Annotated in this window: 52 protein-coding genes (1 of these 52 only partly in view); 21 read left to right on the top strand and 31 right to left on the bottom strand. The window is 67.8% G+C overall.

The features are described from left to right. Nucleotides 1–285, bottom strand: the beginning of a protein-coding gene (locus ACFE7K_RS04840; RefSeq protein ID WP_375397037.1) for a hypothetical protein. Its footprint begins 297 nt before the window's first position; 285 of the gene's 582 nt are visible here — the first part of the coding sequence; it begins with the start codon at nt 283–285; its stop codon lies off the left edge, out of view. A 129-nt stretch (nt 286–414) separates the two neighbouring features. On the opposite strand from ACFE7K_RS04840, the gene ACFE7K_RS04835 reads away from it, so the two are divergent. Then, the gene (locus ACFE7K_RS04835; protein WP_375397036.1) at nt 415–1,452 is read left to right on the top strand and encodes a bifunctional transcriptional activator/DNA repair enzyme AdaA; all 1,038 of its coding nucleotides are present in this window, start codon (nt 415–417) and stop codon (nt 1,450–1,452) included. Between the two features lie 24 nt (nt 1,453–1,476). Here the strand turns inward: ACFE7K_RS04835 and ACFE7K_RS04830 are convergent, their stop codons facing one another. After that, the gene (locus tag ACFE7K_RS04830) at nt 1,477–3,048 is read right to left on the bottom strand and encodes an alpha/beta hydrolase-fold protein (RefSeq protein WP_375397035.1); all 1,572 of its coding nucleotides are present in this window, start codon (nt 3,046–3,048) and stop codon (nt 1,477–1,479) included. Between the two features lie 411 nt (nt 3,049–3,459). Between ACFE7K_RS04830 and ACFE7K_RS04825 the strand changes: the two genes are divergently transcribed. Beyond that, nucleotides 3,460–4,359, top strand: coding sequence for a lysostaphin resistance A-like protein (locus tag ACFE7K_RS04825; protein ID WP_375397034.1), 900 nt, complete (start codon nt 3,460–3,462; stop codon nt 4,357–4,359). 11 nt (nt 4,360–4,370) lie between these two features. Here ACFE7K_RS04825 and ACFE7K_RS04820 read toward each other — a convergent pair whose 3' ends face one another. From ACFE7K_RS04820 to ACFE7K_RS04785, 8 genes are all read right to left on the bottom strand, one after another. After that, the gene (locus ACFE7K_RS04820; protein ID WP_375397033.1) at nt 4,371–5,918 is read right to left on the bottom strand and encodes a S1C family serine protease; all 1,548 of its coding nucleotides are present in this window, start codon (nt 5,916–5,918) and stop codon (nt 4,371–4,373) included. A gap of 57 nt (nt 5,919–5,975) precedes the next feature. Further along, a complete protein-coding gene (locus tag ACFE7K_RS04815; RefSeq protein ID WP_375397032.1) occupies nt 5,976–7,556 on the bottom strand; it encodes a hypothetical protein in 1,581 nt (526 codons plus the stop codon). 47 nt (nt 7,557–7,603) lie between these two features. Beyond that, nucleotides 7,604–9,772, bottom strand: a complete 2,169-nt coding sequence (locus ACFE7K_RS04810; RefSeq protein WP_375397031.1) for a primosomal protein N' — start codon at nt 9,770–9,772, stop codon at nt 7,604–7,606. Nucleotides 9,773–9,857: 85 nt separating this feature from the next. Next, nucleotides 9,858–10,427 (bottom strand): aminoacyl-tRNA hydrolase, encoded by a 570-nt coding sequence (pth, locus tag ACFE7K_RS04805; RefSeq protein WP_375397030.1) that lies wholly within the window; start codon nt 10,425–10,427, stop codon nt 9,858–9,860. Between the two features lie 99 nt (nt 10,428–10,526). Beyond that, on the bottom strand, nt 10,527–10,949 hold the full coding sequence (locus tag ACFE7K_RS04800) for a hypothetical protein (protein ID WP_375397029.1): 423 nt from the start codon (nt 10,947–10,949) through the stop codon (nt 10,527–10,529). Nucleotides 10,950–10,995: 46 nt separating this feature from the next. Further along, a complete protein-coding gene (locus ACFE7K_RS04795) occupies nt 10,996–11,676 on the bottom strand; it encodes a 50S ribosomal protein L25/general stress protein Ctc (protein ID WP_375397028.1) in 681 nt (226 codons plus the stop codon). A gap of 107 nt (nt 11,677–11,783) precedes the next feature. Next, on the bottom strand, nt 11,784–12,623 hold the full coding sequence (locus ACFE7K_RS04790) for a TraB/GumN family protein (RefSeq protein ID WP_375397027.1): 840 nt from the start codon (nt 12,621–12,623) through the stop codon (nt 11,784–11,786). After that, complete coding sequence (locus ACFE7K_RS04785; protein WP_375397026.1) at nt 12,620–13,564, bottom strand: TraB/GumN family protein; 945 nt, start codon at nt 13,562–13,564, stop codon at nt 12,620–12,622. The genes ACFE7K_RS04790 and ACFE7K_RS04785 overlap by 4 nt, the downstream gene beginning before the upstream one ends. Before the next feature lie 156 nt (nt 13,565–13,720). Between ACFE7K_RS04785 and ACFE7K_RS04780 the strand changes: the two genes are divergently transcribed. The 4 genes from ACFE7K_RS04780 to ACFE7K_RS04765 all read left to right on the top strand — a co-directional run bounded on the left by ACFE7K_RS04780 (nt 13,721) and on the right by ACFE7K_RS04765 (nt 20,423). Further along, the gene (locus tag ACFE7K_RS04780; RefSeq protein ID WP_375397099.1) at nt 13,721–14,575 is read left to right on the top strand and encodes a glycine--tRNA ligase subunit alpha; all 855 of its coding nucleotides are present in this window, start codon (nt 13,721–13,723) and stop codon (nt 14,573–14,575) included. 43 nt (nt 14,576–14,618) lie between these two features. Beyond that, nucleotides 14,619–16,895: a glycine--tRNA ligase subunit beta gene (gene glyS, locus ACFE7K_RS04775; RefSeq protein ID WP_375397025.1), complete on the top strand. Its 2,277-nt coding sequence runs from the start codon at nt 14,619–14,621 to the stop codon at nt 16,893–16,895. Nucleotides 16,896–16,962: 67 nt separating this feature from the next. After that, nucleotides 16,963–19,629, top strand: coding sequence for a pyruvate, phosphate dikinase (ppdK, locus tag ACFE7K_RS04770; protein ID WP_375397024.1), 2,667 nt, complete (start codon nt 16,963–16,965; stop codon nt 19,627–19,629). A gap of 50 nt (nt 19,630–19,679) precedes the next feature. Beyond that, nucleotides 19,680–20,423, top strand: a complete 744-nt coding sequence (locus ACFE7K_RS04765; protein WP_375397023.1) for a hypothetical protein — start codon at nt 19,680–19,682, stop codon at nt 20,421–20,423. Between the two features lie 7 nt (nt 20,424–20,430). Here the strand turns inward: ACFE7K_RS04765 and ACFE7K_RS04760 are convergent, their stop codons facing one another. The 8 genes from ACFE7K_RS04760 to ACFE7K_RS04725 all read right to left on the bottom strand — a co-directional run bounded on the left by ACFE7K_RS04760 (nt 20,431) and on the right by ACFE7K_RS04725 (nt 28,159). Beyond that, nucleotides 20,431–20,793: a hypothetical protein gene (locus ACFE7K_RS04760; RefSeq protein ID WP_375397022.1), complete on the bottom strand. Its 363-nt coding sequence runs from the start codon at nt 20,791–20,793 to the stop codon at nt 20,431–20,433. Between the two features lie 78 nt (nt 20,794–20,871). Beyond that, the gene (locus tag ACFE7K_RS04755; RefSeq protein ID WP_375397021.1) at nt 20,872–21,867 is read right to left on the bottom strand and encodes a type II secretion system F family protein; all 996 of its coding nucleotides are present in this window, start codon (nt 21,865–21,867) and stop codon (nt 20,872–20,874) included. A gap of 2 nt (nt 21,868–21,869) precedes the next feature. Further along, nucleotides 21,870–22,847 (bottom strand): type II secretion system F family protein, encoded by a 978-nt coding sequence (locus ACFE7K_RS04750; RefSeq protein WP_375397020.1) that lies wholly within the window; start codon nt 22,845–22,847, stop codon nt 21,870–21,872. A 45-nt stretch (nt 22,848–22,892) separates the two neighbouring features. Next, nucleotides 22,893–24,191: a CpaE family protein gene (locus ACFE7K_RS04745; protein ID WP_375397019.1), complete on the bottom strand. Its 1,299-nt coding sequence runs from the start codon at nt 24,189–24,191 to the stop codon at nt 22,893–22,895. A 1-nt stretch (nt 24,192) separates the two neighbouring features. Beyond that, nucleotides 24,193–24,822 (bottom strand): CpaD family pilus assembly lipoprotein, encoded by a 630-nt coding sequence (locus ACFE7K_RS04740; protein WP_375397018.1) that lies wholly within the window; start codon nt 24,820–24,822, stop codon nt 24,193–24,195. Between the two features lie 23 nt (nt 24,823–24,845). Continuing rightward, nucleotides 24,846–26,594 (bottom strand): type II and III secretion system protein family protein, encoded by a 1,749-nt coding sequence (locus ACFE7K_RS04735; protein ID WP_375397017.1) that lies wholly within the window; start codon nt 26,592–26,594, stop codon nt 24,846–24,848. After that, a complete protein-coding gene (gene cpaB / locus ACFE7K_RS04730) occupies nt 26,594–27,637 on the bottom strand; it encodes a Flp pilus assembly protein CpaB (protein WP_375397016.1) in 1,044 nt (347 codons plus the stop codon). The genes ACFE7K_RS04735 and cpaB overlap by 1 nt, the downstream gene beginning before the upstream one ends. A 51-nt stretch (nt 27,638–27,688) precedes the next feature. Next, nucleotides 27,689–28,159 (bottom strand): prepilin peptidase, encoded by a 471-nt coding sequence (locus ACFE7K_RS04725; RefSeq protein WP_375397015.1) that lies wholly within the window; start codon nt 28,157–28,159, stop codon nt 27,689–27,691. A gap of 48 nt (nt 28,160–28,207) precedes the next feature. Here ACFE7K_RS04725 and ACFE7K_RS04720 point away from each other — a divergent pair, with 48 nt between their 5' ends. Both ACFE7K_RS04720 and ACFE7K_RS04715 read left to right on the top strand, forming a co-directional pair. Then, on the top strand, nt 28,208–29,161 hold the full coding sequence (locus ACFE7K_RS04720) for an alpha/beta hydrolase (RefSeq protein WP_375397014.1): 954 nt from the start codon (nt 28,208–28,210) through the stop codon (nt 29,159–29,161). Continuing rightward, nucleotides 29,158–30,243 carry an NAD(P)/FAD-dependent oxidoreductase gene (locus tag ACFE7K_RS04715; protein ID WP_375397013.1) on the top strand — a complete coding sequence of 362 codons (1,086 nt, stop codon included), beginning with the start codon at nt 29,158–29,160 and terminating at the stop codon, nt 30,241–30,243. Before ACFE7K_RS04720 ends, ACFE7K_RS04715 begins: the two co-directional genes overlap by 4 nt. On the opposite strand, the gene ACFE7K_RS04710 is transcribed toward ACFE7K_RS04715, so the two are convergent. Beyond that, nucleotides 30,240–31,643 (bottom strand): glutamate ligase domain-containing protein, encoded by a 1,404-nt coding sequence (locus ACFE7K_RS04710; protein ID WP_375397012.1) that lies wholly within the window; start codon nt 31,641–31,643, stop codon nt 30,240–30,242. The genes ACFE7K_RS04715 and ACFE7K_RS04710 overlap by 4 nt on opposite strands. A 52-nt stretch (nt 31,644–31,695) precedes the next feature. Here ACFE7K_RS04710 and ACFE7K_RS04705 point away from each other — a divergent pair, with 52 nt between their 5' ends. From ACFE7K_RS04705 to thrS, 5 genes are all read left to right on the top strand, one after another. Continuing rightward, on the top strand, nt 31,696–32,538 hold the full coding sequence (locus ACFE7K_RS04705) for an LD-carboxypeptidase (RefSeq protein WP_375397011.1): 843 nt from the start codon (nt 31,696–31,698) through the stop codon (nt 32,536–32,538). Nucleotides 32,539–32,586: 48 nt separating this feature from the next. Next, a complete protein-coding gene (locus tag ACFE7K_RS04700; protein ID WP_375397010.1) occupies nt 32,587–33,048 on the top strand; it encodes a hypothetical protein in 462 nt (153 codons plus the stop codon). Between the two features lie 86 nt (nt 33,049–33,134). Next, nucleotides 33,135–33,404 (top strand): hypothetical protein, encoded by a 270-nt coding sequence (locus ACFE7K_RS04695; RefSeq protein ID WP_375397009.1) that lies wholly within the window; start codon nt 33,135–33,137, stop codon nt 33,402–33,404. Between the two features lie 79 nt (nt 33,405–33,483). Next, the gene (locus ACFE7K_RS04690; protein WP_375397008.1) at nt 33,484–34,326 is read left to right on the top strand and encodes a hypothetical protein; all 843 of its coding nucleotides are present in this window, start codon (nt 33,484–33,486) and stop codon (nt 34,324–34,326) included. A gap of 252 nt (nt 34,327–34,578) precedes the next feature. Next, nucleotides 34,579–36,579 carry a threonine--tRNA ligase gene (gene thrS / locus ACFE7K_RS04685; RefSeq protein WP_375397007.1) on the top strand — a complete coding sequence of 667 codons (2,001 nt, stop codon included), beginning with the start codon at nt 34,579–34,581 and terminating at the stop codon, nt 36,577–36,579. Nucleotides 36,580–36,613: 34 nt separating this feature from the next. On the opposite strand, the gene uvrC is transcribed toward thrS, so the two are convergent. Genes uvrC through ACFE7K_RS04650 form a run of 7 tightly spaced genes read right to left on the bottom strand, consistent with a single transcriptional unit; the run spans nt 36,614 to nt 41,261 of the window. Further along, nucleotides 36,614–38,539 (bottom strand): excinuclease ABC subunit UvrC, encoded by a 1,926-nt coding sequence (gene uvrC / locus ACFE7K_RS04680; RefSeq protein ID WP_375397006.1) that lies wholly within the window; start codon nt 38,537–38,539, stop codon nt 36,614–36,616. Nucleotides 38,540–38,583: 44 nt separating this feature from the next. Further along, on the bottom strand, nt 38,584–38,877 hold the full coding sequence (locus tag ACFE7K_RS04675) for a hypothetical protein (protein WP_375397005.1): 294 nt from the start codon (nt 38,875–38,877) through the stop codon (nt 38,584–38,586). Further along, complete coding sequence (locus ACFE7K_RS04670) at nt 38,874–39,425, bottom strand: hypothetical protein (RefSeq protein ID WP_375397004.1); 552 nt, start codon at nt 39,423–39,425, stop codon at nt 38,874–38,876. The genes ACFE7K_RS04675 and ACFE7K_RS04670 overlap by 4 nt, the downstream gene beginning before the upstream one ends. Beyond that, entirely contained in the window at nt 39,418–39,912 is a 495-nt protein-coding gene (locus ACFE7K_RS04665) for an ATPase (protein WP_375397003.1), read from the bottom strand. Before ACFE7K_RS04665 ends, ACFE7K_RS04670 begins: the two co-directional genes overlap by 8 nt. Before the next feature lie 19 nt (nt 39,913–39,931). Beyond that, complete coding sequence (locus ACFE7K_RS04660) at nt 39,932–40,144, bottom strand: F0F1 ATP synthase subunit C (protein WP_375397098.1); 213 nt, start codon at nt 40,142–40,144, stop codon at nt 39,932–39,934. Between the two features lie 59 nt (nt 40,145–40,203). After that, nucleotides 40,204–40,977 (bottom strand): F0F1 ATP synthase subunit A, encoded by a 774-nt coding sequence (locus ACFE7K_RS04655; protein ID WP_375397002.1) that lies wholly within the window; start codon nt 40,975–40,977, stop codon nt 40,204–40,206. After that, nucleotides 40,977–41,261, bottom strand: coding sequence for an AtpZ/AtpI family protein (locus ACFE7K_RS04650; RefSeq protein WP_375397001.1), 285 nt, complete (start codon nt 41,259–41,261; stop codon nt 40,977–40,979). Before ACFE7K_RS04650 ends, ACFE7K_RS04655 begins: the two co-directional genes overlap by 1 nt. 202 nt (nt 41,262–41,463) lie before the next feature. Between ACFE7K_RS04650 and radC the strand changes: the two genes are divergently transcribed. From radC to ACFE7K_RS04630, 4 genes are all read left to right on the top strand, one after another. Next, on the top strand, nt 41,464–42,144 hold the full coding sequence (gene radC / locus ACFE7K_RS04645) for a DNA repair protein RadC (protein WP_375397000.1): 681 nt from the start codon (nt 41,464–41,466) through the stop codon (nt 42,142–42,144). A gap of 104 nt (nt 42,145–42,248) precedes the next feature. Further along, entirely contained in the window at nt 42,249–43,586 is a 1,338-nt protein-coding gene (gene purB / locus ACFE7K_RS04640) for an adenylosuccinate lyase (RefSeq protein WP_375396999.1), read from the top strand. Then, complete coding sequence (locus tag ACFE7K_RS04635) at nt 43,583–43,726, top strand: hypothetical protein (RefSeq protein ID WP_375396998.1); 144 nt, start codon at nt 43,583–43,585, stop codon at nt 43,724–43,726. The genes purB and ACFE7K_RS04635 overlap by 4 nt, the downstream gene beginning before the upstream one ends. A 74-nt stretch (nt 43,727–43,800) precedes the next feature. After that, on the top strand, nt 43,801–45,600 hold the full coding sequence (locus tag ACFE7K_RS04630; protein WP_375396997.1) for an aminopeptidase P family protein: 1,800 nt from the start codon (nt 43,801–43,803) through the stop codon (nt 45,598–45,600). Nucleotides 45,601–45,625: 25 nt separating this feature from the next. Here ACFE7K_RS04630 and ACFE7K_RS04625 read toward each other — a convergent pair whose 3' ends face one another. The 3 genes from ACFE7K_RS04625 to ACFE7K_RS04615 all read right to left on the bottom strand — a co-directional run bounded on the left by ACFE7K_RS04625 (nt 45,626) and on the right by ACFE7K_RS04615 (nt 49,861). Then, nucleotides 45,626–47,716 carry a RelA/SpoT family protein gene (locus ACFE7K_RS04625; protein ID WP_375396996.1) on the bottom strand — a complete coding sequence of 697 codons (2,091 nt, stop codon included), beginning with the start codon at nt 47,714–47,716 and terminating at the stop codon, nt 45,626–45,628. A gap of 81 nt (nt 47,717–47,797) precedes the next feature. Further along, entirely contained in the window at nt 47,798–48,574 is a 777-nt protein-coding gene (locus ACFE7K_RS04620) for a sulfite exporter TauE/SafE family protein (protein WP_375397097.1), read from the bottom strand. Nucleotides 48,575–48,652: 78 nt separating this feature from the next. Continuing rightward, the gene (locus ACFE7K_RS04615) at nt 48,653–49,861 is read right to left on the bottom strand and encodes an LL-diaminopimelate aminotransferase (protein WP_375396995.1); all 1,209 of its coding nucleotides are present in this window, start codon (nt 49,859–49,861) and stop codon (nt 48,653–48,655) included. A 100-nt stretch (nt 49,862–49,961) separates the two neighbouring features. Between ACFE7K_RS04615 and ACFE7K_RS04610 the strand changes: the two genes are divergently transcribed. From ACFE7K_RS04610 to murA, 4 genes are all read left to right on the top strand, one after another. Further along, the gene (locus tag ACFE7K_RS04610) at nt 49,962–51,692 is read left to right on the top strand and encodes a PHA/PHB synthase family protein (protein WP_375396994.1); all 1,731 of its coding nucleotides are present in this window, start codon (nt 49,962–49,964) and stop codon (nt 51,690–51,692) included. A gap of 142 nt (nt 51,693–51,834) precedes the next feature. Continuing rightward, the gene (locus ACFE7K_RS04605; protein ID WP_375396993.1) at nt 51,835–52,506 is read left to right on the top strand and encodes a phasin family protein; all 672 of its coding nucleotides are present in this window, start codon (nt 51,835–51,837) and stop codon (nt 52,504–52,506) included. A gap of 151 nt (nt 52,507–52,657) precedes the next feature. Then, nucleotides 52,658–52,999 (top strand): ATP-dependent Clp protease adapter ClpS, encoded by a 342-nt coding sequence (gene clpS, locus ACFE7K_RS04600; protein ID WP_375397096.1) that lies wholly within the window; start codon nt 52,658–52,660, stop codon nt 52,997–52,999. Between the two features lie 126 nt (nt 53,000–53,125). Continuing rightward, the gene (gene murA, locus ACFE7K_RS04595) at nt 53,126–54,409 is read left to right on the top strand and encodes a UDP-N-acetylglucosamine 1-carboxyvinyltransferase (protein WP_375396992.1); all 1,284 of its coding nucleotides are present in this window, start codon (nt 53,126–53,128) and stop codon (nt 54,407–54,409) included. Between the two features lie 13 nt (nt 54,410–54,422). Here the strand turns inward: murA and ACFE7K_RS04590 are convergent, their stop codons facing one another. Beyond that, on the bottom strand, nt 54,423–54,821 hold the full coding sequence (locus tag ACFE7K_RS04590; protein WP_375396991.1) for a DUF2147 domain-containing protein: 399 nt from the start codon (nt 54,819–54,821) through the stop codon (nt 54,423–54,425). A 150-nt stretch (nt 54,822–54,971) separates the two neighbouring features. Next, complete coding sequence (locus tag ACFE7K_RS04585; protein ID WP_375396990.1) at nt 54,972–56,324, bottom strand: cystathionine gamma-synthase family protein; 1,353 nt, start codon at nt 56,322–56,324, stop codon at nt 54,972–54,974. Nucleotides 56,325–56,508: the final 184 nt, after the last annotated feature.

Here is a 56,508-nt window from a genome sequence, read left to right as displayed (position 1 = left end):
TGGCGGCGTCGCCGCCGATGCCGCGCCGCTGCGCACCAGTTCGGGGAACAGTCCGCCGTTGCGCTCGACCAGCCTGACGGTCGCCGAATCACCCGGGAATAGCATCAGATTGTCCTGCGCGATCCACGGCAGCGTCTTGTCGACCGGCACCGCGAGCACCGTGCCCGACGGCGTCTCGATCCGCACCGTCTCGATCCGGCGGCACGCGCCGGGGACCGCGCACGGATCGGCGGCGTCAGCTTGTGCCGGCACGGTCATCGCGAACAGCAGCCACCAGAGCGTCATGCGACTTCCCTTTCGACGATCGGCTTTCGACGATGACGCCCGAAATGGCCAATCGCCGCCATGCGGTCAACGTGCTTTGACCGCAAGGTACGGGATGCCGGCGGGCGCCGCGCGGTCTACATCATGTTCATGACCGGCGATTCCATCATCGATCCCGAAGCCGCTTGGCTAGCGTTTGCGGCACGTGATCGCACCTATGACGGGCGCTTCGTCGTCGCGGTCGGCAGCACCGGCATCTACTGCAAGCCGAGCTGCCCCGCGCGCCATCCCCGGCGCGAACACGTCACGTTCCATGTCGACGGCGCGGCGGCCCGCGCCGCGGGCTATCGCGCGTGCCTGCGCTGCACGCCGGACACGGTCGGCCGCGACCGGATCGCGGTGGCCGACGCGGTCGCGCTGCTGGAAGCGGCCGAGGCGCCGATCAGCCTCGACGAACTCGCCGCGCTGGTCGGCTATGCGCCGCACCATTTCCACCGATTGTTCAAACGCGCCATCGGGGTGACCCCGGCGGTCTATGCGCGCGGGCTGCGCGCGACCCGCGCCGCGCGCGCGCTGACCAGGGAGACGACCGTGACCGAGGCGATCTATGAAGCCGGCTATTCGGCGCCGAGCCGGTTCTATGCGGACGGCGCGCGCCGGCTGGGGATGACGCCGAGCGCGTGGCGCCAGGGCGGGGCGGGGGCGACGATCCGCTGGACGATCGCCGATACCAGTCTGGGCAGGCTGCTGGTCGCGGCGACCGACAAGGGGTTGTGCCGGGTGGCGTTCGACGAGGACGCACTGGCGCTGGCCACGCGCTTTCCCCGCGCCGAGATCGTCGCCGGCGGCGCGGCGCTGGCCGATCTCGCCGCGCAGGTGGTGGCAAGCGTCGAATCGCCCGACCGCGACCGCGACCTGCCGGTCGACGTCCAGGGCACCGCCTTCCAGGAGGCGGTGTGGCAGGCATTGCGCGCGATCCCCCTGGGCGAAACGCGCACCTATCGCGAACTTGCCGCGATCGCCGGCAACCCCAATGCGGTCCGTGCGGCGGGCACCGCATGCGGCGCGAACCCGGTGTCGATCGTCATCCCGTGCCATCGCGCGCAACGCAGCGACGGCAGCATGGGCGGCTATGCCTATGGCATCGATCGCAAGATCGCGCTGCGCGCGCGCGAGGGCGTGAAGTGAGCAGCGACCGGGCGGGCCGGGCGGTTATCCCCTGGGCCGCTTTGCCCCCGGCCGCGCGACGCCGTACATCGCCCAGGCAATGTCCTTGAGCAGCGCCTGGCTGTCGGTGCCGCGCACGAACAGGTCCATGTGCGTCTTGCCCGGCAGATAGGTGAAGTCGGCCCTGATTCCCGCCTTGGCCATCGCCGCCTGGAGGAGGTGGGCGGGGCCGTCCAGATAGAAGGTGTCGGCAGTGCCGACGGTCAGGTGCACCTTGCCGTCGAGATCGGGCTTCAGCGTCGCCGCATCGCGCGCAATGATCCAGGCGATGTCGTAATGGTCGCGCCAATAGGCGGCGACCGCCGGATCGATCGCGCCGGTCGCGCGGTCGAACAGCGACACCGGGCGGCCATCGGCGCCGCGCGGCGAGAACACCCATTCGAACGAGGCGATCTGGCCGCCATATTGGCCCAGCACCGCCTCGGCGCGGGCGAACTGCTCCATCGTCGCGATCACCTTGCCCTTGTCGCGGACCAGCGGGCGCGGCTTGCCGTCGGCGTCATAGTAGAAATTGGCGTCGGCATAGAGGTTGATGTTGGTGAAGTCGTGAAAGTCGCCGGGATCGGGCGAGGTCGGCCAGCTGCCCCCGAACACCCGGGGATAGCGCACCTGGAGCCACAGGCACGACCAGCCGCCCGAGCTGTGCCCGGTCAGGAACCGGCCCCGGACGGTCGCATCCATCGCATAGAGGCGTTCGAGCGTCGGGATCACCTCGGTCGTCAGCGCGGCACCCCACGGGCCGTTATTGGCCGAATCGGCGAATTCGTTGGTCCCGGTGGCGCCGCTATGGTCGAGGAACACCCAGATCATCGGCGGCGCGGCGCCCTCGGCCATCGTCGCCGACATCGCCGCCGCGCTGAACTTCGCCGACGCCAGGGTGCTGCCGAAGCCGCCATCCGAGTAAACGGTGGGGAAACGCCTGGTCCCGTCATAACCGGGCGGCAGCGCGATCCAGCCCCTGATCGACATCGGCCGCCCGACAAAGGCGGTCAGCGCGGCGCTGGGAATTTCGACCGCCTTCACCTTGTCGAGATTGGCGAGCAACCGGCCGCGCATCGGCGCGGGCAGCCGGGCGAGCCGCGCGGCGGGATCGGGGGTGGGCACCACGGTATCCAGCACGACCGGCGGCGCCCTTCCGGGCAGCGTCACCTCGACCACCCTGGAGACGAGATCACCCGCGCCGCGCCCGGCATAATCGTAATCGTGGTTCCGATCGAGCACCGCCTGGACGCGGTAGGTCCCGGCGGCCAGGGTCGAGAGCGGAGCGGGCCAGGCGTCGGTCTCGGCATCGATCATCGCGACGCGCCCGGGCTGCAGGTCGGTCACCTCGCGCGCGGCGATCGTCGCGCCGGTCGGACGGAACGGCGAGAAATCGACCGCGGCGGCGGGTTTCGCGCCAGGCTCGACGCGCTCGACGAACACGATCAGCCGGCCGCCGAGATGCGCGCCGAGCGCCGGCGCGGCGGTCACCGCGATCGTGACCGGCTCGTGCTCGGGCGCCGGCGTCGCCGCTCCCAGCAGCATGATGGCGGCAAGCAGCGTCAGCGGTCGGAACATCGACAATCCCCTTTTAGGGTCCAAACTTAACCGGGATGGGGTCGTGATCGCCCGGAGCAGCCCGCCGACGAGGAGCGTAGCGCACACGCGTAGCCAAAGCTACGCGCAAGCAAGCGACGATGCTCGGCGAGCTGCTCCGGGCGACCGCTCCGCGGCGGGCCGATTTGGGCGCCAGGCGGCACCGCGCGTCGGTCACGATGCTTGGCATCGCTCCCTCCTTGCTCCTTGCCTGGCGCTCAAATCGGCTCCGTCACGATCCCCATCCCGATTGAGTTTGGACCCTGACCTTCCTTCGGCGACGATCGCGGCGATGGCAAGCGCTTGCGCCGTCGTGCGTGCGGCCTAGGATCCGTCTCGTCAGGCGGCAAGGACCGCCGAGCCTAATCTGCGGGACCGACAGGGGATCAAGGCATGGATGATATCGACACGACCTCCACCGCGCGGCGGGTGCTGCGCCATCCGGGCATCTTGCTGGGGCTGGCGATCCTGGCCACGATGGCCGGCGTGGTCGCGATCTCGCTGTTCAGCCTAGGCGTGCATGCCATGCTGGGGCGCGGTGCCGATCCGGCGGGCATCCTGATCGTCGGCATCGGCGCGGCGGCGATCCTGTCGGCGGTCTATGCCGGCTTCTGCCGCTTCGTCGAACGCCGACCCGTGCGCGAATTGTCGCTCGACAACGCCTTGCCCGAACTCGGCATCGGCATCGGCACCGGCTTGGCGCTCTTTTCGGTGGTGGTCGCGGTGATCTGGGCGTTCGGGGGGTATCGGGTGATCGGCTATCACGGTGCCGGCGTGCTGGTCCCGGCGCTGGCGATCGCGATCTCGTCGGGGTTTACCGAGGAGATCTTCTTTCGCGGCTTCTTCTTCCGGCTGACCGAGCGGTGGCTGGGCACCTGGGCCGCGCTGGCGTTGTCGGCGGCCCTGTTCGGCGCGCTCCACCTCGGCAATCCCCACGCGACCCTGCTGGCGGCGGTCGCGATCATGCTGGAGGCGGGGATCATGCTGGCGGCGGTGTACATGCTGACGCGCCGGCTGTGGGCGGCGATCGGCCTGCACGGCGCGTGGAACTTCGCGCAGGGCGGCATCTATGGCATCGCCGTGTCGGGCGGCGAGATGGACGGCATCCTGCGCCCGCGCATGACCGGCGCCGACCTGCTCACCGGCGGCGCGTTCGGGGCCGAGGCGTCGTTGCCCGCGATCGTCGTCGCGACCGCATTCGGGATCATGCTGCTGGTCGTGGCGCGGCGGCGCGGGCAGTTCCTGGCGCCGCTATGGATACGCCGCCGTCGCGGCACGGAAGGTGCGGCCTGAGCAAAACGGCCTTAATCCGCCGGCGCGCAGCTATAGACCAGTTTCTCGCTATATTCAGGCGGCAACGTGCCGCGGATCGACTGTTGCTGTGTCGCCAGGCTGTCCAGCGCCTTCGGATCGGCCGAACATTGCTTCAGCGCGATCTGGGCGCGGACCTTGCGCGCGGCATCCATCTGCGTGCCGTTCAGGAAGTAGCGCAGGCTGGTGAACGTCCGGGCGAGGGGGTCGAAGGTCAGCACCGATACCGTCTGATCCTTGTCGGGGACCAGCACGCGCGTCCATCTGCCGTCTTCCTCGGCATATTGGGTGCGGCCGTTGACGCAGCCGCCGCTGCCCCAGTCGAGCAGTACCGGTTCCTCGGACGAGACGGTGATCCGGCTGCGCTCGGGGACCAGCTTGCATGCCATCTTGCCGCGCGGCTGGTCGGCAATGGCGGTGGGCGTCGCGCCGGGGACGACAAAGCCGGGCGGCAATACCGCAATGCCGCTGGGGCGATTGAGGAAGACGATGATCGCCGCGACCATCAGCACCGCGCCGGCCGAGGCGGTCCATGCCGCCGGTTGCTGCCGGCCGCGCGTCAGCAGCACGCCGCCCCCGCCGACCGTCAGCGCGCCGAGCACCAGCAGCAGGGCGGCGATCGCGATGATGTTCTGATCGGTCCGTTCCAGGTCGATGCGCACGCGGTCCAGCGCCTGCTGCCGGTCGAACTGCGCCTTGGCGGCGGCGTCGCGGCGCGCGGCGGCGGCGGCCTGGTTGGCGGCGGCGTCGGCCGCCTGGTCGGCGCTCATCCGCTCGGCCACGCTCATGCAGGGCATGGCCGTCGAGGTGAACGGCTGCTTGGCGTCGCGCAGGAACGCGATCACCTCGCTGTCGGCGATCGCAAAGGCGAAATTGGCGTCGCCTTCCTCACCACGGGTGATCGCCGAATTGACCCCGATCACCCGCCCGCAGCGATCGAGCAGCGGGCCGCCCGAATTGCCCCGCGAGATGCTGGCGGTATGGAGCAATGCCTCGACCCCGTTACGGGTGCGGCGCGCCGACAGCGACCCTTCGGACCGCACCGGCGCCAGCGGCGTGATGAAATCCGCCGCCGACCGCGCCGTTGCCAGGTCGACATTGCCCGGATAGCCCAGCGAGGTGAGCGCTAAGCTGTCGTCGATCGACCCCGAAAAGAGCGCCACCGGCGGCAACGAGACCCCGGTGAACTCGATCAGCGCCAGGTCGCGCCTCGTATCGATCGCGACGACGCGCGCCTGGTACGATTTGGTACCTTCTGAGGGCACGATGCCGATCACGACGTTGTCGGGATATTGCTCCGCCAGCTCGACGACGTGCGCGTTGGTGACGATCCGGTTGGGGCCGACCGCAAAGCCCGATCCATGATAGAAGCCGACCACTTCCTGGTCGACGACCGCGATCGTCACCACGCGCACGACGCTGCGCGCGGCGGCGGCGATGTCGTCGGCGCCCGCCGCAATCGGCATCATCACGCCGACCGCCAGCGCCACCAACGCCGCCAGCCGCCGCGTGACGGACCCGATCGAAAACCTCGCTGTCATCGTCGTCCCCATGGCAGATTGCCCGCGCCCGCAACAGGCGGGAGCGGCAAGCCCGGCTCAGGATTTCTTCTCGCTGCCCCTCGGATCGTTCTTCTTGTCGTCCGCGGGAGGGGCGAGCAGCTTGATCGCGCCGTCGATGTCGCCCTTGTCGATCGCCGCCAGCGCCTGTCCGCCGATCGCCGACAGACCCGGCGCCTCCGAATTATAGGCAACCGGCGCCAGCGCGACGCGCGCATCCTTGACTTTGTTCTGCGCCAGCAGGACGCGCGCGGCCGCCACCCGCACCGCACTGTCATAGGGGGCCAGCACATAGGCGTAGACCATGGCGTTGTCGGCGTTTGCAGTCGGCTTCTCACCGGCCGGGCGAAAGCTCTGGTAATAGAGGATCAGCGGCTCGGGATCCTCGGTGTCGAGCTTGTTGGCGGCCAGATACCATTTGCGGATCGCCTGCCACCGCGCCGGGTCGGTCGATTTCTCCTTCTCCGCCTGCGCCTGCATCGCCTGCCCCTTGTAGAGCAGGGCATGGATCGACCGGGGATCGGCGGCACGCGCCCGGTCGGCGGCGGCCTCCGCCCGTTGGAAGCCGGCCATGGCCTCGGTTGCCGGCCCGCTGTTGGCGGCATCGAACTCGGCCTCGGCCAGCGCATTCTGCGCGCCCGCGTCGTCGGGAAAGCCCGTGGCGAGACGCCGCGCCAAGGTGATCGCCTCGGCCGCCCGTTTGGCGTCGACGCCGCGCCTCGACATGATCAGCACCGGCATCAGCGCGGCTTCGCCCGCGGAGAGCGGACGCACCGCGACATCGCCGATCTTCAGGTCGGCGGCGTTGGCGGTATAGGACGGCAACTGGCTGCGCTTGCCCCAATTGGTCATCCGCTGGTCGAGCGTGCCCGGATTGCCGAGCAGCTTGGCCGCTTCATCGACCCGCGTCCCGCTGTTGATCGCCGTGATGTATTTGCTCAACTGGCCCCGGCGTTCATCGTCGAAGGTCAGGTAATCCAGCAACAGCCAGCCACGGCTGTAGACCGCGTCGCGGCTGGCACCATCGATGTTGTCGCTGGGCTTGACGCGCAGCAGGTCGCCGGCCGGCATCAGGTTGCTCTTGCCGACCGTGTACCGGCGATAGTCGGGCGCCGCGCCGAACGTCACGCTGCCGTCGGGGCGCATGATCGCGGTGGCATGCAGTTCGGCGAACCCTTCCGCGAACCAATAGGGAAAGGCGGCGTCCGACCAGTTCGAGAACATCCAGTGATGGGTATATTCGTGGAACAGGATCGCCTGCGCCGACAGATCGCCGTCGCCGCCCGATCGCGGCACGAACGCCACCGACCCCTCGGCGCGCCCGATATAGAATCCGGCCACGCCGGAACGGCCGGCCAGCTTCTGCACGTCGCCGACCGAACCGACGACGAAGATCGTCACCCGCGACGCGGGCCCGCGCTTGTCGTCCGGGGTGACGTGCCAGACGCGCATCGCCTTGTCGAAGCGCTCGAGCTTGGCGGTATAGGCTTTGACGTTATCCTGCGAGTCGTTCGAATAGACGACAAAATGCTGCGAGCTTCCCTGATACCAGCCGGCCTGCGCCGCCCCCGGCACCAGCGCGGCCGTGGCCAGCATCACCCGCGCGAATCTGCGAAACATCAACTCTCCCCCGACCTGTACATCTTCCGCCAAGACTAACCGGCCGATTACAGAAAGCTATAGGGATCGACGTCGACGACCACGCGGACCCGCGCCGGCCAGTCGACGCCGCTCAGCCAGTCGCGGATCACGTCCTGGACGTCCAGCGCGCGCCGGGCATGGATCAGCAGGCGGTAGCGGTGGCGGCCGCGCAGCATCGCCAGCGGCGCCGCCGCCGGACCATAGGTCTCCATGCCGTCGATCCGCGGCGCCGCCCGCCCGATCGCCCTGGCCGCATCCTGCGCTGCGTCCTGATCCTCCGAGCTGACGACGATCGCGGCATAGCGGCCATAAGGCGGCGCCCCGGCCTCGCGCCGTTCCTCGGCCTCGGCCGCCTGGAACGCCTCGGCCTGGCCGGACACCAAAGCGGCCATTACCGGCGCATCGGGGTCGTGCGTCTGGATATAGACATGGCCGGGCTTCTCGCCGCGCCCGGCGCGCCCCGCCACCTGCATGATCTGCTGGAACGTGCGCTCGGCCGCGCGCAGGTCGCCGCCGCCCAGCCCCAGATCGGCATCGACTACGCCGACCAGCGTCAGATTGGGGAAATGATAGCCCTTGGTCACCAATTGCGTGCCGATCACGATGTCGATCGCACGCGCCTCCATCCGTTCGACGAATTCGGCGGCCTTGGCCGGCGACCACAAGGTGTCGCTGGTGACGATCGCGACGCGCGCCTGGGGCCACAAGGCGGCGGCCTCGTCGGCGATGCGTTCGACGCCGGGGCCGCAGGCGACCAGGCTGTCCTCGGCCCCACATTCCGGGCAGGCGCGCGGGGTCGGATAGACGTGTCCGCAATGATGACAGGCCAGCCGATGGATCAGCCGGTGCTCGACCATCCATGCGGTGCAGTTCGGGCATTGGCAGCGATGCCCGCATGCCCGGCACAAGGTGAGCGGCGCATAACCGCGGCGATTGAGGAACAGCAGCGCCTGCTCGCCGCGCGCCAGCGTCGCGTCGATCGCGGTGACCAGCCGCGCCGCCAGCCAGCGCCCGCGCTCCGGCGGCTCGCGGATCAGGTCGATCGCCTCGATCACCGGCAGTTCGGCGGCGCCGTACCGGGCGGGCAGGCGCAGCTCGGCATAATTGCCGATCTCGACTTGGTGCCGGGTCTCCAGCGCCGGCGTCGCCGATGCCAGCACCACCGGCACGCCTTCGAACTTGCCGCGCATCACCGCGACGTCGCGCGCGTGATAATGGACGCCGTCCTCCTGCTTGAAGCTCGTCTCGTGCGCCTCGTCGACGACGATCAGGCCGAGCCTGGCATAGGGCAGGAACAGCGCCGATCGCGCGCCGACGGTGACCAGCGCCTCGCCATCGGCGATCGCGCGCCAGGCGCGCCGCCGCTGCGACTGGCGCTGTCCCGAATGCCAGGCCACCGGCGCGCAGCCGAACCGCGCGGCGAAGCGCTGGAGGAACGGTTCGGTCAGCGCGATCTCGGGCAGCAGCACCAGGGTCTGCCGCCCGGCGCGGATCGCCTCGGCGATCGCCTCGAAATAGACCTCGGTCTTGCCCGATCCCGTCACGCCGTCGAGCAACGTCGGATGAAACGCCCGCGCGCGCACGTCGGCGACCAGCGCGTCGGCCGCCGCGCGCTGCTCGGCGGAAAGCGTCGGCGTCGCAAAATCGGGATCGGGGATTGCAAAGGGACTGTCGATCGCGACCTCGACCGCCGCGATCGCGCCGGCCTTGATCATCCCGCGGATCACCGCCTCGGACACGTCGGCGATCGTCGCCAGCTCGCGCGCCAGTCCCTGGCGGTCGCCGATCCGCGCCAGCGCCTGGGCGCGCTGCGGCGTCAGGCGATCGGGCACCAGGCCGGTCGTGCGATATTCGACGGTCGTGGCGGCGCCCTCCAGCGCCGAACCGGACGGCAGCGCCATCCGCGCGACGCTGGCGGGCGGCGCCAGGTAATAATCCGCGGTCCATTCGATCAGCCGCCGCATCGGCGCGGTCAGCGGCGGCACGGGTAGGACACCGGCCAGGTTGCGCAGCCGGTTGTCGCCGACCTCGGCGGCCGACGGCATGCGCTCGGGCTCCCACACCACGCCGAGCAGCTGCCGCGGCCCCAGCGGCGCGACCACCAGCGATCCCGGCTGGACCGTCATGCCGCGGGGCACGCGGTAATCGAGCGGGCCGAGCGCCGAATTCATGACGAGGACGCGGGCGCGGGACATGGGTCTGCACCCTATATAGGATTACGGTCCTCGAAACAGCGGGCCGGCTTTCGCGACAGGTTCCCGCGCGAGGTCACAGCGATGGTCATTCCTGCGTCCTGAGCGCCACGTCGTTCATGAACCGCGCATCGTCGCCGACCGCCAGCCACGCCGCCTCCGCCGCGATCGCGCCGAGCAGGTCGGACAGCGGCTCGATCTCCGCTTTCGCGTAATTGCCCAGCACGTGCCCGGTCACGCGATCCTTGTGGCCGGGATGACCGATGCCGATGCGGACGCGGCGGAAGGCGTCGCCGACATGCTGAATGGCCGATCGGATGCCGTTATGTCCCGCCGCCCCGCCGCCGCGCCTGACGCGGACCTTGCCCGGCTCCAGGTCGAGCTCGTCATGGAATATCGTCAGGTCGTCGATGTCCAGCTTGTGATAGCGCAGCGCCTCGCCGATCGATCGCCCGCTGTCGTTCATGAACGTCGCGGGCTTTAGCAGCAGCAGCCTCTCTTCGCCGATGCGGCCCTCCTGGGTCCAGCCCTGGAATTGTTTCCTGACGCTGCCGAACGCCTGCACCTCGGCGATCGCGTCGACCGCCATGAACCCGACATTGTGGCGATGCATCGCATATTGCGCGCCCGGATTGCCCAGCCCGACCCAGAGTTGCACCCACCCGCCTTTCGTCCATCGAGCCGCGCTGCGTCTGTTTGATAACTCGCGGAAGAGCGAGTTCCGTGCGGTGCCAGCTCGCTCTCCGCCCCGGATCAATCAGCCCGCCTTGAGCTTCAGCGCCGCGCCGAAGCCGTTCAGCTTTTCCCCGTAACTGCGCATGCACCCGAGGATGAAGTCGCCCTTTGCCGGATTGTCCTTCAGCGCCAGGCGCGCGGCATCGACCTGCGCGGCGCGCGCGGCGATATCGGCATAGCGCGCCTCGATCGTCCCGTAATAATAGCCCGCCGCCTCGGTCAGCGCCGGAAGGACGCCGGGCTTCTGGGCAAGCGGGCTGGCCGGATCCCTGGCGATGCCGATCTTGGCGACGTACAGCGCGATCCAGCAGGTCGCATCGGGATCGGCGCCGGCGACCCGCGGCGCAGGCGAGGCGGCGGGCGGCGGCGCGGCGGTCTGCGCCGGCGCGCGCCCGGACATCAGGATCAGGCTCGCCGCCATCGCGGCGATCATTGCTACGCGCACGACATCTCTCCCGAACAGGTCGCCGGCTCCTACGCGAACGACCTCGTCAGGCCTGGGACTCGCCCGCGGCAGCCTCTGCCTCGGCGACCGACTCCTCATGCGCCGCCTCGGCCAGTGCGGCTTCCTCGGTGGCCTGCTCTCGCGCTTCGGACAGCATCGCCGACGGCGCGACGAGCGTGGCGATGGTGAAGTCGCGATCCTCGATCGCCGACGCCGCGCCCGTGGGCAGCGCCACGTTCGAGATGTGGATCGCATCGCCGACGTCCAGCCCCTTGAGCGAGATGGTGATCTCGCTGGGAATATCGGCCGCGTCGACCACCAGTTCCAGCTCGTGGCGGACGACGTTGAGCACGCCGCCCTTCTTGATGCCGACCGACTCGTCCTCGTCGGTGAACACGACCGGCACGCTGACATGGACGGTCGCGTGTTCGGCGATACGCAGGAAGTCGACATGGATCGGGCGATCGCTGACGACGTCGAACGCGACGTCCTTGGGCAGGGTGCGCGTGGGGCCGCCGCTGCCGGTATCGATCATGACAACCGAATTCATGAAATGGCCGGTCATCAGCAGGCGCATCAGCGCGCGTTCCTCGACATGGATCGGGATCGGGTCCTGCTTGTTGCCATAGATGACGGCGGGCACGCGGCCATTGCGACGCAGCGCACGCGAGGCTCCCTTGCCTCCGCGGTCACGCGTCTCGGCGGCGAGCGTCAGTTGGTCGCTCATGATGGTCTCCGAAATGCTTGGATGGGCGAATACCGCGCAGGCCTCCAGGGATGACCCTGCACGGAAGCGCGCGGCCCTAGCCTATGGCGCCCATTTGGGCAAGGCCGCTACTGGAGGCGCTCGATGCGCAAGTCGCGCCCGGCCAGCATCGCCGGCAGCGCATAGGGGCCGGCGAGATGGCCCGCGCCGATCGCGACCAGCACCTTGCCCGGCCGTTTCATCCGGGCGGCGATCCAGTCGGCCCAGCGCCGGTTGGGCTGGCCGACCAGCCGTCCGGCAAGCGGGCCGCGATCCGATCGCGGATCGAGCGCGGTCAGATCGCCCTTTTCCCAGGCGCGCAGCACGACAACGTAGCGTTCGCCCGGCTGGAGCGCCCTGGCGAGCATCTGGTCCTGCAAGTCGGACGGCAAGGCGTCGAGCATCGCGAGCTGATCCTTCGCGCGATAGAGGCCCGCCCGCCGCCGCCCGGCAAAGGCGCGCCAGAGCACCGTCTCCACCCCGTCGGCGACCGTGGCGCCGCCGGCAATCGCGTCTCCGGTCGCCAGCATGGTCGCCGCCGCCCAGCTTTTCTGCGGGTCGAGCGTGGCCCGCGCCACGCCCGCTCTGGCGATCGCCAAGTCGAGCGCGGCGCGGTCCCGTACCGCAACCCGGCTGGCGATCGGCGGCAAGCCCTGGCCACGCGCAACTTCGGCGAAACCGGCACGGTCGTCGGGCGCGGATTCGATCATCAGTTCGTCCGCCGCGCCGATCGCCTGCTCGATCGCGGGGGTCCGCCAGCGGATCTCGGGCGGCAACAGGTGGATGCTGCCCAGCAGCCAGATCGTCGTGTCGCCGTCGCTCACCCGGAACAGCGCGGGCCGCGCGTCAACCGGGAGCGCGGCGGGCCTGCCGCATCCCCCCGGCGCCAGCGCCAGCGCGAGGGGCAGCGCGGCGCGGCGCCAGTTCAATAGGGGACCCGCATGGCCTTGATCTTCAGCTTGCGCAACTGGTCCTGGACGCTGTCCGCGCCCGCCAGATGCCCCGCGCCGACCGCGACGAATACCGTGCCGGGCCTGGCCAGCCGCGCCTTGATCCATTGCGCCCAGCGCACGTTGCGATCGGTCAGCAGCACGCGCTTCAGCGTCGGATTGTCGTCGACATCGTCGTTCATGATCCGGCCGAGCGTTGCCGGATCGCCCTTTGCCCAGGCGCCCACCATCGTCGCCATCATCGGCCCCGCCTTGGCGAAATCCTTGAGCGTCGATTCGAGGAACTGGACCTGCACCGGCTGGGGCAGGTCGGCGAGATAGCCGATCTGGATCGCCGCGGTCTCCAGCCCCTCGACCGGCTTGTTCGCGGCCCGCGCGGCATCCGCCAGCACGGTCTCGGGTCCGCTGGCGGGATCGTAGCCCAGCTTCATCAGCGGCAGCAGCGCGAGGTTGGTCGCCGCCACCCACGGCCGGGCGCGATCGAACGCCGCCGCCGGCAAGCCGACCGAGCCCAGCGCCGCGGCATAGGGCGCGCGGTCCTTTTCCGGCAATTGCTCGGTCAGCGTCGGACCCGAGGCGGTGAAGCCCCGCGCGACCAGCAATTGCCGCATCGCCGCCTGGTCGGGCGGAACCATCTCCAGCACCAGCGTGTCGCTCTTGTCGAACGCGGTCTTCACGGCCTCGTCGAACCACGACAAGCCGGGTTTGAGGACATGGATCGTCCCGAACAGATAGATCGTCGTGTCCTTGTCCCTGACCACCCACAAAGCCGGATCGGCATCGGTCGCTGGAACGAGGGCAGGCACAGGAACAGGGGCAGGCGCGGCGGTCTGCGCCGCACTGAGCGCGGGTGCAGTGGCGAGCAGGGCGGCGGCGAGCGTGCTCAGGCGCCGGGTGCGACGAAGGAAAGAGTCGATCATCCCCGATACATAGCCGCGCGGCCGTGCCGTCGCCACCGGCTTTGCGTGGATTTGGCTAATTGCGGGCGGAGGCGCCTGCCCCCGCCCCGCCATTGATTCTGCATCCACCATCCGCCAAAGCCCGCTGCCGTGACGCGACCGCTTTCCTTTCAGGACATGATCCTGACGCTCCACGATTATTGGAGCCGCCACGGCTGCCTGATCCTCCAGCCGTACGACATGCGGATGGGGGCGGGGACGTTCCATACCGCGACGACCCTGCGTGCGCTCGGCCCCGATCCGTGGAACGCCGCGTTCGTCCAGCCCTGCCGCCGCCCGACCGACGGCCGCTATGGCGAGAACCCCAACCGGCTCCAGCATTATTACCAATATCAGGTGATCCTTAAGCCCAGCCCGCCCGACCTCCAAGCGCTGTACCTCGGCAGCCTGGCGGCGATCGGCGTGGATTTCACCTGCCACGACATCCGCTTTGTCGAGGATGATTGGGAAAGCCCGACGCTGGGCGCCTGGGGGCTCGGCTGGGAAGTGTGGTGCGATGGGATGGAGGTGACGCAATTCACCTATTTCCAGCAGATGGGCGGGTTCGACTGCAAGCCGGTCGCCGGCGAGCTGACCTATGGGCTCGAACGGCTGGCGATGTACATCCAGGACAAGGACAGCGTGTACGACCTGCCGTTCAACGACGCCGCCCACGGGCAGGCGCAGTTCACCTATGGCGACGTCTTCCACGAAAACGAGGTCGAGATGTCGGCGTGGAACTTCGAGGTGGCGGACACGGATACGCTGTTCGACCTGTTCCGCAAAGCCGCGGCCGAATGCGAGAACTGCCTGGACCGCCGGCTGCCGATCCCCGCCTATGAACAGGCGATCGAGGCCAGCCATATCTTCAACCTGCTCAACGCCCGCGGCGTGATCTCGGTCGCCGAGCGCCAGGCGTATATCGGCCGCGTGCGCGACCTGGCGAAGGGCGCCTGCGCGGCGTGGATGGACAAGAACGGATGGGCGGCGTGAGTGCCGAACTAAATCCTCCCCGTTCACGGGGAGGATCGGAGGGATGACCGATTTCCTGCTCGAACTGCGCTCCGAGGAAATCCCGGCGCGGATGCAGGACAAGGCGCGCGACGATCTCGCGCGGTTGTTTGCGGGCGAGCTGGAAAAGGCGGGCTTGCGCGCCGCCGCGATCGTGACCTTCGCGACGCCGCGACGGTTAGCGCTGATCGCGCGTGACTTGCCGGCCGAAACGGCGGCGGTCTCCGAAGAAGTCAAGGGCCCGCGCGTGGGCGCACCGCCGCAAGCGCTTGAGGGGTTCCTGCGCAGGACCGGGCTAACCGAGGGCGACTTGGTGGAGCGCGACGGCGTATTGTTTGCGGCGATCGATAAGCCCGGCCGCGCCACCGCCGACGTGCTGGCCGAGGCGATCCCGGCGATCGTCCGCCAATTTCCCTGGCCCAAGTCGATGCGCTGGGGCGCAGCCTCGACCTCGACGGAAAGCCTTCGCTGGGTCCGTCCGCTGCACGGCATCGTCGCTTTGCTTGGCGAGGACGTCGTGCCGGTCGAAATCGCCGGGGTGCAATCCGGTGCCGCGACGCTTGGCCACCGCTTCCACCATCCCGGCGTCATCACGATCGGCTCGGCGGCGGATTACGAGGAGAAATTGCGCGCCTGCCACGTCATCGTCGACCAGGACGCGCGCCGCGCGATCATCCGCGAGCGGGCGGCAGCGCTGGCGGCGGAAGCTGGCCTCGCGTTGATCGAGGACGAAGGCTTGGTCGCCGAGAATGCGGGCCTGACCGAATGGCCGGTGCCGCTGCTCGGCCGCTTCGACGCCGATTTCCTGGATGTCCCCCCCGAGGTGATCCAGCTTACGGCGCGCGTGAACCAGAAATATTTCGTGTGCCGCTCGGCCGACGGGAAACTGGCCGACGCCTTCATCTGCACCTCCAATATCGACGCGGCCGACGGCGGGCGACGGATCGTCGAGGGCAACCGCAAGGTGCTGGCCGCGCGGCTGGGCGATGCGCGGTTCTTCTACGAGACGGATTTGAAGGTGCCGCTGGAGGAACAGGCGAAGAAGCTCGGGAAGATCGTGTTTCACGAAAAGCTGGGAACGGTCGCCGACAAGGTCGATCGGGTGGCGAAACTGGCGCGGTGGCTGGTCGAGGAGGGGATTGTCGGTCCCACAACCACCGATCACCCCGGCCAAGGCCAGGGTTCACCATCGGCCGGCTCGCAACTGGGCCCCGGCCTTCGCCGGGGTGGCGATGAAGAGCGGATGGCGCTCGCGGACAAGGCCGAGCGCGCCGCGCGCCTCGCCAAGGCCGACCTCGTCACCTTCATGGTCGGCGAGTTTCCCGAGCTGCAAGGTCTGATGGGCGGCTATTACGCCGCCGCGCAGGGCGAAGACCCTCAGGTCGCCGCCGCGATCCGCGACCATTACAAGCCGGTCGGGCAGGGCGACGACGTCCCGACCGCGCCGGTGACGGTGGCGGTATCGCTGGCCGACAAGCTGGATAGCATCGTGAACTTTTTCTACATCAATGAAGCTCCGACCGGTTCGAAGGATCCTTTTGCGCTACGCCGCGCAGCCTTGGGCATCATTTCGACCATTACGGCAAACCAGTTGCGGTTAGGTCTGCGCGATGTTCTTCCCAGGGTAGACGAAGACAATCTCTACGTCTTCGAAGGTGCCTTCTACGATAAAGAGAATACGATCCCTCAAAAGATATTCGACTTCCTAGTCGACCGCCTCAAGGTCCAGCAGCGCGAAGCCGGGGTCCGCCACGACCTGATCGACGCGGTGTTTGCGCTCGGTGGGGAGGACGATCTCGTCCGCCTGCTCGCCCGCGTCCGCGCGCTGCAGGCGTTTGTCGGGACCGAGGACGGCGCCAACCTGCTCGCCGGGTACAAGCGCGCGGCGAACATACTGAAAAAAACTCCTCTCCCAGGGGGAGAGCAAGGGGCCCAATCGGCGCAGCCGGTGAGGGCAGGCGGGGGCGCCGACGGCTACCCTCACCCGTCCGCTCCTTTGGAGATCCCTCCCTCTCCCGACGGCCGAGGGAATTTGCTGGCCTACACGCCCGAACCGGCGGAAACCGACCTGATCGCCGCGCTCGATGCCGCCGAGCCTGCCGCCGCCGACGCGGTGGGCCGCGAGGATTTCACGGCGGCGATGGCGGCGCTCGCGACGTTGCGGGCCCCGATCGATGCGTTCTTTGACGGGGTGACGGTGAACGATGCCGATCCCGTCAAGAGACAGGCGCGGCTCGCGCTGCTTGATCGCATCCGTGCTGCGGTGCACAATGTCGCCGACTTTTCGAGGATCGAGGGGTGACGCGAGCCCGTGACCTTTGGTGAACTTTGACCGCGCCGACCAGCGACATCACACTTAGAGGAACAGCATGACCCAATACGTGTATCGGTTCGGCGGCGGTGTTTCGGATGGCGGGAAAGGCGACCGGAACCTGCTCGGCGGCAAGGGCGCCAACCTGGCGGAAATGGCTTCGATCGGCCTGCCGGTGCCGCCGGGATTTACCATTTCGACCGAGATGTGCACGCGCTATTATGACGAGGGCGCGGCCTTTCCCGCCAGCCTCAAGGACGAGGTCGCCGCCGGTCTTGCCCATATCGAGGGCGTGACCGGCAAGGCGTTCGGCGATGCCGCCGACCCGTTGCTGGTGTCGGTGCGCTCCGGCGCGCGTGCATCGATGCCGGGAATGATGGACACCGTCCTCAACCTCGGCCTCAACGACAAAACGGTGGTCGGGCTGGCGACCGCGTCGGGCGACGAGCGCTTCGCCTGGGACAGCTATCGCCGGTTCATCCAGATGTATGCCGACGTCGTCCTCGAACTCGATCACGGCAGCTTCGAGGAAGCGCTGGAGGTCGCCAAGGAGGATCGCGGCTTCACGCTGGACACCGAATTGTCGGCGGCCGACCTGAAGGCGCTCGTCGCCGATTACAAGCGGCTGGTCGAGGAGCAATGGGGCAAGCCCTTTCCGCAGGACGTCCACGGCCAATTGTGGGGCGCGGTGGGCGCGGTGTTCGGGTCGTGGCAGTCGGAACGCGCCAAGGTCTATCGCCGGCTCAACGACATCCCCGCCTCGTGGGGCACCGCGGTCAACGTCCAGGCGATGGTGTTCGGCAACATGGGCGACACCTCGGCGACCGGGGTGGCCTTCACCCGCGATCCCGCCAAGGGCGACAATGCCTATTATGGCGAGTTCCTGATCAACGCGCAGGGCGAGGACGTCGTCGCCGGCATCCGTACCCCGCAATATCTGACGCTGGCGGCGCGCGAGGCGGCCAACGCCAAGCCGCTGTCGATGGAAGAGGCGTTGCCGGAGGTGTATGGCGAACTGGCCCGGGTGTTCGACACGCTCGAAAATCATTATCGCGACATGCAGGACATCGAGTTCACCGTCGAACGCGGCAAGCTCTGGATGCTCCAGACCCGCGCCGGCAAGCGCACCGCCAAGGCGGCGCTGAAGATCGCGGTCGACATGGCCGAGGAAGGGCTGATCACCCGTGAGGAGGCGGTGGCGCGGGTCGATCCCGCCGCGCTCGACCAGCTGCTTCACCCGACCCTCGATCCCCGCGCGCCGCGCGACGTGCTGACCAAGGGCCTCCCCGCCAGCCCCGGTGCCGCCGGCGGCAAGGCGGTGTTCGACGCCGACACCGCCGAACAGCGCGCAGCGGCAGGCGAGGCGGTCATCCTGGTCCGCACCGAGACGTCGCCGGAGGACATTCACGGCATGCATGCGGCCCGGGGCATCCTGACCGCGCGCGGCGGCATGACCAGCCACGCGGCGGTGGTGGCGCGCGGCATGGGGCGGCCATGCGTGTCGGGGGCGGGGACGCTGTCGATCGATGCCAGGGCGCGGGTCATGCGCTGCGCCGGCCGCGAGGTGCGGGAGGGCGACGTCATCACCATCGACGGCGCCACCGGCGAGGTGATGATCGGCGAGGTCGCCACGGTCCAGCCCGAGCTGACGGGCGATTTCGGCACGCTGATGACGTGGGCCGATGCGGTCCGCCGGCTGAAGGTCAGGACCAATGCCGAGACCCCCGCCGATTGCCGTACCGCGCGCGAGTTCGGCGCCGAGGGGATCGGGCTGTGCCGCACCGAGCATATGTTCTTCGAGGCGTCGCGGATCACCGCGGTGCGCCAGATGATCCTGGCCGAGGATGAAGCCGGCCGCCGCGCCGCCCTGGCCCGCCTGCTGCCCGAACAGCGCAGCGACTTCATCGAGATTTTCGAGGTAATGGCCGGCCTGCCCGTCACCATCCGCCTGCTCGACCCGCCGCTCCACGAATTTCTGCCCCACCGGGAAGAGGAATTCGCCGAGGTCGCCGCCGCCGCCGGGATCGGCATCGACCAGCTCAAGCGCCGCGCCGTCGAACTGCACGAGTTCAATCCGATGCTCGGCCATCGCGGATGCCGGCTGGGCGTGACCTATCCCGAAATCTACGAGATGCAGGCGCGCGCGATCTTCGAGGCGGCGATCGAGGTCGCCGAGCGATCCGGCGCCGCGCCGATCCCCGAAGTGATGATTCCCCTGGTCGCGACCGCGCGCGAGCTGGAGCTGATGAAGCAAGTCGTCGACAAGGCAGCGCAGGCGGTGTTCGCCGACAAGCGCCGCGAGATCGACTATCTGGCCGGCACGATGATCGAACTGCCCCGCGCCGCGTTGCGTGCCGGTGACATTGCCGGGGTCGGCGAGTTCTTCTCGTTCGGCACCAACGACTTGACCCAGACCACCTTGGGGGTCAGCCGCGACGATGCCGCGCGGTTCCTGGGCGTCTATGTCGACCAGGGCATCTATCCGCGCGATCCGTTCGTCAGCCTGGATGTCGAGGGCGTCGGCGAGCTGATCGAGATTGCCGCGACCCGGGGGCGCGCAACGCGGGCCGACCTCAAGCTCGGCATCTGCGGCGAACATGGCGGCGATCCCGCATCGATCGCGTTCTGCGAGCGCATCGGGCTCGATTACGTGTCCGCCTCGCCCTATCGCGTGCCGATCGCCCGGCTCGCGGCGGCGCAGGCGGCACTGTCGTCCGGGACTTGACGAATGCGATCGCGCGCCGTCACGTCGGGGCGGGACGCCGGGAGGTGAATGTGGGACGGACGCTCACGACCGCAGGGCTGATAATGCTCGCCGGATGCGGCGTGGCGAACGACGGACCGTCGCAGGACGACATGCGCGACGCGTTCGGCCGCGCGGGGGCCAAGGTGTCGTCGGTCGAACGGATCGCCTGCAAGGCCGCGCCCGACCGGCCGGGCTATATCTGCGACTATAAGGCGGTGTCTTGCCGCCCCTATAGCGGCGCGTGCGGCGCGTCCCAATACCGCACCGGGCGCTTCGTCGAGGTGCAGGGCAGCTGGATGTTCATGGGGGACATGGCAGGGGCAACCCCCGTGCCTTCCCCGCCGGACGCCGCTCCCGCCGCCTCGCCCCCGACATCGACACCGACACCGACGCCGACACCATCCCCGTCCCCGTCCCCCAGCCCCCCGGCGACCGCCACGCCGCTTCCCAGCCCTTCATCGTCGCCCACGCCGCGACCATCGCCGACCCCCAACCCGGCCGCCGTGACCCGCCTTTGGCTGATCGGATTATGGGACCGTGACGCCGACCGCTGCGATGACGAGGAATATTCGCTGTTCCTGCACTTTCACGCCGACGGCCAGTTTGACGGGCGTCGCGGCATGGGCCGCTGGCGGCTGAGCGGCAGCACCGTCTATGTGACCAGCAAGCAATATGAGGACAGCGAGATGCCGGCTTACCAGACGCTGGCGATCGAGCGGATAACCCGCGATATCATGACGGTCGAGGGAACACGCTATTACCGATGCCGGTAACCCCTCCTCAGGCGGGACGCGGGCGCGGGTCGAGCGTGGCGGAATCCGCCGGCGGCGCGGCGACCGGCGGCGTCGCGCGGGCGGCTGCCTCCTGCGCGGCGGCATCACGCGCCGCGGCATCGCGGATCGCCGCCGATCGCGCATCGGCGGCTTCCAGCTCTGCGACGCGGCGATCGCGCAGGGTCATGGCCGCCTCCGTCTCGCGCAGGCGGGTGTCGGTCGATCGGCGATAGCTGGCATGCTCGTCGCGTTCGCGTTCATAAAGGCGGCGCCACTTCCCTCCGCCGGGCGCGATCGCCAGGCCGAAGCACAGTCCGACGATCAGCATCAGCAGCAGGGCGACCAGCTCGGTCGGGGTCGTGAACAGCATCGTCGGCGCCTCTGACAAGGTACGGCGGCATAACGACGGCCATGGGTCGGCCGTTCCCCGCCATGCCGATTTTCGCCGTCAGATGCCGCCCTTGAACGCGTCGGAGATGCTGCACGCCGCCGGACCCAGGATGACGATGAACAACGTGGGCAGGATGAACAGGATCAGCGGCACGGTCATGATCGCGGGCAGCCGCGCGGCCTTTTCCTCGGCGCGCATCATCCGCTCGTTGCGAAATTCGCCCGACAGCACGCGCAACGCCGAAGCCAGCGGCGTGCCGTATTTCTCGGTCTGGATCATCGTCGTGACGACGCCCTTGACCGAATCGAGGTCGACCCGCATCGCCAGGTTCTCGAATGCCGTGCGTCGGTCGGACAGGAAACCCAGCTCGATCGCGGTCAGCGCGAATTCGTCGCCCAGTTCGGGATAGGCCTTGCCCAGTTCCTTCGACACGCGGTGGAACGCGACGTCGACGGTCAGGCCGGCTTCGGCGCAGATCACGAGCAGGTCGAGCGCGTCGGGCAGGCCCTTGCGGATCGCCGACGACCGTTTCGAAATCAGGTTCTTCAGATAGAGGTCGGGGCCCTTATAGCCAAGGATGAACGCCCCGGCGACGAGGCCATAGGCCTTGAGCGGCGACCAGTCGGCGAACGCGCTGGTGCCGTAGACGAAATACAGCATCGGCCCGCCGAACAGGATCGGCAACACCAGCCGCCCGAAAATGACCGCGACGGCATAGTCCTTGGACCGGATGCCGGCCTGGAGCAACTTGATCTGCGCGACCTTCAACTGGCTGTCCTGCAGCACCTTGAGCGACGACAGCAGTGACCGGATGCGATCGGTTGTGTCGTTCTGGCGGACCAGCTTGGCGCGGCGCTTGCTGGTCGACGCGGTGATGCCGGCCTTCAGCTGCTCGCGGCGGTCGTTCAGCGCCTTGACGCGCTTGGCCATCGGGTCGCGCACGGTCGTCGCGGCATAGATTGCGAGCATTACCGCCAGCGCCGCGACGCCGGACAGCAGGGTCGCCACCCAGAGGACGTCGACGCCGAGCAGGGTAGGGTGGTTGGGTTCCATCGTCAGATCTCGAAGTTGATCATCTTGGCCATGATCAGCCCGCCCAGCCCCATCCACAACATCCCGCCGCCGCCGGCGACCATCAGCCGCTGGTCGACGAAGAAATTCTGCATATAGCTGCCGTTGATCATCCAGATCATCCCGAACACGATGAACGGCAGCGAGCCGATGATATAGGCAGATGCCTTCGATTCGGACGACATCGCCTTGATCTTCAGCTTCATCTGGCCGCGCATGCGCAGCACGGTCGCCAAATTGGCGAGCGTTTCGGCCAGGTTGCCGCCGGTCTCGCGCTGGATGGTGATCGAGATGACGAAGAACTGGAATTCGGGCGTGCCGAGCCGGTCGGCCGTGTCCTGCAGGGCGGCGTCCATCGTGCGGCCGATCTTCATCTTGTCGCTGACCGCGCGGAATTCCTCGCCGACCGGGCCGGGCACCTCCTGCCCGACGACGCCCATCGTCTCGCTGATCGGCAGGCCGGAGCGCAGGCCGCGCACCAGCAACTCGATCGCGTCGGGGAACTTGGCGTTGAACTTGGCGACCCGGCGCTTCATGAAATAGCCGACGACGAAGTGCGGCAGCCCCATGCCGAGCACGATGCCAAGCAGCAGCGACAATGCCAGCGGCAGGCCGCGCAGCGCGAGCAGGCCGGCGACGACGACGATGATCCCCAGGCTGACCGCGCCATATTGGCCGACGGTCCAGTTCTTGCCGGTCTTCGCCAGCCGTTTCTTCAATAAAGCGGGACGCGGCAGGAACCGCATCGCCGCAGTGTCTATGCGGTTGTCGCGCTTGCCGGTGATGCGGCGCATCTGCGCTTCCATCGCGACCGAACTGGCGCCGCCGCTGTGACGCCCCTTGATCTCGCCGAGCCGCCGCGTCTGGGCGCGCTGCACCGACGGGCCGGCGAACGCGAACGCCAGCAGCACCAGCATCGTCATCGCCCCGGCGAACACGCCAATCAGCGGTACCAATGGCATCGCGCACGCTCCACTCTATCGCGCCGTCCCGACCGGACGGCCGGTTTACTTCGCCTTGCCGCCCCGCTTGGGCATCATCGACTTCAGGTCGGCGAACTTGCCGATCAGCGACATGCCCTTGGCCGCCTTGCCGCTCTTGTCGGGCTTGGCGACGGGGGCATTGGCGGCGGTGCCGGCCTCAGCCAGCCGCGTCGCCAGTTCCACCAGCGGCGCCACGGTCTTCGATCCCTTGCCGGCCTCGGCCATCGGCTTGCCCAGCTTGGCCGCCTGCGCCGCCAGCTTCTGGTCATAGGGCACCAGATAGTCGACGCGCCGCTCGATCGAGCCTTCGAAATCCTTGCGCGAGATTTCCAGCTGGCCGCCGGCGGGCACACGATTGGCGACCACCACGACCTGGGTCTGCGGCGCGTTCGCCTTCAGCCACGACAGGATGCGGATCGCATCGCGCGCCGCCGCCAGGGTCAGTTCGGTGACGACGACCGCGGTCTGGATGTCGGTGATGAGCGAGGGGTGCTGGACCAGCATGCCGCGCGGCAGGTCGACGACGGTGCATTCAAAGGCCGACCGCATCTCCTCCTGCAACTGGTAGAAGGCGGCGCCGTCGGTCATCATCGGCGAGTGGATCGGCGCCTCGGCGCTGAGGACGGCCAGCCGCTCGCTTGCCCTGACCATCGCGCGCTCGATGAACAGCCCGTCGATCCGGCTCGGATTCTCGATCGCATCGGTCAGGCCGCGCCCCGGCTCCAGGTCGAGCGCCAGCGCACCGGTGCCGAAATGGACGTCCAGGTCGAGCAAGGCGGTGGTCCGTCCGCTTTTCTCGCTCATCAGCCAGGCCAGCGAGGTAGCCAGCGTCGATGCGCCGGCTCCGCCCCGCGTGCCGATGACCACGGTCGCACTGTGCGGCCGGTCGCCCGAAACGTCGGTAAGCTTGGGCGTGTTGAGGATCGCCTGGGCATTGCCGAACGCGTCGCGCATCGTGTCGGGCGACAACGGCTTCAGCAGATAGTCCTGGATGCCGCTCGCGGTCAGGTCGCGGTACAGGCGGACGTCGTTGACCTGGCCCGCCGCGATCACGACGGTGCCGGGTTCGCAGACCTCGGCCAGCGCATTGATGTCGTTCAGCGGATCGCCCGATTCGGACAGATCGACGAACAGCACCTGCGGACTCGCCGAGACCGACAGCGACTGGACCGCGTTGCGCAATCCGCCCTTGTTCACCTTGTCGCCCGACCAGCCCATCTCGATCGCGATCGGACGCAAGGCTTCGGCCGTCGTCTCGTCGCAGACATAAGCGGCAAAGGGTTCGCGATGGGCGATACCGGCGGGTTTCCACGGCGCGTTCATCTTACTTGTTCCCCGTCGTTTCGGACTTCAGCCCACCGGCGCCGGTCGGCAGCGCGCGGCGATAGGTGCCGACCGCCTTGCTCAGCGTCGCCGTGTCGGCGGTGTCGGCACCCGGCTGGCCGCGAACCAGGTCGAGCGGATTGGCGACCATCGCCGCCACGTTGGAATTGGTCGCGCAACCGTAATTCGAACTGCTGTTGCTGTTGAATTCGGGCTGTCCCATGCGGCTATAGTCGGGGCAGCGCGGCACCCGGGCCACGGTGCGGCTGACCACCACGCGGACGGTGCCTGAAACCAGCGGCGCGGTCGTGATCGGCGCGCGATCGTCGACCAGCAGGCCAAAGCGTGCCGCTTCGGCCGCGACCTGGTCGCGCGCCGCCGCATGGCCCGGTTCGGCGTCGATCGCGACGCGGTCGCCATAGCCCAGCCGCATCGCCGACAGCCATCCGGCGAGCCGCTGGTCCTCGCCCGCGGCCAGCCCGCCGTCGCGCGCGGTCTGCACGTCGAAGACATAGTCGGTCCGGATGACGACCGGCTGCTGGACCGAGTCGACGCTGCGATTGAGCGTGCCGCCGCAGCCGCCAAGCGTCAGCGCGGGGGCGGCAAGCGCGATGATCAGGATGCTTCGCATGACCTTGTTGTCCTTCGCTTGCGTCAATTATTGCTGAATCCGGGAGCTGCGGCGGGTGCCGACCCCTTCTTTTTCGACGTCGGCGGCAACGCCTTGCGTTCGTCGCGCCGGACATCGGGCGCGGGAAGCGACGGGGCGTCCGGACCGGCCGGCACGGGCGCGGCGAGGCCCAGCGCCGGCGCCGCGGTCACCGGGGCCGCCATGCTCGGCTTGGGCCGCTCGCCGCCCGTGGTGCCGCCGCCCAACTGGCCGCCGAGCACCCGGCCGAGATCGGTCGGCGCCTTGTAGCCGTCGGTCGGCAGCGCGATGTCGCCGGCATTGACCGGCTTGACCAGATACGGGGTGATCACGATCACCAGTTCGGTTTCCTGCCGCTTCCAGCCGTTCGACCGGAACAGCGATCCCAGGATCGGCACGTCGCCGAGGCCCGGCGCCTTGTCGATCTGGTTGTCGGTGCTGTTCGACAGGAGGCCGGCAATCATCATGCTCTGGCCTGAACCCATCTCCACCGTGGTTTCGGTGCGGCGCGTGGTGAGGGCGGGAATCTGCACGCCGTTCAGCACGACCGCGCCCGACGCCGACAGCTGCGACACTTCGGGACGGACACGCAGCGAGATGCGGCCGTCCGCCAGCACCGTCGGCGTATAGGCCAGGCTGACGCCATATTGCTTGTATTCGACCGACACCGCGCCCAGCCCCTGGCTGATCGGAATCGGGATTTCGCCGCCCGCCAGGAAGCTGGCGGTCTCACCCGACAGTGCCGAGACGTTGGGCTCGGCCAGCGTCGTCACCTGGCCGTCGGTCTCGCCGAGGTCGAGCGCCGACAGGATGTCGAGCCCGAACAGCTTGCCCGCCAGACCCAGCGTCGTGCGGGTGGCGCCGGCCAGGCTGCTGAAATCGAACTTGGTGCCCGAATTGGGATAGACGAAGTCGCCGATCTTGGGATCGAACGGCAGGGAGACCGATCCCGCCGGCAGGCCGAAACGCGACGAAGCGTCAAGCTGGGGCAGGGTCGAGGTATCGATCGAGCCGATCGTGCCAGGCGACCGGCCAGACGCCACGCCGAACAGGAAGCCGCCGGTGGTGTCGCGGGTGGTCAGGTTGACGCCGATATTCTTGATGAAGCTGCGGCTGACCTCGGCGATCTTGACCTGCAGGTTGACCTGCAGCGGGGTCGCCGTCTTCAGCCGGCTGATCACCGCGATCTTCAGCGCCGCGCCGGCCTGGCTGGCGTCGATGCCGGGGTTGAGGATCGCGGTCGCCAGCTGTTCGGCCTGGGCGATGTCGGCGGGCGCCGCCACGGTGCCGGTCAGGACCGCGATGCGCCCGAAGGTGACGACCCGGATGTCGTTTTCGGGCATGGCCAGCTTCAGCATGCGCTGCACCGAATTGACGTTGTCGCCGACCCGGACATTGGTCGCATAGACGACCGTGCCGGACGCCGAGGTAGCGAACAGCGTCACCGTTCCGAACGACTTGCCGAACAGGTGGATCTGGCGCGGATTGCTGACATAGACGTCGGCGACCGCGGGGTCGGAAACCCAGACGTCGGCGACGTTGGCGGGCAGGGTGATCAACTCGCCCTCGCCGACCGACAGCACCACCTCGCTGGTCGGACGTTGCGTGCCGACCGGCAGGCCGGCTACTCGCGCAAGCGTGGCCGGCTTGCGCCGTACGCCCTTGCCCGGCGCCGCGTCGGCGGGCGCTCCGGCGACCAGCGCCACGGCGACCGTCGCGGTCAGCGCGCGGTGCAGGATGTTTGCAACCTTCATCACTTCTTCCCCCCGACCGGCACTTCGATCATCGTCGAGCCGCGCGCCACGCGCACGACCGGTCCCTGGACTGGCGCGGTGGCACCTGGATAACTGCCCGTGGCTGTTCCGCCGGTGACCCCGCCGACCGGCGTCGTCCCCTTGCCGGGCACGGTGCGGCGCTGGAAGCGCGACACGTCGGCACCGGTGGCGAAAGTGGTCTTGCCAGCGGTCGGCTCACTTTCGGCCTTCGCGATCATCGCGCTTTCCGCCTTGGGGTCCTTACCGTCGGGCACCGTCACCTGGCCCGAGGCGATCGCCTCATCGAGTTCGGAGGCGGAATCGGCCAGCGGCCGGAGCACCAGCGACAGATTGCCGCCGCTGATGTTGCGCGCGACCGAGATCTTTTCGGCCAGCGACGGGCTCACCTCGACCGTCACCAGCCCGAACGGCTTGACGATCGTCTTGCCCTGGTCGTCGATCTCGGTCGAGGTCCGCTGGTCGGCGGCGAGCACGCGCAGATTCTTCACGATCGTCTCGGAGACGTTCAGCGGCGGGCCGTCGCCGCCGCCGGCGACCGTCTGCGACAGCACCAGGTCGACGTGATCGCCAGGAAAGACGAAGCCGGCGACGCCGCTGTCGTTCTTGATCGGGATCGTCACCGCGCGCATCCCCGGCGTCAGCGCCGCCGCCAGGAAGCCGCGGTCGCCCGGCTTGACCAGCGCGCCCTGGGTCAGCGGCTGGCCGGCGGTGATCACCGAACGCACCACCGTCCCCTGGAGCGACTTGGGGTCGAACCCGTCCTTCCTGGTGTAATAGGCGCCCTCGACCAGATCCTTGGGCCAGGGCTGGAACTTGAAGCTGGTCTGGTCCAGTATCGTGCCCATCGGCAGCGCCTTGGTCGCAACCAGCACCTCGGGGCCGGTGGCGACCACAGGCGGCGCCGCAAGCTGCGCGCCGGCCGGCGCCGCGGCCGAGCCGGTCAGCAACGATCGTGCCATGAACGCCGTGACCGCCGCCACGATGAGCGCGCCGATCAGCAAAATAACCTTGCGACTATCCATGTCGTTTCGATGCCCCCATCCGGCGTGTCCGGTTCAATTGGCGTTAATCATCTACGCAAAGTGGTTAAAAATTGGTTCGCTCAGCGCGATCATCGACGCCATGGCGATCGCGACTCCGTATGGCGTCTCGACCGCACCGGATTTGCGGTGACGCCAATGGTCGATCATCATCACCAGCGTCAGCACTCCGCCGATCACCGACATCAGCATCAGCATCAGCATCAAGGCTTGGCCGGGCAGCCACAGCGACAAGGCCGCGATCAGCTTGACGTCGCCGCCGCCCATCCACCCGAAATGGAACGCGGCGGCAAAGGCGACGAACACCCCCAGCGCGAGGCCCGATTGCCAGGCCATGTCGCTCCAGCCATAGCCGGCGGCGAACCACCAGACGGGAGCCGCGAGCGCGATCAGGCCGCTTTTCCAATTGGCGATCTCGCGCCGGCGGGCATCCTCGATTCCCGCCGACACCAGCGTCACCGTCAGTCCGCCTGCAAGCGCAAAAGGTACAATTCCCCAACCCATCGCCCCAGTCCCTAGACGGGACGGCTTTCTAAAAAGTAACCAACGGCAATGACGCTGCCCTTTGACCGCCGTTCGATCCCGTCGACCGCCCGCATCTCAAGCTGGGCGACCGCCGATGGCTGGCCGCTGCGGCGGTTCGATTGGCCTGCGGCCGGGCCGCCGCGTGGATCGATCCTGTTCCACGCCGGGCGCGGCGACATGGTCGAGAAATACCTGGAAACGCTGGCTCATTGGCATAAGCAGGGCTGGTCGGTGACCTCGTTCGACTGGCGCGGCCAGGGCGGATCGGGGCGGCTGTCGCGCGACCCGCTGGTCGGCCATATCGAGGATTTCGCCACCTATGTCGAAGATTTCGGGGCGTTCTGGGAGCATTGGGCGCCGGCCGCCCCGGGACCGCGCGTCCTGATCGGGCATTCAATGGGCGGGCACCTGGTGCTGCGCGCGCTGGTTGAGCGGGTTGCCGCACCGGCCGCCGCGGTGCTGGTCGCCCCGATGCTGGGCCTGCGCACCGCGCTTGGCCTGACGGTGAGCGAGCGCCTGGCGCGAATCGTTGCCGGGATGGGCGATGCGACGCGCCGGGCCTGGCGTGACGGCGTGCGCCCGGTGACGCCGTACACGCGCGAGAACATCCTGACCCATGACCCCGATCGCTATGCCGACGAGCTCTGGTGGCAGGATCATGCGCCCGAATTGCGGATTGGACCGCCCAGTTGGCGCTGGGTGGTTCAGGCGTTCGCGTCGACCCGGCTCATGCGTCGCGATCCGCGCTTGCCGGCAATGGCGGTCCCGGTGCTGATGCTGGTCGCCGACGCCGACCGACTGGTCCTGGCCAAGGCGGCGGTGGCGATCGCCGCGCAATTGCCCGACGTGCGCCTGGTGCGGTTCGGCCGCGAGGCGGCGCACGAATTGTTGCGCGAGGCCGACCGGGTGCGCGACCGCGCGCTGGGCGAGATCGACGATTTCCTAGCGGCGCGGGCGCCTCCGGTGGCGCGGGCGGCATGAGCGCGTTCGACGTCGTCATCGTTGGCGCCGGCATCGCGGGGGCGACGCTGGCCGCGGAGATCGCGCCTTCCGTCCGGGTCGCCATCCTGGAGGGCGAATCGGTCGCCGCCTATCATTCGACCGGCCGGTCGGCCGCGTTCTGGGCGGAGACCTATGGCGGCTCCGGCATCCAGCCGCTGACCAGCGCGTCGCATGCCATGCTGCAGGCGGGCGGCTGGCTCGAGCCGCTCGGTTCGCTCCATGTCGGGCGTGCCGGGGACGAGGCGGCGGCCGACGCGTTCCTGGCGGACTTTGCGGCTACCGGTGTCACGCTGGACCGCGTCGACCCCCATGCCGTGATCCCCGGGCTCAGGCCGGGATGGGACATCGGCATCTGGGAGCCGAGCTGCGCCTATATCGACGTCGCGGCACTCCATGCCGACGCCTTGGCGCGCGCGCGCCGTGCCGGGGCCGTGCTGATGCTCGACGCGGCGCTGGCGGCGGCGACTCGGGCCGGCGGGAGGTGGCGGCTGGAAACCGGGCAGGGCGACATCGCCTGCGGCACGCTGGTCGATGCCGCCGGCGCCTGGGCCGATCGTGTCGCCGGGATTGCCGGTGCCGCGCCGCTTGGCATCGCGCCGTTCCGCCGCACGCTGATCCAGCTGCGCACCGATCCCCCCGCGCCTTCGGGCATGCCGCACGTCTCGCATGTCGGCGGCGAATTCTATTTCAAGCCGGAGGCAGGCGGGCGGCTGTGGTTGAGTCCGCACGACGAGATCGCCAGCGATCCCTGCGACGCGCAGCCCGACGAATATGACGTCGCGCTGGCGATCGACCGCTTCGAACATGTCGTCGACTGGCGCGTCGCGCAGCTCGAACGCAAATGGGCGGGGTTGCGCAGCTTCGCGCCCGATCGCCTGCCCGTTTATGGTCATGACCCACGCACGCCCGGCTTCTTCTGGTTCGCGGGCCAGGGCGGCTTCGGTATCCAGACCGCTCCCGCTGCCGCCTTGGTGGCGGGCGCGCTGCTGCTCGGTCGCGCGCCCGACCGCCGCGTCGCGCATATCGACGCGGCGCGCTATGCGCCGGAGCGGTTCGGCTAGCGCCCCGCGATCCTCGTCAGGATATCGCCGGCGACCTGGCTCAGCGTGTCGTCGCGCGCGCCCATCACGATCACGCGGTCGCCGGGACGCGCGGCATCGGCGATCAGGGCGGCCGCCGCAGCGCGATCGGCGACATGACGCGCCGGCCGCCCGGCCGCGACGATGTCCGCGACGATGTCGGCGCTGGTCACCGCGCGCTTCACCGTCCCACCGAAAAAGGCGGGATCCGGCAGGACCAGCAGGTCGTCTTCGCTCAGCCCGGCGATGAACGCGCCGACCAACTCGTGCCGCATCACCTTGAGTGGCCCATAGCCATGCGGCTGGAACAATATCAGCAGCCGCCCGGGAAAGGCATGGAGCGTTGCCAGCGTCGCGGCGATCTTGTCGGGATTGTGCCCGAAATCGTCGATGACCGCGATCCCCCCGGCCTCGCCGACCAGGTCGAATCGCCGCCTGAGACCGGTGAACCCCTCGATCGCGCGCACCGCCTCGATCAGCGGCACCCCCGCCGCCATCGCAGCGCCGACCGCCGCCAGCGCGTTGGCGACATTGTGCCGCCCCGGCACCTTGAGGCGCACGGCCAGCCTGGCGTCCTTCGTCACCAGCTCAAAGCCGATCGCGAACCGTTCGGGCGCCACCGCGCGGGCGCTGAGATCGGCATCGCCCTCCACCGCAAAGCTGGTGACGGAAGCCAGCCCGGCAAGCAGCGCGCTTGTCTCCGGGTCCCCGGCATTGGCAACGACGTGCCGCGCGCGGGCGGCGAAATCGCCGAACAGCGCGCGTAACTCGTCGAGCGACTTGTGGTCGAGGCTGACATTGTTGAGCACCGCGATCTGCGGCCGGTACAAGGCGATCGATCCGTCGCTCTCGTCGACTTCGCTGACGAACGCGTCCCCCGCACCCACCAACGCGCTGGCGAACGGCGCATCGGGAAGCGCGAAATTCTTCATCACCGCGCCGTTCATCACCGTCGGGTCGCGGCCGGTGGCATGGAGGATCCAGCCGATCATACCGGTTACCGTCGACTTGCCGCTGGTTCCGGCGACGCCGATCGGCAGCGCGCTGTCGTTGAACAATCCGGCCAGCATCTCGGCGCGCGATCGTCGCTGGCAGCCCAGCCGATCGGCGGCGACCAGGTCGGCGACGGTCGGCTCGACCGCGGCCGACGCGATCACCACCTGGTCGGCCGAGACGATGCCGCTGCCGTCCTGGGGAAACAATCCCACGCCAAGGTCGCGCAGATAGGTGAATTTGGCGGGCAGACGGTCCTGGTCCAGGCTGCGGTCCGATCCGGCAACATCGGCGCCGCGCGCAGCCAGAATCATCGCCAGGGGCATCATCCCCGATCCCCCGATGCCGACGAAGAAGCAGGGATGGGCGATGAGGTTGCCGTCGTGCATCGCGGCGGGCTATCCCCGGTTTCATTGTCCGGAGCAAGATGGGGCCAGACGAATGAGGATCGCGGTAATGGCGCCCGCCAACCGGGTCGACGAGCATGCGCTGGACGCCGTTCCCGCGATCGCCGCCGGCTATGGTGTGGAACTGGTGGTCGATCCGCAGAGCTGGGCCGAAGGCGGCGGGCATAACTGGGCGGGTCCCGACCAACTGCGCGCCGACACCTTCCTCAAATATGCCAACGATCCGTCCTATGATGCGATCTGGTTCGCGCGCGGCGGTTATGGTTCAAACCGCATCCTGCCGCTGGTCATGCCGCATCTGGAAGAGCCGGCGCGGCAAAAGACCTATTGCGGCTATTCCGACATGGGGTTCATGCTCGGTGCGCTCTATGCCGCGCGGATCGGCCATGTCGCGCACGGGCCGATGCCGGTCGACATCAATCGCCGGAACGGCGGCGAGGCATGCGTCCGGCGTTCGCTCGGCTGGATCGCCAAGCGCGACCTGGCGGGGGTCGAACCGGGCGTCATCGGCACCGGGCGGCCGGCGGCGGCGTTCAACCTGTCGATTCTCGATGCGCTGATCGGCACGCCATGGCTACCCGATCTGACCGACCACGACCTGCTGATCGAGGAAGTGGACGAGCTGCTCTACCGCGTCGACCGGATGATGTTCCATGTCGCTGCCGCCACCCAATTGGGCCATGTCGCGTGCTTCCGCCTAGGTAATGTGGCGCTGCCGGCCAACCCGGCAGGCCAGGCCGATTTCGGCCTGACGCCCGACCAGATCGCGCTGCATTGGAGCCGCGAGATGAAGGTCCGGTTCCTTGGTCGCGCGCGCATCGGGCACGATGTCGACAACCATGTCGTGCCCTTCGGTGTGATATTATCACGCCAATAGCAAATTGCTAAACATTCGGGCCTAGCATGCCGGCCAAGGGGATCAGGCATGCCCAGGACACTCGAAGACTATCACGCCCGGATCGAGGCGCACATGGCCGAGGGCGATTCGTTGCTGGCGGCGCGCGATCCGGCAATTGTGTCGCACGTGCGTCAGCGGATCGCCGATGCGGCGGTACTGATCGCCTCCTATCAATTGTTCGTCCATCGCGAGGTCTTCGCGCCGCTGCTCGACCACCCGGATGCCGCGGCGAGAGCACGCGTTACCGAGATCAAGGCGGAATGCATCGCGCTGACCGAGGATCTGCGGTTCAACGTCAAGGAATTCCTTGCCCGCGATCAGGTGCTCGACTGGGATCTCACGGCAGCGCGCGTGGCGTGGTTCAACAAGCGTGTGCGTGGCCATATCGCCAGCGTCGGCCGGCTGATGGCAGGGCCGCTTGGACCCGCGGAGCGCGCCGCATCGGCTGCCCGCGCCGGTGATCGGGTGGGGGCGCAGCAGGCCGCCTGACCGCGCCGCGCAGCGGCCACAATGTCGTTGCACGGTATCATGTGCCGCTTGCGCTCGCCCTTCTTGCCCAGGCCGCTGCGAGCGGCATGGCGCCGACCGACTTCGATCTTGCCAAGGTGCCGCCCCGGCCCGCCGCCAAGTGCGGGTCATCGGGCGACGACATCGTCGTTTGCGCCCGCAAGGATGCCGCCATGCGTTATCGCTATCAACGCCTGCCCGACGACGACGAGGGCAGCGCGGTGCCGCGGGCCGAAACCGCGATCGGCAACGTCAAGGCATCGGTCGAGGTCGAGCGCAAGGACCTGCCCGGCGCGGCCAGCAACCGGGTTATGGTGAAACTGAAACTGCCGTCCTAGGAACCCCAACAATGGATCGTGCCCTCTCCGCCGACCAGGTCGTTGCCGCACCGGCCCCTGCGCGATAGGCGCAGGCGCCATGGATGCGGCGATTCCCGAACCAAGATCCTTCGACCGCCGCATGCCGCTGTGGCGGCGTGCGCGGGGTTTCCTGCTGGCGTTGCTGGTCGAGATCCTGATCGTGCTGGTGTTGCTGACGATGTCCCCCGGACTGCGGCCCAGGAAGGCGCGCGACACGCCCAACACGTTCAGCCTGTATCCCTCGCCCGATCGCAGCGCGGACAAGGCATCGGCCACCAAGTCGACCAAGGCCGCGAGCGCCGCCGCATCCTCGAGGGCGCCTGCGGTTGCCGCCGCCAAGCGGCCACCACTTGCCGTCCCCCCGCCGGTCCCCCAGCCCGCCAGGACCAGCACGCCCGTCAACCCCAACATGATCGTCCTCGACGGCAACGACTTTGCCGCGAGTGATATCGCCGACAAGGGATCGAAGGGCGCGGGCGGCACGGGCGCCGGCGACAGCGTCGCCACCTATGGCCCCGGCGAGGGACCGGGCGGCGAGGCGATCTTCAACGCCGAATGGTATCGCGAGCCGACCCATGCCGAGATGGCGACCTATCTTCCTCCCGGGATCGGCAAGGGCTGGGGCGTGATCGCGTGCCGCACGGTGCCCCGCAACCATGTCGAGAATTGCCGGGAAATGGGAGAGACGCCCGGCTCGGGCATCGCCCGGGCACTGCGGCTGGCGGCGTGGCAATTCCTGGTCATCCCGCCGCGACGCAACGGCAAGCCGCTGATCGGCGCCTGGGTCCGCATCCGCTTCGACCTGATCGACGCGCCCGACAATGAGGGGGGCGACAAGGCGCGCAGGCGGGGCAGCGCTGACGCGGCGGCTCCGGCGCGAGACAGTGGGGAAGCGCCCTGACTGCCGGGCGGCGCTCTCTTGATCGCCGGCGCCCGATCCGGCTATAAGACTGCAATGCGTTGCCGTTCGGTCTCGATCCTCACTACCGCCACCCCGGGCCGCCCGGGGGGGACGAGGATGCGCGCCACTCGCTGACGCCCGCCACGACCCCTCTCCCGGGACCGGGTGAGGCGGCGTCCGCTCTCCCGTCCTGCCTGCTTCACTCCGGACGCGCCGCGGTGCATAGCCGCACCCATTCGACAGGAACGGCCAATGGACATGCTTTCGATCACGCTCCCCGACGGTTCCGTGCGCGAGGTTGCGCCCGGCACCACGCCGGCGGAAATCGCTGCGGCAATCGGTCCCGGTCTCGCTAAGGCGGCGATCGCCGCGCGCGTCGATGGCGAGTTGCGCGACATCATGCGCCCGCTGGAGGCGGATGCGACCCTCGCGCTGGTCACCGGCCGCGACGAGAAGGATGCGCTGGAACTGGCGCGGCACGATTATGCGCATGTCTTGGCCGAGGCGGTGCAGAACCTGTTTCCTGGCACGCAGATCACGTTCGGGCCCTCGACCGACGATGGCTTCTACTATGACTTCGCGCCCAGGGATCGGCCGTTCACCGAGGAGGATTTGCCGGCGATCGAGGCCGAGATGCGGCGGGTCATCGCCCGGGACGTGCCGCTGATCCGCGAGGTGTGGCGCCGCGAGGACCTGATCGCGCGCTGGCGGGCAAAGGGCGAAAGCTTCAAGGCCGAATGGGCCGCCGAACTGCCCGATGGCGAGGAACTGACGGTCTATCGTGCCGGCACGGGCGATGACGCCTGGCTCGACATGTGCCGCGGGCCGCACCTCGCCTCGACCGGCAAGCTCGCGTCCGACGCGTTCAAGCTGACGCGTGTGTCGGGCGCCTATTGGCGCGGCGACCAGGCCAATGCGATGCTGTCGCGCATCTACGGCACCGGCTGGCTGAACAAGAAGCAGCTCGATGCCCACCTGTTCATGATCGAGGAGGCGGCCAAGCGCGACCACCGCAGGATCGGACAGGAAATGGACCTGTTCCACCTCCAGTCGGAGGCGCAAGGGTCGGTCTTCTGGCATCCCAACGGCTATATCCTGTGGCGCGAGCTGGAGGCGTATATGCGCAGGCGGCTCGACGCGGCGGGCTATGACGAGGTCAAGACGCCGCAGCTGATGGACGCCCGCCAATGGGAGCAGTCCGGGCATTGGGGCAAGTATCGCGAGAACATGTTCGTCGTCCCCGACGAGATACCCTCGGGCGAGGATGATGGGCCGGTGCTGTCGGGCAAATCCGACCTGATGGCGCTCAAGCCGATGAACTGCCCGGCGCACGTGCTGATCTTTCGCCAGGGGATCAAATCGTATCGCGACCTGCCGATCCGCATGGCCGAATTCGGCTGCTGCCACCGGAACGAGCCGCACGGCGCGCTCCACGGCATCATGCGCGTGCGCCAGTTCACCCAGGACGACGCGCATCTGTTCGTCCGCGCCGACCAGTTGGTCGACGAAGTCGGCCGGTTCTGCGACCTGCTCGATACCGTGTACCGGGACCTCGGCTTTCCACGCTATGCGATCAAACTGGCGCTGCGTCCGGACAAAAGGTTCGGCAGCGAGGAGATGTGGGACTGGTCCGAACAGTCGTTGCGTGACGCAGTGCGCGCGACCGGTCGCGACACGCCCGACTTCGGCTGGGAGGAGCTGCCCGGCGAAGGCGCTTTCTACGCGCCGAAGCTCGAATTCCATCTGACCGACGCGATCGGCCGGACGTGGCAGGTCGGCACGATCCAGACCGATACGGTGCTGCCCGAGCGGCTCGACGCCAGCTATGTCGGCGAGGACGGCGAGCGTCATCGCCCGATCATGCTTCATCGCGCCATCCTCGGCAGCTTTGAACGCTTTATCGGCATATTGATCGAGCATCATGCCGGGCGCTTCCCGCTCTGGCTGGCGCCCGTCCAGGCGGTGGTCGCGACGATCGTGTCCGATGCCGACGATTATGCCGCGCGCGTCGCCGCGGCGCTGCGCAAGGCGGGACTGCGCGTCAATACCGACCTCCGGAACGAGAAGATCAATTACAAGGTGCGCGAACACAGCGTGGCAAAGGTCCCGAACCTGCTCGTCGTCGGCAAGCGCGAGGCGGAGGAGGGCACGGTGGCGTTGCGCCAATTGGGGTCGGACCGGCAACAGACGCTCGCGCTGGCCGATCTGGTCACGCAACTGGCCCAAGCCGCGCTGCCGCCCGACCGGCGCTGAACCGACCGGCGGATGAGTGACGGCCGCCCGCCGCCTATCGCGAATGATAGAAGTCGTGCACTTGCTGCGCGACCGCCGCCGAGACGCCCGGCGCCTTCTGCAGATCCTCCAGGCTGGCGCCGCGTACCGCGCGCGCGGTGCCGAAATGCATCAGCAGCGCCTTCTTGCGCGCCGGGCCGATGCCCGGCACCTCGTCGAGCGGCGAGGCGCCGATCGCGCGGGCGCGCTTGTCCCGATGCGCGCCGATCGCGAAGCGGTGCGCCTCGTCGCGCAGCCGTTGCAGATAGAAGATCACCGGCGAATTGACTGGCAGCGTCAGCTCGCGCCCGTCCATCAGGTGGAACACCTCGCGTCCCTCGCGGCCATGGCCGGGTCCCTTGGCGACGCCGACCAGGCACACATCCTCGATTCCCAGTTCCTCCAATATGCCCTTGACCGCGTTGAGCTGTCCCCGCCCGCCGTCGATCAGCACAAGGTCGGGCCACATGCCCGCGTCGCGATCCGGATCTTCGGCCTGGGCGCGCGCGAACCGGCGCTGGAACACCTCGCGCATCATCGCGAAGTCGTCGCCCGGCACGATCGATTTGTCCCTGATGTTGAACTTGCGATACTGCCCCTTGCGAAAACCTTCGGGCCCGGCGACGACCATCGCGCCCAGCGCGTTGGTGCCCTGCATGTGGCTGTTGTCATAGATCTCGATGCGGTCGGGCGGCTCGGCCAGCTCGAACAGGTCGGCGACCTCGCGCAGCAATCGCGCCTGGGTCGTGCTCTCCGCCAGCCGTCGGTCAAGCGCCTCGACCGCGTTGCGCTTGGCCTGGTCCATCAGCCGCCGGCGGTCGCCGCGCTGCGGCATCGACAGCGTCACCCTGTATCCGGCTCGCGCTGCGAGCGCCTCGGCGAGCAGTGGCGCCTCGGCCAGGTTGCGGTCGAGCAGCACGTTCCTGGCCGGCGGCACCTCCTCATAGAATTGGCCGAGAAAGGCGGTCATCACCTCGTCTTCGGGCACGTCGGCGGTATGCGCGGGAAAGAAGCTGCGATGTCCCCAATTCTGTCCGCCGCGGATGAAGAACGCCTGGATGCCCATCGCCCCGTCCTTGCACGCCAGCGCGAAGACGTCGGCGTCGCCGACACCCTCGGCATTGATCGCCTGGCTCCCCTGGATGAAGGTCAGCGCGCGCAGCCGGTCGCGCAGCAACGCCGCCTGCTCGAAGTCCATCGCCTCGGCCGCCGCTTGCATCTGCGCGCCCAATCGTGCCTGCACGTCGGTCGCCTTGCCGGCCAGGAAGCTCTTGGCGTCGCCGACCAGCTCGGCATAACCCGCCGCGTCGATCCGCCCGACGCACGGCGCCGAACAGCGCTTGATCTGGTAGAGCAGGCATGGCCGGTCGCGCGTCTTGAAGAAACCGTCGGTGCACGAGCGCAGCAGGAACAGTTTCTGCAATGCATTGAGCGTGTTGTTGACCGATCCGGCGCTGGCGAACGGCCCGTAATAATTGCCCTTCGCCCGCCGCGCCCCGCGATGCTTCTGGAGGCGCGGGAAGTCGTGGTCGACGCGCAAGAGGATGAACGGGAACGACTTGTCGTCGCGCAGCAGGACGTTGTAGGCCGGACGAAAGCGCTTGATCAGCTGCGCCTCGAGCAGCAGCGCGTCGGCCTCGTTGTTGGTGGTGACGATCGTCATGCTTCGCGTCTGCGCGACCATCCGCTGCAGACGCTTGGGCAGGCGGTCGACCTGGGTATAATTGGTCACGCGGTTCTTCAGCGCGCGCGCCTTGCCGACATACAGCACGTCGCCGCGCGCATCCTGCATCCGGTACACGCCGGGCCGCGCCGGCAGTGTCTTCAGCACGTTGCGGATCGCCGCCACGCCCGCTGCCAGATCGGGCGTATCGCCGCTCCCGCGCAGGGCATAGGTGGCCTTGTCCTCGTTGAAACGATCGGGGGTGTTGGGGGATGACATTGTCGCGCAAACCTAAGGCGTCGCGATCCCCCCGACCACCCCTGCTATACCGCGCAGCGGGTGAAGTTGCAGGCGACCAGCAGCCAGATCAGCCCGGCCGGCACGAACAGCGCCCCCGGCACGGTCAGCAGCAGCCACCAGGCGCGGCGGCCGATCCGTGCCACCGCGACCGTGAACGAGATCATCCATAACAGCGCGATGACGATCACCGGAAACGCCGGTACCTGGCGCCAGTCGGAAAACAGGAACATCACGCCGATCGCGCTGGTGATGATGGGCGCGGCGACGATGGCGTAGGTCGTACCGCGCGAATAGGTCCGCGGCGGCGATTCGGTCAATTGAGGCGGCCGAGCCCGGCGATCGTGCGGTCGACCAGCGGCTTGTCGGCGTCGGCGCCGTGGCGATCGGCGATGATCGCGGCCGCCGCGCGGGCGGCGGCGTCGGCCGCATGAGCGCGTATCTCGGCCACCGCGCTGCGTTCGGCGGCCGCAATCTTGTCCTCGGCCATCTTGCCCCGCCGTGCCACCAGGTCGGCCGCGTCGGCTTCGGCCTTGATCAGCATCGTCGCGGCTTCCTGTTCGGCATGCGCGACGATCGCCGCGGCATCGCCCGCGCTGGCGGCATCGCGCGCCCTGGCGTCGGCGAGCAGCTTCTCGGCCTCGACGCGCAATGCGCCGGCCTCTTCGAGCTGGCGCCGGATCGTGTCGATCCGCGAATCCAGCATCCTGCCGACCAACGCCGGCACTTTCTGCCAGATCATGATCGCGATCACGACCAGCATCGACAGCGCGACCCAGGCGGGGGCGGTCAACCCGAACGCCGACGGCTCGACATGCAGTTCGGCCGAGCCGGTCTTGGCCAGTGTGGACGTCTTCAGCTCAGCCATTGGCCAGTTCCGCCTTGACCTGCGCCGCAACCGCGTCGCGGCTCGGCGTCGTGCCCGACAGCTTGGCGACGATCGCCTCGACCGCCTCCACCGTCGCGCTCTCGATTTCGGCCAGCGCCGTCTGCTTGGCGGCGCCGATCCGGGCGGTCTGCTCGGTCACTGCCTTTTCCTGGTCGGCATTGCCGGCTTTGAGCGCCTGTTCGACCGATCCCGCGGCGCGTAGCTTGGCCTCGCCGACCAGCTTCTGTGCCCGGCCCCGCGCGGTGTCTAGGCTGGCGGCGTAACCCTCTTCGGACGCACGCGCGGCAGTGCGCGCGGCCTCCGCCGCGGCGAGGTCGGCCGTGATGCGAGCGTTGCGATCGTCGATCGTCCGCTCGATCCTGGGAACCATCGCCTTGCCGATCCCGAAATAGATCAGCGCGAATACGATCGCGAGCCAGAACAGCTGCGAAGCGTAGATCGCACCGATCTGGGATAGCTGCGGCATGGGATGCGCTCGCCTTGGCTTACTTGACGACGAACAGGATGAGGATCGCGACGACGAACGCGATCAGGCCCAGCAGTTCCGACGCGGCGAAACCGATGAACAGGCGCCCCTGCTGGCTGTCGGCGGCCGACGGATTGCGCAGCGCGCCTTCGAGGAACGAGCCGAACACGTTGCCCACGCCGAGCGCGGCCAGGCCGATGCCGATCGCGGCGAGGCCCGCACCGATATACATTGCACCAAGATCAGTCATTTCAAGCTCCCTAGGAAACGTAAGCGAATGGCGACAACGACCTAGTGCAGGTGCACCGCGTCGTGGAGGTAAAGCGAGGTCAACAGCGCGAAGACATAGGCCTGGATCGCGCATACCAGCAATTCGAGCGCGCTGACGCCGACGATCATCACGAAGCTGAGCGCCGAGACGAGCCAGCCGAGCCCCCCGCCGGCATTGAGCCCCTGGACGACGAAGCTGCCGAACACCTCGAGCAGGATGTGGCCCGCGGTCATCGCGACGAACAGTCGCAGCCCCAGGCTGAACGGGCGGACCATGAACGACACGAACTCGACCGGTATGATGACCGGCATCAGCCAGGCCGGCGCGCCATGCGGCACGAACAGCGAGAAGAACTTCAGGCCATGCCTGGCGAAGCCGACGATCAGCACGATCGCGAACGATGCCAGCGCCAGCACCGCGGTCACGGTGATGTGGCTGGTCACGGCGAAGGTGTGGAAGTGCGGCAGGATCGCCAGCGGCAGCACGCCGACCAGATTGGCGAACAGGATGAAGAAGAACAGCGAGAAGATGTAGGGGGCGAACTTCTTGCCGCCCTTGCCGATATTCACGCTGACCATGTTGTCGATGAAGCCGACCGCTTCCTCGGCGGCGACCTGCCACCGGCCGGGGATCAGCTGGCGCTTCAGGCCGCCGGCCATGAAGACCGCCAGGATCACGAACACGACGACCATGAACAGCGCCGAATTAGTGAACGAGACATCATAACCAAACAGGGTGACATCGACCAGATGGCCGACCTCGAACTGCTCCATCGGATTGATCTCGCCAGCCATTACTCGGCGCGCTCCTTGGAAATGCGAAGGATGTTGCGGAACGCGACGACGAAGGCCAGCGCGACCAGGATCAGCAGGAACCACGGGCTGGTCCCCAGCCAGTGATCGAGCGCCCAGCCAAGCACGCCGCCGCCGATCGGCGCGCCGATCAATTCTGCCAGCACGCGCGACCCCTGCGCATAGCCCTTGGCCGGCGGGGCGACCGCGCCAGACCGCGCCAGTTCCGCCGCCTTCGCGTCGGCGATCCGACGGTCCAGGTCATGGTTCTGGCGGTCGTCAGCCAACGAGAAAAGTTCCTGATCAGAAACAGATAAGAAAACGCCGCCGCACTTTCACAAGCGGGCGACGACGGACAGCGGCGGGCATCGGCCCCCCGTTTGCTGCGCGCCGTTTAGGAAGCCGGCGGGGTCGAGTCAACCGTCGCCCGTTTCCTGTCCGGCCAGGCAATTGCGCGGCGTCGGCCAGGGGGATACCGTGGTCCCGCGCATGACCGTTTCCGATTCCGACAATGCGGGACACCGCGCGCGGCTGCGCCAGCGGCTGCTGGCCGATGCCGAGGGGCTGCTTGACCACGAGATCGTCGAATATCTCCTGGCGCTGGCGATCCCCCGTCGCGACACCAAGCCGCTGGCCAGGGAATTGCTGCGCGAGTTCGGCGGCATCGCCGGGCTGCTGACCGCCGCGCCGGAGGCAATCGGCCGGGTCAAGGGGATGGGCGAGACGTCGGTCGCCGCGATCAAGATCGCGCAGGCGGCGGCGCTGCGCCTGTTGCGGGCCGAGGCCGCCGCGCGCCCGATGCTGGGCAATTGGCAGGCGCTGCTCGATTATCTGCGCGCCGACATGGCGCATCACCTCCACGAACGCGTGCGCGTGCTTCATCTCAACACCCGCAACATGCTGATCCGCGACGAACTCGTCAGCGAGGGATCGATCGACGAGGCCCCGGTCCATGTTCGCGAGGTGATCCGCCGCGCGATCGATCTCGGCTCGGCGTCGATCATCCTGGTCCACAACCATCCGTCGGGCGACCCGCAGCCCAGCCGCGCCGACATCGCGCTGACCCGGTCGATCGACGAAGCGGCCAAGCGGCTGGGCATCGCGCTTCACGACCATATCATCGTCGGCACGCAGGGCTATGTCAGCCTGCGGGCGAAGGGCCTGATCTGATAGGACGATGGGCCGGCCTGGCCAGACCTAAGGAGTATCTTGCCCTTGCGGCGTGGTTGGGACACGACACGCGCGGGCTTGCCGCCGCCGTCAGGATTCTCTCCATGGTTCCCCGATATTCGCGCCCCGAAATGACTGCCGTCTGGGCGCCCGAAACGCGCTTGCGGATCTGGTTCGAGATCGAGGCGCACGCGACCGACGCGCTGGCCGATCTGGGCGCGGTGCCGGAGGAAGCCGCCGCCGCCTTGTGGCGCTGGTGGGCGACCGATCCGGCGATCGACGTCGCCGCGATCGATGCGATCGAGGCGGTGACCCGGCACGACGTCATCGCCTTTCTGACCTGGGTCGCCGAGCAGGTGGCCGCGCATTCCGGCGCGGACTGGGCCCGCTTCATGCACCAGGGCATGACCTCGTCCGACGTGCTCGACACCTGCCTTGCGGTGCAGCTGCGCGACGCGGCCGACCTCTTGATCCGCGACATCGACGCCTTGCTGGCCGTGCTCAGGCAGCGCGCGCACGAACACAAGCTGACCCCGACGATCGGCCGCAGCCACGGCATCCATGCCGAACCCGTCACCTTCGGGCTGAAGCTCGCCCAGGCGCATGCCGAATTCGCCCGGCACCGCGCGCGGCTGGTCGCGGCGCGCGCCGACATTGCCACCTGCGCGATCTCCGGCGCGGTCGGCACTTTCGCCAACATCGATCCGCGCGTCGAGGCGCATGTCGCCGCCCGATTGGGGCTCGCCGTCGAACCCGTCTCCACCCAGGTCATCCCGCGTGATCGCCACGCCATGTTCTTCGCGACGTTGGGCGTGATCGCCGGCTCGATCGAGCGCCTCGCGACCGAAATCCGCCACCTCCAGCGGACCGAGGTGCTGGAGGCCGAGGAATATTTCGCGCCCGGCCAGAAAGGCTCGTCGGCGATGCCGCACAAGCGCAACCCGGTGCTCACCGAAAACCTCACCGGTCTGGCCAGGATGGTGCGCGGTTACGTCATGCCGGCGCTCGAGGACGTGGCCTTGTGGCATGAACGCGACATCAGCCATTCGTCGGTCGAGCGCTATATCGGGCCGGACGCGACGATCACGCTCGACTTCGCGCTGGTGCGGCTGACCGGGGTCGTCGACAAGCTGCTGGTCTATCCCCAGCGGATGGCGAAGAACCTCGACAGGATGGGCGGCCTCGTCCACTCGCAGCGCGTGCTGCTGGCGATGACGCAGGCCGGGGTCAGCCGCGAGGACAGCTATCGCCTGGTCCAGCGCAACGCGATGAAGGTGTGGGAATCGGACGGCCGGCTGTCGCTGCGCGACCTGCTCAAGGCCGATCCCGAGGTCACCGCCGCCCTGTCGCCTGGCGAGATCGATGACAAGTTCGACCTTGGCTATCACCTCAAGCATGTCGACGCGATCTTCGCCCGCGTGTTTCCCCCGGTCGCCGGATGAGCCTGCCCATTCCCTACATCTTCGCGACCCGTTATGGCGGGCAGCGTAAGATGCCCGCTGACCACGCCGCCGCGCCGATCGTGCAAAGGCCCTATGCGGCCGCCACGCGGGAACGTGCGATCGTCGATCTGCTGGGGTGAGCGGACCGCCCGGCAAATGTCTGTTGGTGCGACACCGTGAACTTTGATGAACTTTGATGCTGAAAGCCTGCCCCATGTCGCCCCATGCCGACCGTCTCGCCGCGTTGCGCGACCAGCTCGACGCCGATGGCCTGGACGGGTTCGTCGTGCCGCTGACCGACGAGCACATGTCCGAATATGTCGGCGCCTATGCTCGGCGGCTGGCGTGGCTGACCGGGTTCGAGGGGTCGGCGGGGAGCGCGTTGGTGCTGGCGCGGGAGGCGGCGATCTTCACCGACGGGCGCTATACGCTCCAGGTCCGCGAGCAGGTCGACGGCGCGGCCTGGCATTATGTCGATGTGCTGGCGACCAGCCTCACCGCGTGGCTCGCGGCGCGCGCGACCGAAGGGGCGCGCGTCGGCTATGATCCCTGGCTGCACACCGCCGCCTGGGTGCGCGATGCGAGCGCCGCGCTGGCGGCGCGGGGCGCCAATTTGGTGGCGGTTGATCGCAACCCGGTCGACGCGGTCTGGACCGATCGGCCGTTGCCCTCGCCGGCACGGCTCACCGTCCACCCTGACGATCGCGCGGGCCGGTCATCGGCGGAGAAGCGCGCGGCGATCGCCGACTGGCTGGCTGAGGAAGGCGCCGATGCGCTGGTCCTGTCGGCGCTCGATTCGATCGCCTGGACGCTCAACGTCCGCGGCGGCGACGTTGATCATACGCCGGTCGCTCTGGCCTATGCGATCGTCGACGCCGACGGCTCGATCGACCTGTTCGTCGCGCCCGAAAAGGTCGACGAAGCGGTGCGGCGTCACCTGGGCAACGCCGTGCGCGTTCATGACCGTACGGCGTTCGCCGGCGCGCTGGGCAACTATGCCGGCAAGCGCGTGGTGGCCGATCCCGAGCGCGCGGTTGCCGCGATCGCTACCGGGCTTGAAATGGGCGGGGCGACCGTGCTCGCGCGGCGCGATCCGGTGGTGCTCGCCAAGGCGCGCAAGAACGCGACCGAGATTGCCGGCCATCGCGCAGCCAGCGTGCGCGACGGCGCCGCGCTGACCCGCTTCCTCAAATGGTGCGAGGAAACGCTGCCCGCGGGCAGCGAGACCGAATTGTCGGCGGCGGCGCGGCTGCGTGCCTGTCGCGAGGCCACCGGGCTTTTGCTCGACACCAGCTTCGACACGATCTCGGCGACCGGCGCGCATGGCGCCAGCCCGCATTACCGTGTCACGGAAGCCTCGAACGCCCGGATCGAGCCGGGACAGCTCTATCTCGTCGATTCGGGCGGCCAATATGCCGACGGCACCACCGACGTGACGCGCGTCGTGCCGGTCGACGAGCCGACGCCCGAAATGCGCGACCGCTTCACCCGCGTGCTCCGGGGACATATCGCCATCGCCATGGCGGTGTTCCCCGACGGCACCAGCGGCGGCCAGCTCGACAGCTTCGCGCGACGCCCGTTATGGGAGGCGGGGCTCGATTTCGCGCACGGCACCGGCCACGGCGTCGGCGCCTATCTGGCGGTGCATGAGGGACCGCAGCGGATCGCCAAGCCCAATTATCCGGGCGGCGGCGCGGCCGAGCCGCTGGTCGCCGGCATGATCATCTCCAACGAGCCCGGTTATTACAAGGCCGGCGAGTACGGCATCCGCATCGAGAATCTGGTGCTGGTCGTACCGCGCGAGATTGCCGGCGCCGACGGCCTCATGCTAGCGTTCGAGACGCTGACGTTCGCACCGATCGAGCGGCGGCTGATCGAGCCGGCGCTGTTGACCGAGGCGGAACGCGCGTGGCTGGACGATTATCACGGCAAGGTGCTCGACCTGCTGGGGCCGCTGCTAGACCCGGCCGAGCGCGCCTGGCTGCTCGCCAAGTGCGCGCCGATCGGGGGGTAGTTTCGTCTCCCTGCGATGGAGGATTTCAGACCCGCGCCGCTGCGTTGACCGCGTCGGCCGCGCGCAACGCGCCGATCAGCCGCGCCAGATGCTGGGCGTCGTGGACCTCCAGGTCGATCGTGTTGGTGTGGAAGCCGGTGTCGCTGGTGTCGAAGCGGATGTTGATGATGTTGGCGCGGTGCTGGCCGATGATCGTCGAGACGGTGCCGAGCGCGCCGGGCTCGTTCTTCAGCGTTACCGAGATCTGCGCCAGACCGGCATCGGCCTTGGCGCCCCAGGCCAGGTCGACCCAGTCGGCATCGTCCGATGCCGCCAGCGCCGGGCAGTCGATGCGGTGGACTTCGATCGCGTCATTGGGGCGGCGCAGCCCGACGATCCGGTCTCCGGGCACCGGGTGGCAGCATTGGCCCAGCGTATAGGCGACCCCCGGGGTCAGCCCGGTGATCGAGATCGCGGCCGATTGCTGGGGCAGCGCGCGCCCCGCATCGGCGCCGCCCGACCCGGGCATCAGCGCCTCCATCAGCTCGGCATCGGTGATCCGGCGTCGCGCCACCGCCTCGATCAGCGCGTCCTCGTCGGCGAGCTTGAGCTTCCTGAGGGCGGTCTTGACGGCGTCGACGCTCAAGGGGGCGGGCAGCCGCTGGACGATCTCGTCATACAGCTTGCGTCCCAATGCCAGCGTCTCGCCGCGTTCCTTGTCGCGCAGCTTGCGGCGGATCGCCGCCCGCGCCTTGCCGGTGGTCGCGAAGTTCAGCCAGTTGGGCTGCGGCTCCTGCGCCTTGGACCGCAGGATCTGGACCTGGTCGCCATTCTCGATCGGCGTCCGCAACGGGACGACGCCGCCGTTGATCTTGGCGCCGACCGCCTGGTCGCCCAGGTCGGTATGGACGGCATAGGCGAAGTCGATCGGCGTCGCGCCCTTGGGCAGCTGGATCAGTTCGCCACGCGGGGTAAAGGCGAAGATGCGATCCTGGTACATCGCCATCCGGGTATGTTCGAGCAGCTCCTCGGGGCTGTCGGCGGTTTCCAGGATCTCGACCAGGTCGCTGATCCAGCTGTGCTGGGTGTCGGCGCGGACCTTGCCGTCCTTGTACGCCCAATGCGCCGCCAGCCCGTATTCGGCCTGGGCGTGCATCTCGGGAGTGCGGATCTGGATTTCGACCCGCATGTTCTCGGCATGCATCACGCTGGTATGGAGCGAGCGATAGCCGTTGCGCTTGGCGGTCGAGATATAATCCTTGAACCGTCCCGGGACGAGCGGCCACCGGCGGTGGATGATGCCGAGCGCGGTGTAGCAATCCTCGACCGTCGGCACGATCGCGCGAAACGCCATGATGTCGGACAATTGTTCGAAGCTGATATGGCGTTCGGCCATCTTGCGCCAGATCGAATAGGGATGCTTTTCGCGTCCCGAGATTTCCGCCTCGACACCGTGACGCGACAGCAGCGACTTCAGCCCCGATCCGATCTTGTCGATGCGGTTGCCGCCGCCGGTGTTGAGCTGGTCGAGCCGGCGGACGATCGATTCATGGGCTTCGGGTTCGAGCTGGCGGAAGGCGAGCGTCTGCATCTCCTTCATGAATTCGTACATGCCGATGCGCTCGGCGAGCGGGGCATAGATGTCCATCGTCTCGCGGGCGATGCGGCGGCGTTTATCCTCCGACTTGATGTGGTCAAGCGTGCGCATGTTGTGCAGGCGATCGGCCAGCTTGACCAGCAGCACGCGGATGTCGTCGGACATCGCCAGCAGGAATTTGCGGAGGTTCTCGGCGGCGCGCTCGCTTTCGGTCTGCGCCTCGATCTTCGACAGTTTGGTGACCCCGTCGACCATCCGCGCGACATTGCCGCCGAACAGCCGCGCGATCTCCTCGGGCGTGGCGACGGTGTCCTCGATCGTGTCGTGCAGGATCGCCGTGGCGATCGTTTCGTCGTCCAGATGGAGGTCGGTCAGGATGCCGGCGACCTCGATCGGGTGACTGAAATACGGGTCGCCGGAGGCGCGTTTCTGGCTGCCATGCGCCTGGAGGGAAAAGACGTAGGCGCGGTTCAGCAGGGCCTCGTCGGCTTGCGGATCGTAGCCCAGGACCCGATCGACCAACTCGTACTGGCGCAGCATGTAAGCCACAGATGGGGCGGTGACGGCAGGCTTGGCAACAAAATGTTGCGCCGGATCGCTGCCGGGCGATTCAGGCGCCCGTCAGAACAGCAATCGGGTGCCGACGATCGCCAGGACGACGGCCAGGATCGGGGTCAGTACACGGTCTGAAACGCGGGTCGCGATCAGGCTGCCGACGATGATGCCGGGGATCGAGCCGACCAGCAATGACAACAGCAGCGCACCGTCGACCGAGCCGATGATCCAATGCCCGATCCCGGCGAGCAGCGTCAGCGGCACGGCATGGGCGATGTCCGATCCCACCAGCCGGTTGATCGGTAGCCCCGGATAGAGGATCAGCAGCGCCGTCATCCCCAGCGCGCCTGCACCCACCGACGTCAGCGAGACGATCACGCCAAGCACCACGCCCAGGAAGACCGTTAGCGCGGCCAGCCGCCGCTCGCCCAGCGCACTGAACCAGGGGGCCATCCGCGTGACCAGCCGCGCCCGGAAGATCGTGGCCACCGCGGACAGGATCAGGGTGATGCCCAGCAACGTCGAGATCGTGGCGCTGGGGTCGTGCGCGCGCCCTGCCGCATAGCTCAGCGCGATCAGTGCCAGCGTCGCGGCGGGGACGCTGCCAAAGGCGAGCCGGCGCACCACGCGCCAGTCGACCGTGTTGCGTACGCCATGGACGACGGTGCCGACCGACTTGGTCGCCGCCGCGTAAAGCAGGTCGGTGCCGACCGCGGTCGCCGGATGGAAGCCGAAGGCCAGGACGAGGAGCGGCGTCATCAGCGATCCGCCGCCGACCCCGGTCAGCCCGACGATCAGCCCGACGAGCACACCGGCCACCGAGTAGAGCGGGTTGATCACTATCCGCCAAGCCGCGCCCGCGCCGGGCGTCCCGCGGCGCCAGGGGCATGCCGGCGGATCGACGACGATCGGGCCACCGCTTCAGCCGGCATTGACGCTGGGGGTGTTGACGCCCATCGATTGGAGATACTTGCGCACGTTGCGTGCTGCCTGCCGCAGGCGCTGTTCGTTCTCGACCATTGCGATGCGCACGAACCCTTCTCCATTCTCGCCATAGCCAACCCCCGGGGCGATCGCGACATGAGCGTGAGTCAGCATTTGTTTGCAGAACTCAAGACTGCCTAGGTGCGCGAGCGCCGGCGGCAACGGCGCCCAGGCGAACATCGACGCGCGGGGACTGGGGATGTCCCACCCGGCGCGGCCGAAGCTTTCGACCAGCACGTCGCGCCGCTTGTGATAGAGCCGGCGGTTGCGCTCGACGATGTCCTGCGGGCCGTTGAGCGCGGCGCACGCGGCCGCCTGGATGGGAGTGAAGGCGCCATAATCGAGATACGATTTGACCCGCGACATCGCCGCGATCAGCTTTCTGTTGCCGACCGCGAAACCCATCCGCCAGCCGGCCATCGAATAGGTCTTGCTGAGCGAGGTGAATTCGATCGCGACGTCCTTGGCGTCCTTTACCTGGAGGATCGAGGGTGTGGGCTTGCCGTCATAATAGAGTTCGGAGTAAGCCAGATCGGAGATGATCCAGACTTGGTTCTCCTTCGCCCAGGCGACCAGCCGCTGGTAAAAGGCAAGGTCGACCGCTTCCGCCGTGGGGTTCGACGGATAGTTGACGACGAGGATCGACGGACGGGGCACGGTGAAGGCGATCGCCCGCTCCAGGCTCTCGAAATACACCTCGTCGGGCGTTGTGGGCACCGCGCGGATCGTCGCGCCGGCGATGATGAAGCCGAAGGTGTGGATCGGGTAGCTGGGGTTGGGCGCCAGCACTACGTCGCCGGGCGCGGTGATCGCGGTCGCCAGGCTGGCCAGCCCCTCCTTTGACCCCATCGTCACGACGACCTCGGTCTCGGGGTCGAGGTCGACGCCGAAGCGGCGGCCGTAATAATTGGCCTGGGCGCGGCGCAGCCCCGGGATGCCCTTGGACTGCGAATAGCCGTGGGCATCGGGCTTGCGCGCGACCTCGACCAGTTTCTCGATGACGTGGTCGGGCGGCGGCAAATCGGGATTGCCCATGCCCAGGTCGATAATGTCCTCCCCGCCCGCGCGTGCCGCGGCCCGCATCGCGTTCACTTCGGCGATGACATAGGGTGGCAGTCGCTTGATGCGATAGAATTCGTCGGACACGGTCGGTTCCTTGGTCGCTTGGTGGTCGCCAATCCGGCGGCCGGCGCCTATGCTACAGTCAAAAGCGCGATCGCGCCAACGCAAGCGCAGGCAGGACAGGATGTCGGACGATAAACAGCCAGGCCTGCTCGGCCTCGAGGACATCCAGCATTGGACGCGGATCCTCGGCCAGGCGCAGCAGATGATGCTGGAGGCCGGGGTCGACCCGCGGCTGGCGGATGCGCTGTTCCCGGTGGTGCCGGGCCTGAACGATCCGGCGACAGTGACGCGCGTCGCGGATTTCTGGGCGGACAGCCTCGCTTTGTGGCAGCGCTTTCTGGTGCCGGCGCCCGCCGGTGCCGCGACCGACGCGGGATCCGCCCCGACCGACAAGCGCTTTGCCGCCCCCCAATGGCGTGACAATCCGACTTTCGACTTTATCCGCCAGAGCTATTTGACGATTGCCAACCATCTGCTGCGCGGGGTCGCCGAAATGCCCGGCCTCGATCCGCGCCAGCGCGCTCAGTTGCGCTTTGCGACGCAGAACATGGTCGATGCGCTCAGCCCGTCCAACTTCCCGATGACCAATCCCGAGGTGATCGAGCGGACCATCGAGACGCGCGGCGAGAACCTGCTGAAGGGCCTCCGCAACATGCTGGCCGACCTCCAGAAGGGGCAGGTGACGCATACCGATGCGACCGCGTTCGAGGTGGGGCGCAACCTGGCGACGACGCCGGGCAAGGTCATCCACCGCACGCCGCTGTTCGAGTTGATCCAATATGCCCCGACCACGGCGGATGTCCTGGCCACGCCGCTGGTAATATTCCCCCCGTGGATCAACCGCTTCTATGTCCTCGACCTGACCCCGGAGAAGAGTTTCGTCCGCTGGGCGGTCGATCAGGGCATCACGGTGTTCATGGTGTCGTGGAAGTCGGCGGACGCCTCCATGGCGCACGTGACGTGGGACGATTATGTGCTGGCGCAGGCCGAAGCGATCGAGGTCGTTCGCGGCCAGTTGGCGGTGCCGGCGGTCCATGCCATCGGCTATTGCGTGGGCGGGACGACGCTGGCCGCAGCGCTCGCGCTGCTGACCGCGCGCGGCGAGGCGTCGATGGTCGCCAGCGCCACCTTCTTCACCGCGCAGGTCGATTTCGAGCATGCCGGCGACCTGCTGAACTTCGTCGGCGACGATCAGCTCAAGCTGATCGAATCGCTCTCGCCGGAGGGATATCTGGACGGGCGCTACATGGCCGCCACGTTCAACCTGCTGCGGGGGCGCGATCTGATCTGGAACTATGTCGCCAACAATTACCTGATGGGCCGGGATTATGTGCCGCTCGATCTGCTCCACTGGAATGGCGATACGGCCAACCTGCCGAGCAAATGGCATTTGAGCTATCTGACTGATCTCTACCGCGATAATCTGCTGGTCCGGCCCGGTGCGCTGTCGGTCGACGGGGTGCCGGTCGACCTCGGCAGCGTCACCACGCCGGCTTATGTCCAGGCCGGTCGCGATGATCATATCGCGCCCGCCGAAAGCGTCTGGAAGCTGCTCCATCATCTCAAGGGATCGGTCAGGTTCGTCCTTGCCGCATCGGGGCATATCGCCGGCGTCGTGAACCCGCCGGCGGCGAACAAATACCATTATTGGACCAATGATGCATTGGTGTCGACGCTGGACGAGTTCGTCGCCGGCGCGGTCGAGACGAAGGGCAGCTGGTGGCCGGACTGGGTTGCCTGGCTACGCGCGCTGGATGCCGCAATTACCCCGGCGACAGGCGCCCGCCAGCCCGGTAAGGGACCGCATCCGGCCCTGCCGGATGCGCCGGGCACCTATGTGCTTGAACGTTGAATTATAAACAAAAGCGCCTGCCGTGAAAAATGCTGCAGTGCACAAAATCGCTTGACTCTCCGGTCCGGTATATTATTGACGGGGCATAGCGGCGGAGAAATCCATGGCGAAGGGTTCCGGTTCGAGAAGCAGGGCAACAGCGATGCCCGTGACCGCCAGGCAGGCGCCTGTTTCGGGTGCGGCCGACTTGGCGAGTACTGTAATTGAGCCGGCCCCGTCGACGGCATTGGGCGAACCGGCTGCCATGCCCTTGCCGATGATCGCCGATCCGGTCGCTATCGGTGAGCACTTTGCCAAAACACCCGAAGCTGAAACAACTGTGACCGATGCCGCTGAGCCGGCGCCAACGAAGGAATTGAACGACATGGAAGCGACGATCGAACAAGCGGCGAATACCGCTACCGACAAGAGCCAAGCCTATATCGCGGATATTAACGGCCGCGCGAAGTCGGCGATGGAAAAGGGAACCAGGATGATCGAGAACATGAACGAATTCGGCAAGGAGAACGTCGAGGCGTTCGTCGAATCGGGCAAGATCGCCGCCAAGGGCCTGGAATCGATGGGTCAGGACGCCGCCGCATATACGCGCAAGTCGTTCGAGGGCGCGACGGCCGCAATGAAGAGCTTCGCAGCGGTCAAGAGCCCGGCCGAGTTCTTCAAGCTGCACAGCGATTTCGTGCGCGGACAGTTCGACTCGGTTGTCGCCGAGACTTCGAAGAACACCGAGGCGATGTTGAAGCTGGCCGGCGAAATTGCCCAGCCGATCTCCAACCGCGTTGCGATCGCGGCGGAAAAGATCAAGATCGCGGCCTGATCCGCCGCACCAAAGCGATTATGAAGGGCGGTCGCTGGAGCGGCCGCCTTTTTTATGGCGTTCTTTCGCGCTGTATGATGGTCGCCCCTTGCCCTCGATACATGGCTTGCCATATTTTCGGTGCGTGATGGAATATTCCCCAATCGAACAGATGGCCAATGGTCCTGGCCGTGATGGCGATGGCGACAATGACAGCGGCACCGGTGTCGGTATTGCGACCCGCACGCGGACACGCACCAAGGAGCCCACTCCCTATCGTGTGCTGATGCTCAACGACGATTACACGCCGATGGAGTTCGTCGTGCTGTGCCTGCAACGTTTCTTCCGCATGTCGACCGAAGAGGCGACCCGGGTGATGTTCCATGTCCATCAGAAGGGCGTCGGGGTGTGCGGCGTCTTCAGCTATGAAGTCGCCGAGACCAAGGTGGGCCAGGTCATGGACTTTGCCCGGCAGAACCAGCACCCATTGCAATGCACGCTGGAGAAAGCCTGACGCGGGCGGGTTCGCCGGAGCGCTGCTCGGCGCGCGGCGCTTCGCTGATAATACCGATCACGGGATTGGCCGACGCCGGCTCGCGAGGCGCTTGCGCAGCCGGACCTAGTCGGTAGAAGCCCGTGGATGGACCGTATCGTGATCCGTGGCGGCAATCGCCTGACCGGCCGCCTGCCGATATCGGGCGCGAAGAACGCGGCGCTGACACTGATGCCATGCGCCCTGCTGACAGAGGAACCGGTGACGCTGCGCAACCTGCCGCGGCTCGCCGATGTCGACAGCTTCGGGCATCTGCTAAACCAGCTCGGCGCGTCGACTGAGATCGAGGGCGCCAGGCCAACCGACTTTGGCAGGGTGATGACGATTCGCGCTGGCCGCCTGACCTCGACCGAGGCGCCCTATGATATCGTCCGCAAGATGCGCGCGTCGATCCTCGTGCTGGGCCCGCTGGTCGGCCGTGCGGGGGAAGCCAAGGTATCGCTGCCCGGCGGCTGCGCGATCGGCAATCGCCCGATCGACCTCCATTTGCGGGCGCTGGAGGCGATGGGCGCCGACATCGAACTTGCCGCGGGCTATGTCCGCGCGAGCGCGCCCGGCGGGCGGCTGCCCGGTGGCCGGGTCACGTTCTCGATCGTGTCGGTCGGCGCAACAGAGAATGCGGTGATGGCCGCGGTCACCGCGCGCGGCGGCACGATCATCGAGAATGCCGCGCGCGAGCCGGAAATCGTCGATCTATGCAACTTGCTGCTGGCGATGGGCGCGTCGATTTCGGGGGTAGGCACCGGCACGCTGGAGATCGAGGGGCGCGACCGGCTGCACGGCGCGACCTATCGTGTGATGCCCGACCGGATCGAGGCGGGGAGCTATGCCTGCGCCGCCGCAATCACCGGCGGCAGCGTCGACCTGGTCGGGATCAAGGCCGACGACATGCGCGCGACGATCGCCGGACTTGCCGATGCCGGGGTGACGGTGATCGAGAAAGGCGACGTGCTGACGATCGCCGCCGACGGCCCGCTCCGGCCGTTGACCCTGTCCACCGCGCCGTTTCCGGGCTTTGCCACCGACATGCAGGCGCAAATCATGGCGATGCTGTGCCGCGCCGCGGGGTCCAGCGTGCTGACCGAGACGATCTTCGAGAACCGCTACATGCACGTGCCCGAACTCGCGCGGATGGGCGCCGACATCCAGGTGCGCGGTCGCACCGCCCTGGTGCGGGGGGTCGACCGGCTGGTCGGTGCGCCGGTTATGGCCACCGACCTGCGCGCTTCGATGAGCCTGATCATCGCCGGCCTGGTTGCCGAAGGCGAGACCCAGGTCAGCCGCGTCTATCACCTCGATCGCGGCTATGAACGGCTGGAGGAGAAGCTCCAGGCGGTCGGCGCGGATATCGAGCGGGTGGGCGACGGCTGACCCGCGGGCGCCGTCAGCCGATCCGGCGCCAAGTCTGGATCCGGCAACCGATGCCGGCGAACAGGCAACCCTCGCCACGCAACGTGCGGGCGTCGACCTGCCGGATCGTGCCGCTCAACGTCTGGCCGATATCGGGGACCAGCACCGTTCCCACCCATTGGCCCGGCGCCTGTTCGACGAAATCGCGGAACAGCATGCTGCCGACCAGCGGCTTGCCGGTGCCCTTTGCGGCATCGGCCTTGGCCTTGTCGCTAGCCCAGATCACCCGGCCGCACATCGCCGCACCGCAAGCGACGAATGTGACATGCACCGAGTTGCTCGGATTGGCCCAGACACCCCGCGGGACTTTGGCCGAGGCGACGATGGGGGCGGCGATAGCAGCCATTGCGATGAGGAGATTGCGCAGCTTCACTATAATACCTCGATTCTTGATGGGGACTTTCGCATGCCGCTGCTTAAGGTCCATTTGGAAATTCGCGAAAGAGCGATTTCAAGCGGGCGGGTATCGCAAACGTGCCCCTCGGCACGTTTCAAACAAACTCTGCCCGGTTGAACGGCGTCGTCACACCGCCGCCAGCGCGGCATCGAAATCGGCGATCAGATCGTCGGCATCCTCGACCCCGACCGAGATGCGGACGAGATTGTCGGTGATGCCCAACGCCGCCTTGCGCTCGTCGGCCACCGATAAATGGGTCATCGCCGCAGGGTGGCTGGCGAGTGTCTCGGTGCCGCCCAGCGATACCGCGAGCTTGGCGATGCGCAACGCGTCGAGGAAGGCGAACGCTTCGGGCTCGCCGCCTTTTAGATATAGCGAGAAGGTCGATCCTGCGCCTTCGCAATGCCGGGCATAGATATCGGCCTGGAGCGGGTCCGGGCCATCCCGCAGGAAGCCGAGATAGCCGACCCGATCGACCATGGCATGATCGCGCAGGAACGCGCAGACCTTCGCCGCATTCTCGCCGGCGCGGCTCATCCTGAGCTCCAGCGTCTCGAAACTGCGCAGCAGCATCCATGCGGTATGCGGGTCGCAGATCGTGCCGATCGTGTTGCGCATCAACCGGATGGTGTTGATGTGCGCCTTCGACCCCAATACGCCGCCGGCGACCAGGTCCGAGTGGCCGCCGGCATATTTGGTCAGCGAATAGACGACGATGTCGGCGCCATGCTGCAGCGGCTTGTGCCACAACGGACCCAGGAATGTGTTGTCGATCGCGATCGGCGGCCTCGCGCCTTCCGGGAACAGGGCGTCCCGGCTCGCCGCGACCGCCTCCACGTCGACCAGCACGTTGGTCGGGTTGGCCGGGCTTTCCAGGTAGATCAGCGCGACATTGCCCGACGCCGCCCTGGCCAGCACCGTATCGATCTCGTCACGCGTGGCACCCGCCGGAAAGTCCAGCCAATGGACGCCGAACCGGCCGAGGATGCGCGCGATCAGCGTCTCGGTCGCGGCATAGAGCGGGCCCGAATGGACGATCGTGTCGCCGGGCTTGACCATCGCCAGGAACAAGGTGGCGATGGCCGACATGCCGCTGGAGAAAGCGAGCGCGTCCTCGGCCTCGTCCCATATGCCCAGCCGGTCCTCGAGGATTTCCTGGTTAGGACCATTGAAGCGCGAATAGACCAGCCCCTCGGCGCCGCCGGGACGCTTGCCGGTGACGCCTTCGAAGTGGCGCTTGCCGGCCGCCGCATCGGGAAAGACGAAGGTCGAGGTGAGGAAAATCGGCGGCTTGAGCGAACCTTCGGAGAGCGTCGGATCATAGCCGTGGCCCATCATCATGGTGGAGGGCTTGAGCGTGCGCCCGCCGATCCTCTCGACACTTGGCTTGGGCCTGATGCGTGGCGCGGCGCCGGTCAGGTCGGCTTCGGTTTTCGGCGTCTCGGGTTTCTCGGGCGTCTCGGGTGTGTCGGTCGCCATCGGATGCACCTTGCCTCGATCTGTGATAAGCCTGCCTTAGCGAGAGACGGTGTCGCCCGATACCTTCGCCGACCATTGGGAGAGACGCCGTGCCAGTCGCCGTAGTTTCCGTGCCGGTGAGCGATGTCGATCTGAACCGCCCCGGGTTTGCCGGAGGCCATTGGTTGTGAGTCACGCCGCCATA

Origin of the sequence: uncultured Sphingomonas sp. (assembly GCF_964244265.1) — a bacterium.
In the GTDB taxonomy this organism is placed as follows: domain Bacteria; phylum Pseudomonadota; class Alphaproteobacteria; order Sphingomonadales; family Sphingomonadaceae; genus Sphingomonas.
This window is presented reverse-complemented; position numbering and strand designations above follow the sequence as displayed.

Excerpts from the sequence above, each read along its gene's own strand:
- ACFE7K_RS04835 (WP_375397036.1), top strand. The coding sequence starts at position 415 with ATGACCGGCGATTCCATCATCGATCCCGAAGCCGCTTGGCTAGCGTTT.
- ACFE7K_RS04830 (WP_375397035.1), bottom strand. The coding sequence starts at position 3,048 with ATGTTCCGACCGCTGACGCTGCTTGCCGCCATCATGCTGCTGGGAGCG.
- ACFE7K_RS04825 (WP_375397034.1), top strand. The coding sequence starts at position 3,460 with ATGGATGATATCGACACGACCTCCACCGCGCGGCGGGTGCTGCGCCAT.
- ACFE7K_RS04820 (WP_375397033.1), bottom strand. The coding sequence starts at position 5,918 with ATGACAGCGAGGTTTTCGATCGGGTCCGTCACGCGGCGGCTGGCGGCG.
- ACFE7K_RS04815 (WP_375397032.1), bottom strand. The coding sequence starts at position 7,556 with ATGTTTCGCAGATTCGCGCGGGTGATGCTGGCCACGGCCGCGCTGGTG.
- ACFE7K_RS04810 (WP_375397031.1), bottom strand. The coding sequence starts at position 9,772 with ATGTCCCGCGCCCGCGTCCTCGTCATGAATTCGGCGCTCGGCCCGCTC.
- ACFE7K_RS04795 (WP_375397028.1), bottom strand. The coding sequence starts at position 11,676 with ATGAGCGACCAACTGACGCTCGCCGCCGAGACGCGTGACCGCGGAGGC.
- ACFE7K_RS04785 (WP_375397026.1), bottom strand. The coding sequence starts at position 13,564 with ATGATCGACTCTTTCCTTCGTCGCACCCGGCGCCTGAGCACGCTCGCC.
- ACFE7K_RS04780 (WP_375397099.1), top strand. The coding sequence starts at position 13,721 with ATGATCCTGACGCTCCACGATTATTGGAGCCGCCACGGCTGCCTGATC.
- glyS (WP_375397025.1), top strand. The coding sequence starts at position 14,619 with ATGACCGATTTCCTGCTCGAACTGCGCTCCGAGGAAATCCCGGCGCGG.
- ppdK (WP_375397024.1), top strand. The coding sequence starts at position 16,963 with ATGACCCAATACGTGTATCGGTTCGGCGGCGGTGTTTCGGATGGCGGG.
- ACFE7K_RS04760 (WP_375397022.1), bottom strand. The coding sequence starts at position 20,793 with ATGCTGTTCACGACCCCGACCGAGCTGGTCGCCCTGCTGCTGATGCTG.
- ACFE7K_RS04755 (WP_375397021.1), bottom strand. The coding sequence starts at position 21,867 with ATGGAACCCAACCACCCTACCCTGCTCGGCGTCGACGTCCTCTGGGTG.
- ACFE7K_RS04750 (WP_375397020.1), bottom strand. The coding sequence starts at position 22,847 with ATGCCATTGGTACCGCTGATTGGCGTGTTCGCCGGGGCGATGACGATG.
- ACFE7K_RS04745 (WP_375397019.1), bottom strand. The coding sequence starts at position 24,191 with ATGAACGCGCCGTGGAAACCCGCCGGTATCGCCCATCGCGAACCCTTT.
- ACFE7K_RS04740 (WP_375397018.1), bottom strand. The coding sequence starts at position 24,822 with ATGCGAAGCATCCTGATCATCGCGCTTGCCGCCCCCGCGCTGACGCTT.
- ACFE7K_RS04735 (WP_375397017.1), bottom strand. The coding sequence starts at position 26,594 with ATGAAGGTTGCAAACATCCTGCACCGCGCGCTGACCGCGACGGTCGCC.
- cpaB (WP_375397016.1), bottom strand. The coding sequence starts at position 27,637 with ATGGATAGTCGCAAGGTTATTTTGCTGATCGGCGCGCTCATCGTGGCG.
- ACFE7K_RS04725 (WP_375397015.1), bottom strand. The coding sequence starts at position 28,159 with ATGGGTTGGGGAATTGTACCTTTTGCGCTTGCAGGCGGACTGACGGTG.
- ACFE7K_RS04720 (WP_375397014.1), top strand. The coding sequence starts at position 28,208 with ATGACGCTGCCCTTTGACCGCCGTTCGATCCCGTCGACCGCCCGCATC.
- ACFE7K_RS04715 (WP_375397013.1), top strand. The coding sequence starts at position 29,158 with ATGAGCGCGTTCGACGTCGTCATCGTTGGCGCCGGCATCGCGGGGGCG.
- ACFE7K_RS04710 (WP_375397012.1), bottom strand. The coding sequence starts at position 31,643 with ATGCACGACGGCAACCTCATCGCCCATCCCTGCTTCTTCGTCGGCATC.
- ACFE7K_RS04705 (WP_375397011.1), top strand. The coding sequence starts at position 31,696 with ATGAGGATCGCGGTAATGGCGCCCGCCAACCGGGTCGACGAGCATGCG.
- ACFE7K_RS04700 (WP_375397010.1), top strand. The coding sequence starts at position 32,587 with ATGCCCAGGACACTCGAAGACTATCACGCCCGGATCGAGGCGCACATG.
- ACFE7K_RS04695 (WP_375397009.1), top strand. The coding sequence starts at position 33,135 with ATGGCGCCGACCGACTTCGATCTTGCCAAGGTGCCGCCCCGGCCCGCC.
- ACFE7K_RS04690 (WP_375397008.1), top strand. The coding sequence starts at position 33,484 with ATGGATGCGGCGATTCCCGAACCAAGATCCTTCGACCGCCGCATGCCG.
- thrS (WP_375397007.1), top strand. The coding sequence starts at position 34,579 with ATGGACATGCTTTCGATCACGCTCCCCGACGGTTCCGTGCGCGAGGTT.
- uvrC (WP_375397006.1), bottom strand. The coding sequence starts at position 38,539 with ATGTCATCCCCCAACACCCCCGATCGTTTCAACGAGGACAAGGCCACC.
- ACFE7K_RS04670 (WP_375397004.1), bottom strand. The coding sequence starts at position 39,425 with ATGGCTGAGCTGAAGACGTCCACACTGGCCAAGACCGGCTCGGCCGAA.
- ACFE7K_RS04665 (WP_375397003.1), bottom strand. The coding sequence starts at position 39,912 with ATGCCGCAGCTATCCCAGATCGGTGCGATCTACGCTTCGCAGCTGTTC.
- ACFE7K_RS04660 (WP_375397098.1), bottom strand. The coding sequence starts at position 40,144 with ATGTATATCGGTGCGGGCCTCGCCGCGATCGGCATCGGCCTGGCCGCG.
- ACFE7K_RS04655 (WP_375397002.1), bottom strand. The coding sequence starts at position 40,977 with ATGGCTGGCGAGATCAATCCGATGGAGCAGTTCGAGGTCGGCCATCTG.
- radC (WP_375397000.1), top strand. The coding sequence starts at position 41,464 with ATGACCGTTTCCGATTCCGACAATGCGGGACACCGCGCGCGGCTGCGC.
- purB (WP_375396999.1), top strand. The coding sequence starts at position 42,249 with ATGGTTCCCCGATATTCGCGCCCCGAAATGACTGCCGTCTGGGCGCCC.
- ACFE7K_RS04635 (WP_375396998.1), top strand. The coding sequence starts at position 43,583 with ATGAGCCTGCCCATTCCCTACATCTTCGCGACCCGTTATGGCGGGCAG.
- ACFE7K_RS04630 (WP_375396997.1), top strand. The coding sequence starts at position 43,801 with ATGTCGCCCCATGCCGACCGTCTCGCCGCGTTGCGCGACCAGCTCGAC.
- ACFE7K_RS04625 (WP_375396996.1), bottom strand. The coding sequence starts at position 47,716 with ATGCTGCGCCAGTACGAGTTGGTCGATCGGGTCCTGGGCTACGATCCG.
- ACFE7K_RS04610 (WP_375396994.1), top strand. The coding sequence starts at position 49,962 with ATGTCGGACGATAAACAGCCAGGCCTGCTCGGCCTCGAGGACATCCAG.
- ACFE7K_RS04605 (WP_375396993.1), top strand. The coding sequence starts at position 51,835 with ATGCCCGTGACCGCCAGGCAGGCGCCTGTTTCGGGTGCGGCCGACTTG.
- clpS (WP_375397096.1), top strand. The coding sequence starts at position 52,658 with ATGGCCAATGGTCCTGGCCGTGATGGCGATGGCGACAATGACAGCGGC.
- murA (WP_375396992.1), top strand. The coding sequence starts at position 53,126 with ATGGACCGTATCGTGATCCGTGGCGGCAATCGCCTGACCGGCCGCCTG.
- ACFE7K_RS04585 (WP_375396990.1), bottom strand. The coding sequence starts at position 56,324 with ATGGCGACCGACACACCCGAGACGCCCGAGAAACCCGAGACGCCGAAA.